The sequence below is a fragment of the Dysgonomonas mossii DSM 22836 genome (assembly GCF_000213575.1).
Taxonomy (GTDB): Bacteria; Bacteroidota; Bacteroidia; order Bacteroidales; family Dysgonomonadaceae; genus Dysgonomonas; species Dysgonomonas mossii.
In genome coordinates this window covers 115,344-173,014 of sequence record NZ_GL892011.1, presented here as the reverse complement: position 1 = coordinate 173,014, position 57,671 = coordinate 115,344, and the positions used below count along the sequence as shown (strand labels likewise).

At 35.9% G+C, this 57,671-nt stretch carries 43 protein-coding genes (2 of these 43 cut by a window edge); 20 read left to right on the top strand and 23 right to left on the bottom strand.

Going from position 1 to position 57,671, the window contains the following annotated elements; translation table 11 throughout:
- A protein-coding gene (locus tag HMPREF9456_RS15355) for a type IX secretion system plug protein (protein ID WP_006844481.1) crosses the window boundary here: on the top strand, positions 1-421 show its 3' end. It extends 845 nt beyond the left edge of the window; only the last 421 of its 1,266 coding nucleotides appear in the window; its start codon lies beyond the left edge, outside the window; the stop codon is at positions 419-421.
- Positions 422-479: 58 nt separating this feature from the next.
- On the opposite strand, the gene speA is transcribed toward HMPREF9456_RS15355, so the two are convergent.
- The 12 genes from speA to nusB all read right to left on the bottom strand — a co-directional run bounded on the left by speA (position 480) and on the right by nusB (position 11,259).
- Positions 480-2,372, bottom strand: coding sequence for a biosynthetic arginine decarboxylase (gene speA, locus HMPREF9456_RS15350; RefSeq protein ID WP_006844480.1), 1,893 nt, complete (start codon positions 2,370-2,372; stop codon positions 480-482).
- A 23-nt stretch (positions 2,373-2,395) separates the two neighbouring features.
- The gene (locus HMPREF9456_RS15345; protein WP_006844479.1) at positions 2,396-2,863 is read right to left on the bottom strand and encodes a GyrI-like domain-containing protein; all 468 of its coding nucleotides are present in this window, start codon (positions 2,861-2,863) and stop codon (positions 2,396-2,398) included.
- Between the two features lie 2 nt (positions 2,864-2,865).
- Entirely contained in the window at positions 2,866-3,375 is a 510-nt protein-coding gene (locus HMPREF9456_RS15340; RefSeq protein WP_006844478.1) for a flavin reductase, read from the bottom strand.
- Between the two features lie 121 nt (positions 3,376-3,496).
- The gene (gene lepA / locus HMPREF9456_RS15335; protein ID WP_006844477.1) at positions 3,497-5,284 is read right to left on the bottom strand and encodes a translation elongation factor 4; all 1,788 of its coding nucleotides are present in this window, start codon (positions 5,282-5,284) and stop codon (positions 3,497-3,499) included.
- A 243-nt stretch (positions 5,285-5,527) separates the two neighbouring features.
- Positions 5,528-5,788, bottom strand: coding sequence for a hypothetical protein (locus HMPREF9456_RS15330; protein ID WP_006844476.1), 261 nt, complete (start codon positions 5,786-5,788; stop codon positions 5,528-5,530).
- Positions 5,789-5,898: 110 nt separating this feature from the next.
- Complete coding sequence (locus HMPREF9456_RS15325; protein WP_006844475.1) at positions 5,899-6,684, bottom strand: metal ABC transporter ATP-binding protein; 786 nt, start codon at positions 6,682-6,684, stop codon at positions 5,899-5,901.
- A gap of 3 nt (positions 6,685-6,687) precedes the next feature.
- Entirely contained in the window at positions 6,688-7,584 is an 897-nt protein-coding gene (locus HMPREF9456_RS15320; protein ID WP_006844474.1) for a metal ABC transporter solute-binding protein, Zn/Mn family, read from the bottom strand.
- A 19-nt stretch (positions 7,585-7,603) separates the two neighbouring features.
- The gene (locus HMPREF9456_RS15315; RefSeq protein ID WP_006844473.1) at positions 7,604-8,254 is read right to left on the bottom strand and encodes a carbonic anhydrase; all 651 of its coding nucleotides are present in this window, start codon (positions 8,252-8,254) and stop codon (positions 7,604-7,606) included.
- Positions 8,255-8,845 carry a dephospho-CoA kinase gene (gene coaE / locus HMPREF9456_RS15310; protein WP_006844472.1) on the bottom strand — a complete coding sequence of 197 codons (591 nt, stop codon included), beginning with the start codon at positions 8,843-8,845 and terminating at the stop codon, positions 8,255-8,257. It abuts the gene before it with no gap.
- An 8-nt stretch (positions 8,846-8,853) separates the two neighbouring features.
- Positions 8,854-9,840 carry a YbbR-like domain-containing protein gene (locus HMPREF9456_RS15305; RefSeq protein ID WP_006844471.1) on the bottom strand — a complete coding sequence of 329 codons (987 nt, stop codon included), beginning with the start codon at positions 9,838-9,840 and terminating at the stop codon, positions 8,854-8,856.
- A gap of 34 nt (positions 9,841-9,874) precedes the next feature.
- On the bottom strand, positions 9,875-10,213 hold the full coding sequence (gene yajC / locus HMPREF9456_RS15300) for a preprotein translocase subunit YajC (RefSeq protein WP_006844470.1): 339 nt from the start codon (positions 10,211-10,213) through the stop codon (positions 9,875-9,877).
- Between the two features lie 119 nt (positions 10,214-10,332).
- The gene (nusB, locus tag HMPREF9456_RS15295) at positions 10,333-11,259 is read right to left on the bottom strand and encodes a transcription antitermination factor NusB (RefSeq protein ID WP_006844469.1); all 927 of its coding nucleotides are present in this window, start codon (positions 11,257-11,259) and stop codon (positions 10,333-10,335) included.
- 207 nt (positions 11,260-11,466) lie between these two features.
- On the opposite strand from nusB, the gene cmk reads away from it, so the two are divergent.
- The 3 genes from cmk (at position 11,467) to pfkA (ending at position 14,115) form a co-directional block, all read left to right on the top strand.
- A complete protein-coding gene (gene cmk, locus HMPREF9456_RS15290; RefSeq protein ID WP_006844468.1) occupies positions 11,467-12,159 on the top strand; it encodes a (d)CMP kinase in 693 nt (230 codons plus the stop codon).
- Positions 12,160-13,035 (top strand): 4-hydroxy-3-methylbut-2-enyl diphosphate reductase, encoded by an 876-nt coding sequence (locus HMPREF9456_RS15285; protein WP_006844467.1) that lies wholly within the window; start codon positions 12,160-12,162, stop codon positions 13,033-13,035.
- Between the two features lie 99 nt (positions 13,036-13,134).
- A complete protein-coding gene (pfkA, locus tag HMPREF9456_RS15280) occupies positions 13,135-14,115 on the top strand; it encodes a 6-phosphofructokinase (RefSeq protein WP_006844466.1) in 981 nt (326 codons plus the stop codon).
- Between the two features lie 98 nt (positions 14,116-14,213).
- Here the strand turns inward: pfkA and HMPREF9456_RS15275 are convergent, their stop codons facing one another.
- Positions 14,214-15,146: a cation diffusion facilitator family transporter gene (locus tag HMPREF9456_RS15275; RefSeq protein ID WP_006844465.1), complete on the bottom strand. Its 933-nt coding sequence runs from the start codon at positions 15,144-15,146 to the stop codon at positions 14,214-14,216.
- A 95-nt stretch (positions 15,147-15,241) separates the two neighbouring features.
- Positions 15,242-17,080 carry a transcription termination factor Rho gene (rho, locus tag HMPREF9456_RS15270; protein WP_006844464.1) on the bottom strand — a complete coding sequence of 613 codons (1,839 nt, stop codon included), beginning with the start codon at positions 17,078-17,080 and terminating at the stop codon, positions 15,242-15,244.
- A gap of 498 nt (positions 17,081-17,578) precedes the next feature.
- Here rho and HMPREF9456_RS15265 point away from each other — a divergent pair, with 498 nt between their 5' ends.
- The gene (locus HMPREF9456_RS15265) at positions 17,579-19,246 is read left to right on the top strand and encodes a formate--tetrahydrofolate ligase (RefSeq protein WP_006844463.1); all 1,668 of its coding nucleotides are present in this window, start codon (positions 17,579-17,581) and stop codon (positions 19,244-19,246) included.
- 81 nt (positions 19,247-19,327) lie between these two features.
- On the opposite strand, the gene HMPREF9456_RS15260 is transcribed toward HMPREF9456_RS15265, so the two are convergent.
- Together HMPREF9456_RS15260 and HMPREF9456_RS15255 are read right to left on the bottom strand one after the other, a co-directional pair.
- On the bottom strand, positions 19,328-21,541 hold the full coding sequence (locus tag HMPREF9456_RS15260; RefSeq protein WP_006844462.1) for a glycoside hydrolase family 3 C-terminal domain-containing protein: 2,214 nt from the start codon (positions 21,539-21,541) through the stop codon (positions 19,328-19,330).
- A gap of 82 nt (positions 21,542-21,623) precedes the next feature.
- On the bottom strand, positions 21,624-23,357 hold the full coding sequence (locus HMPREF9456_RS15255) for a hypothetical protein (protein ID WP_006844461.1): 1,734 nt from the start codon (positions 23,355-23,357) through the stop codon (positions 21,624-21,626).
- Between the two features lie 244 nt (positions 23,358-23,601).
- Between HMPREF9456_RS15255 and HMPREF9456_RS15250 the strand changes: the two genes are divergently transcribed.
- The gene (locus HMPREF9456_RS15250) at positions 23,602-24,660 is read left to right on the top strand and encodes a class I fructose-bisphosphate aldolase (RefSeq protein ID WP_006844460.1); all 1,059 of its coding nucleotides are present in this window, start codon (positions 23,602-23,604) and stop codon (positions 24,658-24,660) included.
- Between the two features lie 136 nt (positions 24,661-24,796).
- On the opposite strand, the gene HMPREF9456_RS15245 is transcribed toward HMPREF9456_RS15250, so the two are convergent.
- The 7 genes from HMPREF9456_RS15245 to HMPREF9456_RS15215 form a co-directional block, all read right to left on the bottom strand.
- Entirely contained in the window at positions 24,797-26,365 is a 1,569-nt protein-coding gene (locus HMPREF9456_RS15245; protein ID WP_006844459.1) for a flotillin family protein, read from the bottom strand.
- A 51-nt stretch (positions 26,366-26,416) separates the two neighbouring features.
- On the bottom strand, positions 26,417-26,992 hold the full coding sequence (locus HMPREF9456_RS15240) for an NfeD family protein (RefSeq protein WP_006844458.1): 576 nt from the start codon (positions 26,990-26,992) through the stop codon (positions 26,417-26,419).
- A 164-nt stretch (positions 26,993-27,156) separates the two neighbouring features.
- Positions 27,157-28,638 carry a TolC family protein gene (locus HMPREF9456_RS15235; protein ID WP_006844457.1) on the bottom strand — a complete coding sequence of 494 codons (1,482 nt, stop codon included), beginning with the start codon at positions 28,636-28,638 and terminating at the stop codon, positions 27,157-27,159.
- Between the two features lie 24 nt (positions 28,639-28,662).
- Positions 28,663-29,778: an efflux RND transporter periplasmic adaptor subunit gene (locus HMPREF9456_RS15230; protein ID WP_006844456.1), complete on the bottom strand. Its 1,116-nt coding sequence runs from the start codon at positions 29,776-29,778 to the stop codon at positions 28,663-28,665.
- A 37-nt stretch (positions 29,779-29,815) separates the two neighbouring features.
- Positions 29,816-31,072: an ABC transporter permease gene (locus HMPREF9456_RS15225; RefSeq protein ID WP_006844455.1), complete on the bottom strand. Its 1,257-nt coding sequence runs from the start codon at positions 31,070-31,072 to the stop codon at positions 29,816-29,818.
- A 17-nt stretch (positions 31,073-31,089) separates the two neighbouring features.
- Positions 31,090-32,343: an ABC transporter permease gene (locus tag HMPREF9456_RS15220; RefSeq protein ID WP_006844454.1), complete on the bottom strand. Its 1,254-nt coding sequence runs from the start codon at positions 32,341-32,343 to the stop codon at positions 31,090-31,092.
- 13 nt (positions 32,344-32,356) lie between these two features.
- A complete protein-coding gene (locus tag HMPREF9456_RS15215; protein ID WP_006844453.1) occupies positions 32,357-33,052 on the bottom strand; it encodes an ABC transporter ATP-binding protein in 696 nt (231 codons plus the stop codon).
- 368 nt (positions 33,053-33,420) lie between these two features.
- On the opposite strand from HMPREF9456_RS15215, the gene HMPREF9456_RS15210 reads away from it, so the two are divergent.
- The 14 genes from HMPREF9456_RS15210 to HMPREF9456_RS15150 all read left to right on the top strand — a co-directional run.
- Positions 33,421-33,780 (top strand): MarR family winged helix-turn-helix transcriptional regulator, encoded by a 360-nt coding sequence (locus HMPREF9456_RS15210; RefSeq protein WP_006844452.1) that lies wholly within the window; start codon positions 33,421-33,423, stop codon positions 33,778-33,780.
- Positions 33,781-33,827: 47 nt separating this feature from the next.
- Positions 33,828-36,284, top strand: a complete 2,457-nt coding sequence (locus tag HMPREF9456_RS15205; protein WP_006844451.1) for a DsrE/DsrF/DrsH-like family protein — start codon at positions 33,828-33,830, stop codon at positions 36,282-36,284.
- A gap of 339 nt (positions 36,285-36,623) precedes the next feature.
- Positions 36,624-37,988, top strand: a complete 1,365-nt coding sequence (locus HMPREF9456_RS15200; RefSeq protein WP_006844450.1) for an MATE family efflux transporter — start codon at positions 36,624-36,626, stop codon at positions 37,986-37,988.
- A 51-nt stretch (positions 37,989-38,039) separates the two neighbouring features.
- Positions 38,040-45,158, top strand: a complete 7,119-nt coding sequence (locus HMPREF9456_RS15195; RefSeq protein WP_006844449.1) for a type I polyketide synthase — start codon at positions 38,040-38,042, stop codon at positions 45,156-45,158.
- 7 nt (positions 45,159-45,165) lie between these two features.
- Entirely contained in the window at positions 45,166-49,479 is a 4,314-nt protein-coding gene (locus HMPREF9456_RS15190; protein ID WP_006844447.1) for a type I polyketide synthase, read from the top strand.
- Entirely contained in the window at positions 49,467-49,772 is a 306-nt protein-coding gene (locus HMPREF9456_RS15185) for a phosphopantetheine-binding protein (protein ID WP_006844446.1), read from the top strand. Before HMPREF9456_RS15190 ends, HMPREF9456_RS15185 begins: the two co-directional genes overlap by 13 nt.
- Complete coding sequence (locus HMPREF9456_RS15180) at positions 49,750-50,508, top strand: alpha/beta fold hydrolase (protein ID WP_006844445.1); 759 nt, start codon at positions 49,750-49,752, stop codon at positions 50,506-50,508. The genes HMPREF9456_RS15185 and HMPREF9456_RS15180 overlap by 23 nt, the downstream gene beginning before the upstream one ends.
- On the top strand, positions 50,505-51,704 hold the full coding sequence (locus HMPREF9456_RS15175) for a glycosyltransferase (RefSeq protein WP_006844444.1): 1,200 nt from the start codon (positions 50,505-50,507) through the stop codon (positions 51,702-51,704). Before HMPREF9456_RS15180 ends, HMPREF9456_RS15175 begins: the two co-directional genes overlap by 4 nt.
- Before the next feature lie 17 nt (positions 51,705-51,721).
- Positions 51,722-52,912 carry a glycosyltransferase gene (locus HMPREF9456_RS15170; RefSeq protein WP_006844443.1) on the top strand — a complete coding sequence of 397 codons (1,191 nt, stop codon included), beginning with the start codon at positions 51,722-51,724 and terminating at the stop codon, positions 52,910-52,912.
- A gap of 112 nt (positions 52,913-53,024) precedes the next feature.
- Complete coding sequence (locus tag HMPREF9456_RS15165; protein WP_018075050.1) at positions 53,025-54,524, top strand: ArnT family glycosyltransferase; 1,500 nt, start codon at positions 53,025-53,027, stop codon at positions 54,522-54,524.
- Positions 54,521-55,393, top strand: coding sequence for a 3-hydroxyacyl-CoA dehydrogenase (locus HMPREF9456_RS15160; protein ID WP_006844441.1), 873 nt, complete (start codon positions 54,521-54,523; stop codon positions 55,391-55,393). Before HMPREF9456_RS15165 ends, HMPREF9456_RS15160 begins: the two co-directional genes overlap by 4 nt.
- Before the next feature lie 130 nt (positions 55,394-55,523).
- Positions 55,524-55,856 carry a hypothetical protein gene (locus tag HMPREF9456_RS17520; protein ID WP_157382308.1) on the top strand — a complete coding sequence of 111 codons (333 nt, stop codon included), beginning with the start codon at positions 55,524-55,526 and terminating at the stop codon, positions 55,854-55,856.
- 197 nt (positions 55,857-56,053) lie between these two features.
- Positions 56,054-56,740 carry a response regulator transcription factor gene (locus HMPREF9456_RS15155; protein WP_006844440.1) on the top strand — a complete coding sequence of 229 codons (687 nt, stop codon included), beginning with the start codon at positions 56,054-56,056 and terminating at the stop codon, positions 56,738-56,740.
- On the top strand, positions 56,737-57,671 hold the 5' portion of the coding sequence (locus tag HMPREF9456_RS15150) for a sensor histidine kinase (RefSeq protein ID WP_006844439.1). It continues 412 nt past the right edge of the window; 935 of the gene's 1,347 nt are visible here — the first part of the coding sequence; it begins with the start codon at positions 56,737-56,739; the stop codon falls past the right edge of the window. The genes HMPREF9456_RS15155 and HMPREF9456_RS15150 overlap by 4 nt, the downstream gene beginning before the upstream one ends.

The following is a 57,671-nucleotide window of genomic DNA, read 5'->3' as shown; positions in this document are numbered from 1 at the left end:
TGGGAGATCATATAGTTATGACCAAGATCAAAATGGAAGATTTTATATTAGAAGTAACGATAAGAATGATAGTGAGATAGAGTCTGATTATTTTAATACAGTATTTACTCTACCAATGGATAGCCCAATAGGCGAGGATATTTTTATTAATGGGGACTTTACTGATAATAACTTTACCGACAAATATAGAATGATATATGATGAAGAGAACAGACAATATTATATAGCTCTGCTTTTAAAGCAAGGTTTGTATAATTATCAGTATCTGACTAAGTCGGGAGCTAGTTACTCAACAGCAAAAATAGAAGGTAATTATTTTGAAACAGAAAATGAATATCAGATATTTGTCTACTACCGTCCATCCGGGCAACGCTATGATAGCCTGATAGGTGTGCAAAACATTCAATCACGAAATAAATAAAAAATCCTCTTTACACATTTGCATAAAGAGGATCTGATTATATTAGCTTATACTTTAATTACTCAAGGTAAGTATATCCATAAAGACCTGAACGATAGTTTGAGAGAAACTCTTTTCCTTCTTCTACTGTTATTGTCCCTTGTTTAACACTTGATGTAACCCATGTCTCAACTGTACGGACAAGCTTTTTCGCATTGTATTGAGCATAGTCTAATACTTCTGCAACAGTTTCACCATCTATCATTTGCTCTATCTTATATCCGTCTTTATCAACTGATATATGAACTGCATTTGTATCTCCAAACAGGTTATGAAGGTCGCCCAATATTTCCTGATAAGCACCCACAAGGAATACTCCGAGGTAATATGATTCGTTCTTCTTCATGCTATGTACCGGCAAGTATGATGACTGATTACCGTTAGAGATAAAGTTATCTATCTTTCCGTCAGAGTCACAAGTTACATCCTGCAGTGTTGCTGTTCTATCCGGCTTTTCGTCCAATCTATGAATTGGTATAATTGGGAAAATCTGGTCAATAGCCCAAGAGTCCGGCAACGACTGAAATAAGGAGAAATTACAGAAATATTTATCCGGTAATAATTTTGATAATTGTTTCAACTCTTCAGGAGCATGTTTTGCTCTGCCTGCAATTTGGAATATTTCACGGGCAATAGAGAAGTAAAGACGCTCTACCTGCGCTCTCGTTTTCAATGTTAGCATTCCCAAACTAAATAAGTCGAGTGCCTCTTCACGAATCTGTTGTGCGTCGTGCCAAGCTTCTAACATACGCGACTGGCTAAGATCGTCCCATATTTGATAAAGCTCCTTAACGAGCTCATGGTCGTCTTCTGACAAATCTTTATCTTCGTCCCACTCGGGTAAAGTAGCTGTTTCCAACACTTCAAATACCAAAATAGAGTGGTGTGCCGTGAGCGATCGTCCCGATTCTGTTATAATATTAGGGTGCGGAATGCCATTCTTATCGGCTGCATCTACCATTGTAGCGATAGAGTCATTCACATACTCTTGTATCGAGTAGTTTACACTACTTTCGTTATAAGATGAACGTGTACCATCGTAGTCAACACCTAGTCCTCCACCAATATCAACAAACTCTACCTTAAAGCCCATTGCATGTAACTGTACATAGAATTGAGCGGCTTCACGTAATGCTGTTTTTATGCGGCGAATTTTAGTAATCTGACTTCCAATATGAAAATGGATAAGGCGTAATGACTCTTGCATATTTGCTTTTTCAAGATATGCCAAAGCTTCTAACAGTTCACTTGAGTTCAATCCGAATTTACTTCCATCACCACCAGACTCTTCCCATTTACCACTGCCGGAACTAGCCAGCTTGATACGTATACCGATATTAGGCGTTATCTTTAGTCTTTTAGCTATTTTGGCAATTAGGGGGATCTCATTTAATTTTTCAACTACAATGAATATATGCTTGCCCATCTTTTGTGCCAATAAAGCTAACTCAATATAACTTTCGTCCTTATATCCATTACAGATTATAAGCGAGTCTGAATCGGTATTGATTGCTATAACGGCATGAAGTTCCGGCTTAGAGCCGGCTTCCAATCCGATATTGAATTTTTTTCCGTGGCTGATAAGTTCTTCTACCACCGGGCGCATTTGATTTACCTTGATAGGGTATATTATATGGTTTTGCCCTTTGTATTCATATTCTTCGGCAGCCTGTTTAAAGCACGTGGAAATTTTTTCGATACGATTATCCAGAATATCCGGAAAACGAATCAATACAGGAGCTGACACATCGCGAAGCTGCAATTCGTCCATCAGTTCTTTTAAATCAACAGCCACCCCATCTTTTCGTGGAGTTACAACAACGTTACCTTTCTCATTAACAGAAAAGTAATTAATACCCCAGCCTGCGATGTTGTACAACTCAGCTGAGTCTTCGATGCGCCATTTTCTCATTCTTTGTGTAAAGTGAAATTTATTTAAATAGATAAATATGTTGTTATTTTAGCATTCTTAGGGTCTTTCGACTCCTCACCATAGATGTCGAAATCTGCTAAATAACGTCTTTTTATATTAGACTGCCAAATATGTGCCCAAGTTTTACCTATGGCATAAGGCAGTTCACCTTCCGAAAGGTACTTATAATATTTTGATTCTGGTATTTCTTTGAAAGTTAACCCTAAATTTGTAGGTATTCCTTCAATACTAGAAACTTTATAACCCAATACAGTCGTGTATTCTCCTGTATAGTCACTCTCATAATCAGTATAAATGCAATAAATATCATTAGATACCTTATTAGGCATCAGTTGCTGAATGTAAGCATTACGGAAAAAAACTTCCCATAGTTTTGCAATATCCTCTTGCGATTGATGATTCTGATTCGTAGTACGGACAGATATTCCAACAACCACAAACTTAGTCAGAGTGACTTCTTCACGATTCATCCTTATTTCCTCTTTAAGATATTTGTTACTTCTGCAATATACAAGTAATGAAAATCCTTTTCGGGATACCATCTTTCGATGATGTCTTTTTCAAGAAAAGCATCTTCTTGGATACGCTGGACAAAGAGCTTTTTGGCAAAAATAGCTGTTTCGGCTTCCATAAAATATGGTATATGTTTATCGAAGGCAATATTTAGTCCGGCTTTTGAGATTTTATCTTCATCACGCCCCGATACTTTACCTAAATAACTTAAGTCCTTTAAGTATTTTTTATCAAAGAAAGTAAGAGAGAAAGATTCAGTACTTTCTACAAACTCCCTTGTGTATCTTTGAGGACGTATAACAACAAATACTACTTCTTTGTTCCACATCACACCGTATCCTCCCCAACTTGCAGTCATTGTATTCACTGTTCCATCGGGCTTAGATGCAGTAACAAGCATCCATTTGTTTTTTAACCCGAATGAATCGGGCGTAAAATCTTTTATTTCTATTTTTTCAAAGGATGTCATAATTTCGCAAGTGTCAATATCGTTTTCAAGTAAAAAGTAACAAAAGTAACAGTTTTTAAACTATTTCTAGATGTCACTTTTTTATTTCTAAACTAATTCGAATGATCTGTATATAGATAATTTAATCCAGTTTCAATACTGCAAGGAAAGCTTTTTGAGGAACTTCTACGTTTCCTACCTGCTTCATGCGTTTTTTACCTTCTTTTTGTTTCTCGAGAAGTTTACGCTTACGAGAGATATCACCACCATAACATTTCGCCGTAACATCTTTACGTACGGCCTTGATCGTCTCACGGGCAATGATTTTAGCACCGATAGCAGCCTGTATTGCTATATCAAACTGCTGACGAGGGATCAGTTCTCTCAGTTTTTCACACATGCGACGACCGAAGTTTACGGCATTGTCAACATGTGTTAGTGTAGACAGAGCATCTACAGATTCACCGTTTAGTAGTATGTCCAATTTTACAAGCTTCGATTCACGATAGTCATGCATATGATAATCGAATGAAGCATATCCTTTCGAAATACTTTTCAGCTTATCGTAGAAATCGATGACAATCTCTCCTAACGGTATATCATATATAATCTCAACACGATCTCCTGAGATATATTCTTGTTTGATAAGGATACCTCGTTTGCCCAGACATAAAGTCATAATAGCCCCTATATAGGTGGTATTGGTGATTACCGAAGCACGTATATAGGGTTCTTCTATATAATCTATCAGAGTAGGGTCGGGGAGTCCTGCGGGGTTGTGAACTTCTTTCGTGTTCCCTTTCTTGTCGTGAACGATATAAGAAACATTTGGAACAGTTGTAATCACATCCATGTTGAATTCCCGGTCGAGGCGTTCCTGTATAATCTCCATATGTAAAAGGCCCAAGAATCCGCAACGGAAACCAAACCCTAAGGCAACAGATGATTCCGGCTGAAATGTAAGAGAGGCATCATTCAACTGAAGTTTCTCTAACGATGAGCGTAGGTCTTCAAAGTCTTCGCTATCGATAGGATAAACTCCGGCAAAAACCATTGGCTTTACTTCTTCGAAGCCATCAATAGCCTTGTCGCAGGCTCCTTTTACATGTGTGATAGTATCACCAACTTTTACTTCTTTCGAAGTTTTAATCCCTGAAATTATATAACCAACGTCGCCACACCTTACTTCATTACGCGGAGACATATCCAATTTTAGTACACCTACTTCGTCTGCTTCATACTCTTTCCCTGTTGCAAAGAATTTTACTAGATCACCTTTCTTTATTGTACCATTCACCACTTTATAATAAGCAATGATACCACGGAAAGAGTTAAAAACTGAATCGAAAATAAGTGCTTGTAACGGAGCTTCGGGATCTCCTTGTGGTTCCGGTATACGTTCTATAATTGAATCCAGTATGGTATAAACGCCTTCTCCTGTTTTACCACTGGCACGTATTATATCCTCTTTTTTTACACCTAACAGTTCTATAATCTGATCTTCAACTTCATCGGGCATAGCACTTGGAAGGTCTATCTTATTCAGAATAGGGATAATCTCAAGATCATGCTCGATTGCCATATACAGGTTTGATATTGTTTGTGCCTGTATCCCTTGTGCGGCATCTACTATTAATAATGCGCCTTCACATGCTGCTATAGAACGTGAAACTTCATACGAAAAGTCAACGTGTCCGGGAGTATCAATCAGATTAAGAATATATTTTTCGCCTTTATATACATATTCCATCTGTATGGCATGGCTTTTTATAGTGATGCCACGCTCACGTTCCAGATCCATGTTGTCAAGTACCTGAGCTTGCAAGTCTTTGCCTTCAACAGTCTTTGTATATTCTAAAAGCCTGTCAGCAAGGGTACTTTTACCATGATCAATATGAGCTATAATGCAAAAATTTCGTATTTTATCCATTCTGTAATAAATCTTCTTTTTGGTGTATCGATTTGAAGTAAATATACTACCCCAAATTAGGCTGCAAATATACAAAAAAGATATAAAATACAGGGCTATTCGCGAAACAGATTTGAGTGACTTTAAAGAAAGATTAAATCATAAGAAATAAATGCTGTATCATTCTTTATATAAAGTATGTCTATATGTAATAAAAATAGGATGCACCATTGATACATCCTATTTCTTTATTCTAATACAATTTTATTTCTCTGTTTCCTTATACCATTTATTTAGCTGCCCATTAACAAAAACAAAGTACCAGTGGTTTTTAAATTTATCTACGTATTCTAAAGTCTGGTCACCATTACTTCTTTGGTCGACAACTGAATATTTATCACCCATAAGTGAGACGATCTCTCGTTGTGTCATCCCCAGTTCTACTTGTTTAAGTTGTGTGTTGTAAACTGGTCCGCAAGCTGCAAGTGTAAATGCAACAAGGAATGCAAAAAATATCTTTTTCATAATATAATTGTTTTTATAACCTATTTAACGTTCTAAGCATGTGTTTAGTTCTCAAATATAGAGTAATATCAATTTATAGTCATTTTTGAAAAAAGAGAGATAAAGAGTTGCTAATCTTCTTTGCAACAGTCACAACCTTCATGTTTCTCTAAAACCCTGTGAGGAAAATCTCCATGTCCAATTATTTCGATAGGACAAGAATTGTATGATTTTTCAAGCCAGTCGGTCGAGATGTTCGTGCCTGAATGATAATGCAGTCCTTCGTTTACGCATGCTATATTCTTCACGAGTGAAATAACGGTTCCAACATCATGAGATACCAGTATGATAGCCGTATCCAGATTTATCTCTTCGAGCAATTTGTAGAAATTGCTTTCAAAACGTTTATCCACATAGGAATTAGGCTCATCGAGAACTAACAAATCGGGGTCATCGATAATCGCCCTTCCTAGTAATGTGCGTTGCAACTGCCCACCTGATAACGCACCTATCGAACGGTGTATAAGCTGTTCCAACCCCATTTTTTCGGCTACGACATGAACCTTTTCTTTTTGTTCCTTTGTATAAGAAGAGAAAATACCTTTTTTTACGGTTAATCCAGACAAGATAACATCATATACAGATATTGGGAATTTTTTATCAATCTGATTGATCTGAGGCAGATAACCGATGTTTATTTTATCAACCTTTATATTATTCCTGTAAAAAGATATTTTACCCGAAGCCGGCTTAACCAACCCCATGAGAGTTTTGAGAAGAGTTGTTTTACCTCCTCCGTTTGGCCCGATAATACCGAGAAAATCATTCTTGGTAACTTCCAGATTGACATTCTTCAATACATAAGGATTGCCGTCGTATCCTACAGAAAGATCTTTTATCTCAAGAATTTTACTCATCAATTAATCTTCTAAAGCCATAGCTCTAGCTATTTTAATCATTTCTTCACTCCAGTTATAAGACAGCAGATTGATAGGTACTGCTTTTCCGCCAGTAGCTTCGGCTACAGTTTCTGCATTCTTTGTATCAAATTCCTTTTGAATAAACACAACCTTTATACCTTCAGCTTTTGCTTTATCTATCAGTTCTTTCAACTGTGCAGGAGAAGGATTCTTCCCTTCATGTTCAATAGAATACTGTGTTAGTCCATATTCTTGGGCAAAATAGCTAAGCGCAGGATGGTAAATAATAAAAGCTTTGCTTGGTGCTTTTTTCAGATACGATTTTATTATGCTATCGGTCTTGTCTATTTCGGAGAGAAGTTTATCGTAATTAGCTTTGTAATCAGCTTCATTTGCCTTGTCTATTTCGATAAGCCCTTTATACATATTTCCTGCAATTATTTTAGCTGAAACGACAGAACTCCATGTATGAGGATCACCTCCTACATGTCCATGATGATTATGATCATGCCCTTCGTGATGATTGTGGTCTTCACAGGTTGATTCTATGCCATCCGAACAATCAATTACTTTAAACGCAGGATTACTTGCCGCAACTTTATTTATCAGAGAGTTCTCTATACCAAGATAACCCACCTTGAAGTAAGCTGTGCTTTTGTCAAGATTCATCATCTGTGAAGGAGTAAAGTCTGCACTTTCCGGATTCATTCCGGGAGAAATAATGCATTCTACTTTGAAGTGATTGCCAACAAGAGCCTCTAAAAAATACCTCTGCGGCTCTATTGTAACCATCAGTAATTTAGATTCTTCTGTCTTTGTTGAAGATTTACAGCCTTGTAATAGAACAAGTGTAAGTATCCCCAAACATAAAGCTATATATGTATGTCTAAGTTTCATTATTTAGTATAATCTTATTTTACTTTTCCTTCGTTAGGTCGTATATTTTGCGAATATGATCAAGCTCCTTCTTGAAGTCAATGTTCAGGTCTATCAAAGTACCATCGTTAAGATCATACACCCAACCTGCTACACGTGGGTATCCTGATTCTAGATATGATTTTTGGACCTCTGCTGTTTTTATAACATTCAGACACTGTTCGTAGACATTAAGTTCCACCAAGCGATTGTAGCGATCCTTCATATCAGGAATAGCATCGAGCTCTTTTTCATGCAAACGATATACATCTCGCACATTTCGTAACCATGGATTCAAAATACCTAAATCTTTTGGTTGCATAGCTGCTTTTATTCCACCACAATTATAGTGACCGCAAACAATGATATATTTTACATTTAAATATTCTACAGCATAGTTAATGACAGATAATACATTTAAGTCATTATTTACAACCATATTAGCTATGTTGCGATGAACGAACACTTCTCCCGGTTGCAAACCCATTATTTCATTTGCATGTACACGGCTATCGGAACATCCGATGTATAAATACTCAGGATTTTGTTCTTTTACAAGATGAGCAAAGAAATCCGGGTTTTCCTTATTCTTCTTTTCAACCCATTTTTTGTTCTCTGCAAAAATTTTCTGATATGATTCTTGTATTTGCATCTAGTTTTTTGAGGTTTTAAGTTCTTGTATTATATTCGTTACCTGTTCGATCAATGATTTTGTGTTATCATTAACAATTACAAAGTCAGAAAGTTTAGCTTTTTCTTCATCCGACATCTGATTTTGTATGCGTTCCATCACCTTTTCTTTAGAGAGGTTGTCTCGTAACATTGTTCGCTCGATTCTTATGTCTAAAGGCGTGTATACCATTAACACTTTATCCATCATGTGGTTAAATCCGGATTCAAAGAGGATCGCTGCTTCATGTGCTACAATATCACATTGTGCATGTTTTTTTACCCATTCAATAAAATCACGTTCGACTTCGGGATGAATGATTGCATTCACTGTTTCCAGTTTTTTCTTATCATTAAAAATATGAGAAGCGAGCAATGGTTTATTTAATACTCCTTCACTATATAGTTCTTCACCAAATAGATTGATTAGTTTTTCTCTGATTGTAGGAGATGTAGCAACTAGCCTTTTACTTTCTACATCAGCAATGTAGACTGGCACACCACTAAGTGAAAATATTTGAGAGACAGTTGATTTTCCACTGCCTATGCCACCGGTTATACCTAGTTTGATCATAATTGTTATTATTGTTCGAGAACAAACTCTACCTCTGAAGGTACAGGCGTCATTGTACGTATATAATCAGGACTATCGGTTATACGTACTGGTATAGTTGCATCTTTCAGCTCTTTTATATCGTTGTAGTCTATGGTAACTTCAAAGTTACTACTGGTTATATTATCAGGCCTTCTTTTTCCTACAAAAAATTCAATCTTGACAGCAGAAGGGAATAGTTTTATTTCCAGGTTGCTAGGTAAATTGATGCAGGTAATAGGCACTTCCACTTCCTTTTTTATAAACTCATCGATTGGAATATTCAATTCTATTTCACTCGGAACATATTTGACTCCTAGTATAGGCTTCATCTTTATTTTTACCTTCTTTGCCGACTTGATACTCCTTAATGTATCTGATTCTGTATAGGCAAAGAAAATGGTATCTAATGAAGCTTTACTGCCGTATACCATTACAGAATCCGGCTGAGTTATCAAGTCTCCGTCGAGCATATAACCGGCATCGAGACTTACACTACCGTTAAAAATAACGGGTAGCTTTTTGCTTCGCAATAATGCATAGGAATATGATACCCGAGTAGGAGAGTAGCTTATTAGTTCGGATGTAACGAAAAGCTTTGAACGTATTAATTGCTCAAAGTTACGTCCTTGAATAACTTTGTCAGGTGAATTTTTGATAACCTCTCTGACGTCAACCACCAACGAGTCTTTACGCTTGGTGAGGTAGTATCGAAATAGAGTAGCACCGTCATCTTTGATTCGGGCATAAACCATTGTTGGCAATTCATTCTCAAAGACTATACTATCCGGCTCATTTATGTATTTTACAGGTATAGCAAGGGTAGCCTCGTATTTTTGGCGATACACTTGCATCATCCAGAAAATAAAAGATAAAAGCACAAAAAACATGAAGGTCAAAATCTTTTTCCACCGAATTGTCTTGAAAAAAGCTTTGACCTTTTGTGCAAATATTTCCTTATCGTAAGTATCGCTCATAAGCTATACCCGGATATTTACCGTAATAAAAAAATTATTGTTTCTTAGTATCTTCGGCTGAAACATATACAGAAGATTTTTCAATCTTAATTTTTACTCCCTCTGCTATTTCAAGAATAAAATATGTATCACCCACTTCTTTCACTTTTCCGTGAACACCTCCGGCTGTAACAACTTTGTCACCTACCTTAATGGCGTTTCTTGCTTCTTGTAGAGCTTTTTGTTTCTTTTGCTGTGGTCTGATCATAAAGAAGTACATGATTCCGAAGAGCAGCACCATCATAATAATCATGCCGGTACTTCCGCCTAATAAACCTCCGGCAGGAGAAGCTCCACCATCTGCAGCTTGTAACAATACATTTAATAAAGTCATAATTGTTCTTTAATATTGATTTATATTATTCTTACTTCAGTTACTTTTCTTGAATAAGTTTTTACAAATATAAGTGAATATTTTGAAATAGGCTTTATGCGAAAATATGATAAATACTATTATTTCTTAATTATCTTTTTTTCTTCTTTCAGCTCTTTTACAATCGCATCCAAAATTCCATTTATAAAAGAAGCACTTTTTATAGTACTATATGACTTCGCTATATCTATATATTCATTTAATGAAACGCTAATAGGAATAGATGGGAATTCGATGATTTCAGCTATTGCGATCTGCATTATAACCATATCCATCAGAGCAATACGTTCCGACTCCCAATTCTTAGTGTATTTATCAATCAGCTCTCTATATTCTTTTCCGTTGAATAAGGACTCTCTCAATAATTTTACTGCAAATTCTTTATCGGTTTCATCCTTAAACATAGGAAGCAGCTCTTGTTCTGTTCCTTTGTTTTCATCAAAGCGTTTAATTGTTTTTAGAACAAAAGACTGGATAATTTCGATATCGTCGTTCCAGTAAAGACTTTCGTCCTCAAGGATAGAATACAAATCTTCAGTCGTGCATATAATTTGCTTGAAAACTTTACGCCAAAACTCACGATCGTCAGTATATTCTTGAGATTGATTTTCTATATATTCTTTATATATGTCAGAGTTTAAGATATTATCCAATAGGTTGCGGATAAAGGCATCATGTTCTGCCCATGAGAAAGGCCTATCGTTCAGGTATTTTATCAGTTCTGTGTTTTGACTGAGTTGAGATATGAATTTGTTATTCAATAACTTTATGTTTGGACTCATATCTTCTTTGGTGGGCAATAGCTTTGATTTGCGACTATCTACTCTCTGAGCATAAGTATTAGTCAACTCTACCATCAACGATAACAGATAAAAGTACAAATCATATGATTTTTGTAGGCTAAGCATCAATTCGCTTTCTGCCTTTCTCAAATCTGTGGTTTCACTATGACTGCATGAAAACAGTATTTGAACAACCCTGATACGAATAAGAACGCGATTTATCATTTATATATAAAAATGTTTCAGGCTGCAAAAATACACATTTTTTTGTAATACAATAGTTTTTTTCGGCAACATCTTTCTCGTTATAAAACGAAGGAGGATTTAGAATGAAAAATTAGAATTATCTTTGCCGCATCTTTATTAGGAATATAATTTATAACGAATCAACATAAACATTTATATCGCTTAGATGTTTAATAGAAGTAAGTAATGAAAAAAATAGTTATCGCAATAGATGGTTTTTCATCGAATGGTAAGAGTACTATGGCCAAAAGTTTGGCAAGGGAGATTGGGTATATCTATATAGATAGTGGAGCCATGTATAGGGCTGTAACATTATATTGCATAGAACATAACCTCTTTAATGGCGAAGCACTGGATGAAGAAAAATTGCGTAACGAAATAGAAAATATAAAGATACAGTTTCACTTAAATAAAGATACAGGAACTCCTGAGACATATCTGAATGGACAGAATGTTGAAGTTCAGATACGCAGTATGGAGGTATCGTCAAAAGTAAGTATTGTTAGCGCAATTCCTTTTGTTCGTCATGCAATGGTAGCTCTCCAACAAGAAATGGGTAAGGCTAAAGGAATTGTAATGGATGGAAGAGATATCGGAACTGTTGTTTTCCCTGATGCCGAGATGAAAGTTTTTGTGACAGCAAAAGCTGAAATTAGGGCACAGAGGCGCTTTGATGAATTGCAGTCGAAGGGTGATACGAAAACGACATACGAAGAAGTGCTGGAAAATTTAAGAACCAGAGACCATATGGATCAGACGCGGGCAGAAAGCCCTTTAATCCAAGCGGATGATGCCATTCTTCTGGATAATTCATATATGACCATTGACGATCAGATGCAATGGTTGGTACAAAAGTTCAAACAAATAACTACAAATTAAATGAGTAATATAGAAATAGATGCTAAGTCAGGTTTTTGCTTTGGGGTAGTTAATGCCATAAAGAAAGCAGAAGAAGAATTGGCCAAAGGAGGTATGCTTTATTGTTTAGGTGATATCGTGCATAATAACCTAGAGGTAGACAGATTGGAGAAACTTGGAATGAAGACTATTAATCATGAAGAGTTTGCAAAACTAAAAAATGCCAGAGTTTTACTTAGGGCTCATGGCGAGCCACCTTCAACCTATCAAACGGCGAAAGAAAACAATATCGAGATCATAGATGCCTCATGTCCTGTTGTTTTACGTCTTCAGAAAAAGATACACGACAAATATGACAGTGAAAGAGATAACAATACACAAATTGTTATTTATGGTAAAAACGGTCATGCCGAAGTGAATGGGCTACTCGGACAAACTGAATCGAGTGCTATTGTTATTGAGAAGAAAGAAGATCTCGAAAAACTCGATTTTTCTAAAAATATTTGTTTATTCTCTCAGACAACAAAACCGCTGGATGGATTTCAAGAGATAATTGATATTATTCAAGGCAGAATGACGGGAGATGCTAAATTTGAATTTTTTGATACTATTTGCCGTCAAGTATCAAACCGTATCCCTAACATCAAAGAATTTGCTCTGAATAACGACATCATATTCTTTGTAGCAGGAGAGAAGAGTTCAAATGGAAAGGTCTTATTTGCTGAGTGTAAAAAATATAATCCGAACTCGTATTTTATCACTACTCCATCAGATATAAACCCTGATTTAGTAAGCAAAACAGCCTCAATAGGTATTTGTGGTGCAACTTCTACTCCAAAATGGCAAATGGAGGAAGTAGAAGCAAAAATAGAGGAAATAAGATCGGTGTTAATTTAACCAAATTGACATATTGAGATTAGCCTTATCAGTAAATTTATTCTTATTTTTGTAATTCATTTTGAAAAAGGGACTTTAAGAATAAATATAAATAACATTATGGCTAACATTAAGTGTATTGGTATCCTTACTTCCGGAGGCGATGCTCCGGGTATGAATGCAGCTATTCGTGCAGTAACTCGTTCAGCTATCTATAACGGAATAGAAGTTAAAGGTGTTATGCGTGGTTATAAGGGATTGGTATTTGATGAAATTATACCTTTCAAAACAAATAGTGTAAGTAATATTATACAGCAAGGAGGTACAATTCTTAAAACAGCTCGTTGTAAAGAATTTGAAACAACAGAAGGTCGACAGACAGCATACGAAACACTTCAACGCGAGAATATTGACGCTTTGGTTGTTATAGGTGGAGATGGTTCACTTACTGGAGCCCGTATTTTTGCACAAGAATATAATTTTCCTATAGTTGGCCTACCGGGAACTATTGATAATGACTTGCAAGGTACAGACTTAACGATTGGTTATGATACAGCGTTGAATACAATCATGCAAGCTGTAGATAAAATTCGCGATACAGCCAGTTCGCACGAACGTTTATTCTTTATTGAGGTGATGGGGCGTGAATGCGGTATTCTTGCACTCAATGGAGCGATTGCCTCCGGAGCAGAAGCTGCTATTATCCCCGAGAGATCAATGCAACAAGACCAATTAGCCGATTTGATATCTAATGGATTTCGTAAAAGTAAAAACAGTAGCCTGGTTCTTGTTACAGAGGGTGATATCACCGGTGGAGCAATGATGATGGCCGAACGTGTGAAAAAAGAATTTCCTCAGTACGATGTACGAGTAACTATTCTTGGACATGTGCAACGTGGAGGTTCTCCTACTGCCAACGATCGTATACTAGCGAGTCGAATGGGAGCTTCTGCAATCGATGCTCTACTTGATGGACAACGCAATGTAATGATTGGTATTCAGAATGATGTGATTGTATATGTTCCATTTTCCAAAGCGATCAAAAAGAATAAACCAATTCAGCCGGATTTAGTAGAAACATTGAAAGTACTTTCAATTTAGAAAGAGAATAAAATACATAGATACTAAATGAAAAACGACGAAATCATTATCTGATTTTGTCGTTTTTTATTTGATTATATTTCCCTTTGAAAAATACTTTAATTACAAGAGTCTTCAGACAAACAAATATTCTTCCCTTCTAACTGAATTGTGGCATGCTTAATCCCAAATTTTTCATGAATAGAGCGCTTAGCCTTATTTAGGATTAGGTCACGATCAGCATTTGGTTTTACTATTAGATGAACTGTTAATACCGAAAATTCGGAAGTTATCATCCATATATGTAAGTCATGTATATCTTCTATGCCTTGTATTGACTTCAATGCATTTACTACTTCATCAGAGTCTATCTCTGCCGGTTTAGCTTCCATCAATATGTTAACAGATTCTTTAAGAACGTGCCATCCACTATACAGAACTAATAGTGAAACAATCATACTTGCTATTGGGTCGGCTATATACCAGCCAAACAACATGATGAGTATTGCTGCAGCTATAGCTCCAACAGAACCTAACAAATCACCTATAACGTGCAGAAAAGCACTTCTGATGTTTAAGTTTTCTTTGGTCGAACCTTGTGAATGTAGGATATATGCGACAATTATATTAATAATAAGCCCAATGACTGAGATGACCATCATACCCGGGCCTATCACATGAGGCGGCTCCGAAAGACGATGTATAGCCTCTTTGAATATAAAAGCAGAAATTAGGACAAGGACAATGCCATTTAATAAAGCTGCTAGTATTTCAAAACGTTTATATCCATATGTTTTGGATGGGGTTGCTGCTCTTGATCCGAAAATAAGAGCACTTAAACTTAGTCCTAGTGCAACAGCATCACTTAACATATGTCCTGCATCGGATATTAAAGCCAAGCTATTCGTTAAATATCCTCCGATGAATTCAACAAACATGAATCCGGCTATCAGGAAGAAACTGATAGTTAAAGCTTTCTTATTGGCATTGTGTGCATGGCTATGTCCGCTATGTGAATGTTGGTGGTCGTTATGATTATGATCGTGTTTCATACGTTCTTATTTAGAATTATTTAAAATAAAAAAGCAAGGGTAAAGTTACTTCTTTTTCCCTTGCTTCTGTTATCTAGAATTATAATTCTTCTTATTTAGTCGTTCATTGAGATAAGGAATTCTTCATTATTTATTGTTTTTCGTAGTCTTCCATCAAGGAACTGCATTGCTTCTACAGAGTTCATATCAGATAAGAAGTTACGAAGAACCCACATTCTGCTTAGGGTGTCGTTGCTGAGTAACAAGTCGTCTCGACGAGTACTTGACGCAATAATATCCACTGCAGGGAAGATACGCTTGTTAGACAATTTACGATCGAGCTGAAGCTCCATGTTACCTGTACCTTTAAATTCTTCGAAGATAACATCATCCATTTTAGAGCCGGTCTCAGTTAGTGCTGTCGCAATGATTGTAAGAGATCCTCCATTTTCGATATTACGTGCTGCCCCGAAGAAACGTTTTGGCTTATGTAATGCATTTGCGTCAACCCCCCCGGTTAATACTTTTCCTGATGCCGGTTGCACAGTATTGTATGCACGAGCTAGACGAGTGATAGAATCCAATAGGATAACCACGTCATGTCCACACTCTACCATACGTTTTGCTTTATTCAATACTATTTCGGCTATCTTAACATGGCGATCTGCCGGTTCGTCAAATGTAGATGCTATAACTTCAGCATTTACACTGCGTTCCATATCGGTAACCTCCTCAGGGCGTTCATCAATCAGAAGAACGATCATGTACACTTCAGGATGGTTATCTGCAATCGCATTTGCTATATCTTTTAGCAATGTTGTTTTACCGGTCTTCGGTTGAGCAACAATCAAACCACGCTGTCCTTTACCAATCGGAGAGAATAGATCTACAACACGGCATGATAAATTGTCATTACGTCCTTTTGTAAGCTTGAATTTCTCATCCGGGAATAGTGGCTTCAAATGATCAAACGGAACACGGTCACGTACTTCATCCGGTGTGCGTCCATTGATTCTATCTACCTTAACCAATGGGAAGAATTTTTCAGACTCTTTGGGTGGACGTATTGGTCCTTCTACGATGTCTCCGGTTTTCAAGCCGAATAGACGTATCTGTGATTGGGATATATATATATCATCAGGAGATGACATGTAATTATAATCGGATGAACGAAGGAATCCGTACCCTTCCGACATAATCTCTAAAACACCTGTTGCTGACAATATTCCTTCAAAATCAAAAGATTTTTCTTGATTCTGATTATTTTGTTTTTGATTTTGTTGATTGTTTTGTTGCTGCGCCGGTTTATTTGTTTTAGCTGGTGCTTCAGTAATAATTTCCACAGCAGGAACCTCTGCATCAATTTCTAATGGAGAAAGAAGAGGTAATCCCGGAACAGGTTCTTCTGGCTGAGCTTCTCTTACCTTGTTGGAACGAAAAACCAGTTGAGTCGGCTTTACCGCTGTTGGCTGTTGTTTCACATTGCTAACAGGCTTAGCTTCCTTTTCTTTTTCTTCCACTTTCTTTACTACCTCTTTTTGTGGAGCCTTTTCTTTTTCTTCAATAACTGCTTTCGGTTCATTTTTCTTTTCCACAACAAGAGCCTCTTTAGGTGTTACTTTTACCTGAGGTTTTGGCTCTTCTTTTTTAGGGGAGGCATCAGCAGGTTTAGAGTCTTGTTCTGTTTTTTTCGCTTGCGGTTGGTTCTTTGGTTTTTCTTGTTTGTTCTTAGCTGCAGACTGGGACTTCCTTTGTTGTTGTTCTATCCGATCTTCACTTTGATAGCTCTCCGAATTTTTGTTTTTTGCTTCTAAGATAGCTTGTTCGTCAAGAATTTTATAGATTAACTCATCTTTCTTATAAGCATCGGGACGTCTTATCCCAAGCTCTTTTGCGATGGTTCTAAGTTCGATAGTGAGCTTCTCGTTAAGCTCAAGAATGTTGTATATACGCATGTATATCTATATTAAAATATTGATTTTTGAGAATTTTTAATAAATTAGAGTAAAGCCTTTTCTGTAAAACTTTATAATAATAACTTTAATGGAACTTAACTTTAGGGAGATAATAATTTAAGGTTATTATCTAAGATTTAAATAGTTAGTTTGTTGGCTGGCTATCTGTCGGGATGATATTCAACCCCTAATCTTTTTTGTTTACAAGAGAAAATAATTATTTTATTTTTTTTTGCTAGACAAAGATAGATTTGCAATAAACCTGTGCAAAGATAATAAAAGAAATCTATTTTACAACATCTATTCTGTTATTGTTTTTTCTATTTCCTTCATAATAAAGATAGATGAATTGGTCCTAAATAGTAGAATATGAACATATATGTGAGGACGGGTGTTAATTAGGGACTACAGTGTTGAAAAATCTTTATTGATTCTTTAATTTAAAGATTTATCTTTGCTCCCCGTAAAATTATTAATATCATTAAACCCAATAATAACATGATTACAGATATTGAGATTGCAAGAAATATAGAGTTAGAAAATATAAATATTATAGCCAAGAAGCTGGGAATATCTCAAGAGCAACTATATAATTATGGTAAATATATAGCTAAAATACCTGTATCTCTAATAAATGACCAGAAGGTAGCTAATAGTAATCTTATATTGGTTACAGCGATAACCCCCACTAAAGCAGGAATAGGGAAAACAACAACGTCTATTGGATTAGCTTTGGGTTTAAATAAAATAGGTAAAAAAACAGTTGTTGCATTAAGAGAGCCATCATTAGGCCCTTGCTTTGGAATGAAGGGCGGTGCTACCGGAGGAGGTCATGCTCAGGTTTTGCCGATGGAAGATATTAATCTGCATTTTACGGGCGATTTTCACGCAATAACATCTGCTCATAATATGATAACGGCCCTGCTTGATAACTATTTGTATAGAAGTAAGGGTACAAAAGGTTTTTTGAAGGAAATAACATGGAAGAGGGTATTGGATGTAAATGATAGGAGCTTAAGATATATCGTCACAGGACTAAACGGAACAACAAATGGCATTCCCACTGAGTCCGGATTTGAGATTACTCCGGCATCGGAAATAATGGCTATTCTATGTTTATCCAAAGATATTGAGGACCTAAAGCGAAGGATAGGAAATGTCATTCTGGGATATACCGTAGAAAATAATATTTTTACAGTTAATGATCTCGGAGTATCAGGTGCCATTGCTGTTTTATTGAAGAATGCTATAAATCCGAATTTGGTACAAACTACAGAACATTCTGCGGCAATTATACACGGTGGCCCTTTTGCGAATATAGCTCATGGTTGCAACTCTGTAATTGCTACCAAAATGGCAATGTCTCACGCTGATTATGTAATAACCGAGGCTGGCTTTGGTGCTGATCTGGGTGCTGAAAAGTTCTTTAATATCAAGTGTCGCAAGGCCGGTATAACACCTAAGCTTACAATAATCGTGATCACTACTCAAGCTTTGAAAATGCATGGAGGAGTAGCTTTGGAAGATATTAAGAAGAAAAATATTGATGGACTGCTGAAAGGTTTTGAAAACCTAAACAAGCATATCGAGAATATGAAATCTTTTGGGCAGACCGTTCTTGTATCTTTAAATAGATATGGTTTCGATTCTGATGAAGAAATCTCATTGATAGAGAAATGTTGTGATAAAATGGGTGTTGGGTTTGCCTTGAATGATTCTTATGTAAAAGGTGGCGAAGGAGCTATAGCATTAGCGAAGAAGGTTGTCGAGCAAATTGACTTAAATCCTTCCAGAAGTTTAACTTTTACATACGATGATGAAGATACTATTGACACTAAGATAGATAAAGTGGCAAAGAAAGTATATGGTGCAGCTTCTGTTGTATTTAGCAATAAAGCTAAAAGAAAGCTCGATACGATTAAGAAAATGGGTATAAGTCATTATCCGATCTGTATCGCAAAAACACAATATTCTTTCTCCGATGATGCCAGCCTCTACGGTACTCCCAAAGATTTTGAATTTACAATTAATGATATAGTGATTAACAATGGTGCTGAATTTATTGTCGCTATAGCCGGAGATATCATGCGCATGCCCGGGTTACCGGCAGAACCACAAGCAAAGCATATTGATATTGTAAATGGTATGATTGAAGGACTTAGTTGATAGAAATTTCATAATTTAAAATAAACCAAAAGCCTCTGAATATTTCTTCAGAGGCTTTTTTTATAGTCAATCTAATCAAACTTATTCTACAATAAAATCACTTCCTTTTATATCAAAATCTTTCTCAACGAGTGGAAGTTTTTCTGAATGGGTTGGGGTAGGAGAGCTTCCTCCTATAAATATCTTTCTTTTTCCCGCACTAACTTTTAATATGCCAGCATCATCTACTAAACCGAGCTCTCTTGGCGATAGGTTGAATTCTACAGTTTTAGATTCTCCAGCTTTGAGTGACACTCTATTGAAGCCTTTTAAAGCATATAAAGGTTTTTGCCCTTTCGTGTCAGGATAAGAAATATAAAGCTGTACAACCTCTTCTCCTTCTACTTTTCCTGTGTTCTTGATACTTACAGATACTTTAGCATTGTTTCCAGTATCTATTGTTGACGGTACTTGGATCGGTGAATATTCAAATTTAGTATAGCTTAGACCATATCCAAACGGATATAAAACTTCTCCGTTAAAGTATCGATATGTTCTGTTTTTCATTTCATATGAATTAAAGGCTGGCAAATCACTATCTTTTGCATAGAATGTAACAGGGAGTTTTCCTGAAGGATTATAGTCCCCAAAAAGTACATCGGCAATAGCTGTGCCCGCATCCTGACCTCCATACCATGCATTGACAATGGCTGGTATATTTTGCGATTCCCATTCTGTTGCAATTGCACTACCTGTCATCATCACAAATACTGTAGGGATTTTTTCAGCAACAAGGGCTTTCATAAAGTCTGTTTGTATTTTAGGTAGCTTGATAGAAGTTCTGTCACCTCCGGTAAAGCCTTCAATTTTAACAGGCATTTCTTCCCCTTCTAATTCAGGGGAAATTCCACCTACAAAGATAACGACATCTACATCCTTAAGACGTTTTACTAATGCGGAAACTTCTTCTTTACTGTTTGTTGAAGGAGTAACAAAGTCTATCCCTTTTTCATAAATAACTTCAGCCCCTTTCAATTTTTGTTTCACAGCTTCGTATGGCGTTACTATCTCCGTTGGGAAACCATTGTAATTACCCAAAACAGAAACTTCATTATTTGCGTTAGGTCCTACAACGGCTACTTTTTTTAGCTTTTTGCTTAGAGGTAATGTATTGTTCTCATTTTTTAGAAGTACAATAGATTCTCTTGTTATTTTCAAAGCTAAATCTTTATGTTTCTGAGATTCAAGGACAGATGTTGATATCTGAGAGTATTTAACATTTTCCGCAGGATCAAACATGCCTAATCTGAATCTTATCGTAAACAAGCGTTTAAGAGATATATCTATTTGTTTTTCTGTTATTATACCGGTCTTCACAGCATCTACGAGAGCCTTATAAGCTTCGTTTCCACAATCTATATCCGTTCCGTTATATACGGCGTCAGCTGCTGCATATTTAGCATCCGGATGCGTTTTGTGATGTTGGTAAAAATCGTCTATTGCACCACAATCCGATGTTACATATCCTGTGAAGTTCCATTTCTCGCGTAATATTTCTTGCATCAGAAAGTTGTTTCCACAGCAAGGTTCTCCATTATACGCATTGTATGCACACATCACTCCTGCTACTTTTGCTTCTACTACTAAATTCCGAAATGCAGGGAGATAAGTATCCCATAAATCATAGTCAGTAACAAATGTATTGAAAGTATGGCGTGTGTTTTCAGGACCACTATGCACTGCATAATGTTTGGCACACGCTGCAGCTTTCAGATATTTAGTATCGTCTCCTTGCAATCCGGCAACAAAAGATTTTCCTAATACCCCCGTTAAGAAAGGGTCTTCGCCATAAGTCTCTTGTCCTCGCCCCCAGCGAGGATCTCTAAATATGTTAATATTAGGAGTCCAATATGTTAATCCGTAATATATTTCTCTATTACCCTTTGATGTGGCATCGTTATATATAGCACGTCCCTCGTCTGATATAGCAGAAGCAACCTCTTTCATCAACTCTTTATTCCAAGCTGCGGCCATACCTATAGCCTGAGGGAATACTGTTACTTTATAATCTGTTCTGCCTATTCCATGAAGACATTCGTTCCACCAATTGTATGCCGGAATATTGAGCCGCTCTATTGCAGGTGTATTATTTAACATCTGGGCGACCTTCTCTTCTAATGTTAATTTTGACACTAAGTCGTTGACTCGTTCATCAATAGAGAGGTTGGTGTTTTGGAAGGGGTAATTTTGTCCAAGCAGTGAAAAACAGGATAAAACATAGATAGAAAGGATTAGCGTTAACTTCAGTTTTTTCATGATTACTTTTTGATTCTGAATTATAAAAATATACACAAAGCCTCTGAGAATGAGTCAAGAGGCTTTGTAAATATATAATTTATTATTCATTAATCAAAGAGAAAAGCTCTTCGGCTGCCTCACGTGGGCCATCTTTTGCTTTACCCTCAATTGCCAGAGATGTGTGTATCTCACCTATTTTTACTCCGGCTTCTTTCATATCACTAAAATATGAGCGTACAAGCTTCTCGGTTGCTTCTCGTTCTTGAACCGGTCCAAATGGGTTTGCAAAATAAGATTTTACAAGTCCTGTTTCTGTTGTTGTTCCTTTTGCTTTACGTGCCCCATCTTCAAATATTGGAATAGCCTTATCAAGATCGTCATATAGAAGGATTTTCTTTTCGGCCTCATTATAATTATTTGCATATAAGAAATAATCGATCGGATATCCTCTGGATATAATTTCATATGTCGATATCGGAATTGTAACACGAGCATTTACTCTATCCATATTGGTATAAACACCTCTATCTAATTGAGCGAAGGCATAAGCCGGATCGAGATCATCGACCCTTACAAACGCTCCAATCTCGGTTCCATATGCTTTAATAGTGCCATCTTCCTCTTTTTTAAGATATCCCATATCATCAAAAATGACACGCATATGACGGATATAACTTTCATTTAAAGTGCGGAATGCTTCAAGGCTTTCAGATTTTCCGGCACCGCTATCACCTACGATGATAATATTGGATTCTTTTCCGTTACGAAGAACAATATTAACCATAGCACCGTGTATAGGCAGTCTTTCATTTTCTATTTGCTTCACATTATGCAATGTAAGAAGCATTTTCTTCATATAACCGAAATAATCTATATCGTCGCAATAATTTGCATATCCAATCAGTATATCGTTCTTTTTATCTTTGTAATAGAATGTACGTTTCTCTTCATGGCCGTCAGGATAACCGAATATGTAGATCATATCTGGTTTTTTCCCTATATATTCGTTTTCTGTCGCTATTTCAAAAAGATTAGAGAGCCCTACACCATGTACCATAAAATCTTTATGGAAATAAACGAACGTCAGCATGTTACCCACTTTAGCCGGAAATACGAACCAGTCGTCTTCGTTTAAGACAAGATTTTCAATCGGATTTTGTTGATGCTCTTGGAAAATTCCATCACGCGTATTTCTCTTTGTATAAGAAATATATGGAGGATGAAATACCACCGTACTAATAAAAGGTATTGATGTTAACCCTTTATATTCTATCGGACAATTCCAGTTTACATCATTTAATGTAAGACCGGCATTCGCTCCGGCTGTAGATTGGCGAAAAATACGGGATTCCCTTCCTACAACTGTTGTTTGTATTCTACGCCCTGTTGATAATATGAGATCGTTAAACATATCATTGGCCTGAATAAAACGAACATTTTGCAGGCCTTCGCCCAGTCTGTTGTTTCTTACGATTGTATATCGTTCAAGTCTTTTCCAATATTCAAAAAGCAATTCTGTAACTTCAATAAACAAATCTTTATCTTCAAAGAATTTGGAATACTTATTGTCTACAGCCACAACTTCATCAATTTCAAATACTGTAAGCAGTTTAAATACTTCGATAAAAGCATCTACAAGATTATCTTCTGAGCCAAAATGTTCAATATAATAATCGAAAATAACAACCTCTTCTTTCTTCAGAAATTGTTTTATAAAAGAATCAACTACCCGTCGAAAACCATAGCTATTGAGAAGTTTTTGCTTTGTGTCGCAATATTTTAATGTAAAATTGATCATTGCTCTTCCTCTGGAAAGCGTAAATTCATGTAGCATAATGTTTTATATATGGTTAAATTAATACAAAAAGAGAGTGTTTCTTGATACGAAACAAACAAAGATAAAGATTTAATTTAAGTTTTTAGTTAATATGATAAGATAGATGTGGTTTATGTATGTTAAATAATCTTTTGATGTATTACACATGTACATGGTATTTTTAAACATATTCCCAATAGCATTGTTTTATATAATATAACATGAATGGTTTTTCATAACCTAAATACAAAACTTATATATTATGGCTAATACAAAAATTATAAACATTTTAGGCGATCAAAGTGAGTTTCTTCTTGGACATGTAAGCAAGACTGTTGACAAATCTCTTATACATGCTCCAAGTCCAAATGCTATCGATAACGTTTGGATCGATTCGGATCGTAATATCCCTACATTAAACAGTTTGCAAAGACTATTCAGTCATGGCAGGCTTGCTAATACGGGTTATTTGTCTATTTTGCCCGTAGATCAGGATATTGAACATACGGCAGGGGCTTCTTTTGCTCCAAATCCTATTTATTTTGATTCAGAAAATATAGTAAAACTTGCTATAGAATCGGGATGTAGTGCTGTGGCTTCTACCTATGGAGTATTAGGGTCAGTAGCCCGAAAATATGCGCATAAAATACCGTTTGTGGTAAAAATTAATCATAATGAACTGCTAACATACCCAAATACATACGACCAAGTGCTTTTTGGGACTATAAAAGAAGCATGGAATATGGGAGCTACAGCTGTAGGTGCGACAATATACTTTGGTTCGGAAGAAAGCCGCAGACAAATAGTAGATATTTCTAAAGCGTTTGAATATGCGCACGAATTGGGTATGGCAACCATACTTTGGTGCTATCTTAGAAATAGCTCTTTCAAGAAAGACGGTGTCGATTATCACAGTGCTGCAGATTTATCATCTCAGGCTAACCATATAGGTGTTACGATAAAAGCAGATATAGTTAAGCAAAAACTACCAACGAATAACGGTGGGTTCAAAGCTATTAACTTTGCGAAGTGGGACGAACGTATGTATACCGAATTATCTAGCGATCATCCTATCGATTTGTGTCGTTATCAAGTTATAAATGGCTACATGGGACGTGTTGGACTAATTAACTCCGGCGGAGAATCGCATGGGGCATCAGACCTTAAAGATGCAGTTTATACAGCAGTGGTTAATAAGCGAGCAGGCGGTATGGGCTTAATTTGTGGTCGTAAAGCTTTTCAGCGTCCAATGAAAGAAGGAGTTGAATTGATAAATACAATACAAGATGTATACTTGGATAAAGAAATAACTTTAGCGTGAGCTAAAATCTAGTGTTTTTATTATAGTTGCTAAGTAGCTCTTGTGTATAAATAAAGCACAGGGCTTCTTTCTTAGAATAAATAATAGATTAAAAATAAAGACCATTCTTAAAATATAGAATGGTCTTTATTTGCTTTTATTTGTCTTTCTTCGTTTCTTCCTTTTGGTTCTTGTCTTCATCCTCTATAGGATGCGCAAGGGGTATGGTGATTCCGGCTTTTTCAGCATCGCCCTTCAGGTACGAAGGAAGATTCATTCCAGCCATCTTGAATAAATCATTGAGAGGGGGAACTGACTTCATAAGACCTGAAACAAAATTTGCTGTAGTTGTTTGTCCGTTGGTATTGTTACCTGACGAATCCCAAACAGTAATTTTATCGATTTTAATATTTTTGATAGCTTCAACTTGAGTTTTCACCAGTTCAGGAAGCTTCTCTATCAGTAATAACTGATATGCCGCTATAGGGTCGCCTCCGGCTGCATTTACAACACCCTTATAACCTTCTGCTTGTTTCGATAGTATTTCATACAACCCTCGAGCCTCTGCATCCATTTTAGCAAATATAGCATCCGCTTCACCTCGAGCTTGTTCTCTCAATTGTTCAGCTTTAGCTTGGGCTTCAATTATGATTTTTTGTTTTTCTATCTCCGCAGGAACTACAACGTTAGCTATTTGAGTAGAGCGTTCTCTTTCAGAACGAGCCAACTCAGCTCTTTGTTCTGCCTGATATGCTTCTTCTAATGCTTTTGCCTCTTGTACTTTTTCTGATGAAACAGCAAGTCTCAAGGCTTCTGCTTCTTTTTCACGACGTAGAGCATCAGAGCCTGCGATTTCAATTTTTGCAATATTTTCTCCTTTTACAGCTACAGCATTTGCTTCAGCCGTTTTTACACGAGTATCTCTCGTTGCTTCAGCTTTACCAATCGACTCATCTCTGAATGCTCCGGCAATACTAACCTCTTTGTCCTTCTGCGCTATAGCTATCTGTACATCCCTATCTCTATGCGTTTCAGCTATTTGCACGTCACGAAGTCTATCGGCTACAGCCTTCCCTGTTTCACCCATTTTTTCTTGTTCAGCGACGCTCACTTTCGCCTCATTGATGGCTTTTGCAGCAGCTTCCTTCCCTAAAGCTTCAATATACCCTGATTCATCATTGATGTCGGTCACGTTTACGTTGATTAACTTAAGTCCAATCTTACGTAATTCAGTATCTACATTCTTGGAGATATTGTCCAGAAATTTATCACGATCAGAGTTAATTTCTTCAATCATCATTGTGGCAATAACCAAACGAAGCTGACCAAATAAGATATCTTTTGCCAATTCTTGTATTTGCGAAGTGGTCAAGCCTAATAATCTCTCTGCCGCATTATTCATATTCTCCTTCTCGGTAGAGATAGCAATAGTAAATCGACATGGGACATCGACCCTGATGTTCTGTTTACTCAATGCACTCGTCAGATTGGCCTCGATAGATATCGGCTTCAAATCTAAATAAGCAAAATCTTGTACTACCGGCCAGATAAAAGCACCTCCACCGTGTATACATTTGGCTGAAGCCCCTCCTGTTTTACCATATACAACTAATATTTTGTCCGACGGACAACGCTTGTACCTAGATACCATTGTCATAACGAGGACAAATATCACAACTATAGCAACTACGAAAAGAACTCCCGTTCCTTCAAATAATCCTTCCATAATAAGAGTTTTATTTTAAAATTCATTGTATTTATTCAATCAAAGGGTTGTTTAAAGAGTTAAAGGAGTAACAATTAATATATCTCCTTCTATACCTACAACCTTCACTAATGAGCCGTTTTTGATCTCATCAACACTATTGGTGATAGCTGAGAGTTCATGAGTAGAACCTTTAACACTAATAAAAACTTTTCCTTTACCTGTTTTTGCTGCAGGTATAGAAAGATAAACATCTGCGGTTTTTCCGATTGTATCTTCTATTTTAAAGCTATTATCTTCTGATAACTTTAGTAATGCTCGCATAATGAAGAAAAAGAATGCGATGAAGAGTACTCCTACCAGAAAAGCAACAATGGCTAAAAGCACATTACTTTCTATAGCAGTGTAAAGAGATACTCCTGCCCATCCAAATCCCAGAAGAAAATTAATTAGGTTTCGAAGTGAAAAAAGCTGAAAAGGAGAATCTCCTCCGTCAAGATTTCCATCAAAATCTGCATCAACACCTGTATCTGCATCGGCTCCAACAAAGGTCATTATTGTTTGGATAATAAATATTACACTCGCTCCGATGGCTATATACCAATAAAACTGTTGAGTGCCATCCATATTAGCAAAAAACTCTTTCATTATAGGTTTTAGTTAATGGTGTTAATTATATTTAAGCTTTATACAAATATATAATTTTTTCGCTAGAGAATTGACTTGTAAAGACATGTTTTTAAAATAAAAATTCCGTGAAACATAAGATATTTCACGGAATCTGATAACACCTGATTCTACATTAAACTTAATTATTCCAAATCTATAGGTTTTCCTTGGTAGAAATCTAATATTTTACTCCTAAAAAGGAAATCATACTTCGCCTGAATCTGTTCTGATCTACTTGTCAATAATTTAGTTTTCGCTTCATTAAATTCAAAAACAGTAGATTTTCCTATTTCATATCTTTCTTGTGCATACTTGAAAGATTCTTCCGCTGCATCGTAGGCTTTATCTGTAGAACCATATTTAGCCTGAGCTGCAACAGCACTCTGATAGGCTTGCTGTATTTCCTTGTATAAGGCAAGCTTTACATTGTCTAAAGCTAGGTCCTGATTCTCTATGTTTAATCGTGCGCTACGTACTTGGTTTCGTGTTTGGAAGCGATTGAAGATCGGGATATTGAGTGAGAAGCCTATATACTTAGTCTGATTTTGACTAAGTTGTTTAGATATGCTTTCCTGATCCACTCCTTTTTTATAAATACGATCAAATCCGCTGCCATAGCGCATAGTCATGTCTAAAGTAGGATAGTAGCCGGACTGGGCAACTTTTAGTTGTTTTTGTGAACTTTCTAGCTTATACTGAGCCTCTTTAACATGAGGTTTTGTTTGTAATGCCATAGTGTAAACCTGATCGGGTGGTATTATACTAGAAATATTATCGTATACAACATCTCCTAAATTAGGTTCTTCTATGTCAAAATCTTTAGTTGTCGGCAAATTTAGTGATTGTGACAGATTTAGCAGAGATAAATCAAGGTCATTATTTGCCATAGTCACATTCAATTCATCTTTAGCTAACTGCGCTTTGATATCGTACAATTGTGATGATGGAACCTTTCCAGCTTCAAGTAACAACTGTGTGCGTTCTACTTGCTGAGAACTATACGATACTTGATCTTTATATGCTTTTAGAATCTCTTTTTTGAAAAGCACATCTAGATATAATGATACTACTTGTAGTTCAAGATTTTCTTTTGCTTTTTTCAATCCTTCAACAGCAGCTTGCAAATTTAATTCATCCGATTTAATTTGATTTGGAATACGGAATCCTGTAAATAGAGGAACTGATGTTGATACGCCAAAGCTGGTCGAGCCTGTATTTCCTGTACCCACTGTATTTGTTGTGGTTCTGATAGAGCGTCCAAAGTTAAAATCTTGTCCAATATTTCCGTTTAAATTTGGCAAGCGACTATTCTTTGATGTACTCAAATCTATTTCTGCACTTTTTACATTCAGAGATTGTTGTCGAAGGTCGATATTATTTTCTACAGCATAATCAACACATTGTTTCAATGTCCACTTACCAGTTCCTTGAGTAAAAAGTGGTGTTTTTACTTGTACAGGTTCTGCCGTGCGTTCTTCTGATATTTTAGTTGAATCTGCCGTCTCATCTAAGGTCTTTTCAGAACCCGGCTCAGCCTTTTCTACATATGTCCTTTTTCTTACCGTTTGTGCTTGTATTGTAAAACAGAAACTTAATAGGACACAGAATGTTATTGCTTTTTTCATAATTGTATATATTATCCTATCGGTCTATTTTTGAGCAGGCTTTTTAGATTTATCCGAAATTTCGTTTCCTCTGATTTTATCTCCCTTTTTCAACCCGGATTTTACTTCTACTTTTATTCCGTCAGATAGTCCTGTAGTAATTAGTTTTTTATCAAACAATTGTTCTATAGAATCTTTTAGCACGTATACATACGCAGAGTCATTACTAAATGTTATCGTACTTTCCGGTATAGATAATACTTTTTCAGCTTTAGATAATACGATTTCTGCATTTGCGCTGTATCCGGCACGAATGACGACTGTGTCAGGGATACGTGCTGCTGCTTTTATTTCAAAAAGAATGGCTCCGTTTTCTTCAACACCTTTTGGTGCGATATATTCTAGAACAGCATCAAATTTTTTGTTTTCTATAGCACCCACTGATAGCTTCATCGGCATACCTGTATGTATACGTCCAACTTCGGTTTCGTCTACTTTTCCAATAAAGATCATATCGTTCATGTTGGCTACACTAGCTATAGTAGTACCATCATTAAATGTATTGGCCTGAATAACAGAGTTTCCGACTTTAATGGGAACATCTAGTATCATACCTGTAATAGTAGATCTGATCTGAGTATTACTGTATTGTGCTGTTTTTTTAGAAATCCCATTTTTTACAATGTCTAAATTATCTTTAGAGTTATCGAGCTCTTCTACAGCTTTTTTGTAATCTGCCTCCGATTTATCCATCTCTTCCTTGGCTATTACTCCTTTACCAAAAAGTTGTTTCTGTCTGTCGTATTCCGCTTTTATCTGGTTCAGATTGATGCGTGCAACATTTACTCTCGATTCAGCACTATTCAACTGAGAGACCTCCGGTATTACTTTTACCGTAGCGATAATTTCTCCTTCTTTTACAAAATCACCGGCTTCTTTCAGCACCTCGGATACAATACCGGAGATCTGAGGTTTGATAAGAATTTCATCACGAGGCGATACCTTTCCTGTTGCGACAGTAGTGTTTTCTATATCTCCGGATTCTACAGTTGATATCTCATAAACAATCTTTTTAGGTTGAGATTTTCTAAAAAGAAAATATAATGTACCAAAGAAAATTAATCCGATAAGTACTAGTCCAATAATTTTTAAAGCTTTCATATTATTTAATTTTCTATTTTTTATTCTTTACAGTAAATTATTCTTCTCTGATAGCATCGATTGCTTTTATGCGCAGTGCTCTCATTGCAGGCATCAAACCGGAAAGTATCCCCGATACAATCAATACCCCAAGTGCTGCTATTGCTGTCCAAAATGAAACAAGTGGTGGTATGAGAAATACTTCGTCACTTATATTTTTGCTCATTACATAGCTGATGATTTCTATGAGTGCTATTCCTGCAAAAAAGCCTGCAAATCCGGCGATTGTCGTTAAAACAAAGCTTTCACTCAAGATTTGCTTGACTATTGTTATTGGCTTAGCGCCAAGAGCACGCCTTACCCCAATTTCCCGAGTTCGTTCACGTACCGTTACCAGCATAATATTACTGATGCCTATAATACCGGATAACAAAGCACCTATTCCTACAAACCATATAAGGAAATCAATACCTAAAAATAAGTTGTTGAAAATTTGGAACTGTTTTTCTATATTAAAGCTACCTACGGCTTTTTCATCGGTAGGAGATATGTCGTGCGCTGTTTTTATTATCGCTGTAACCTCTTCTTCTACCACAGAGGCTGGATAACCCGGCTTAGCCGTACATGCCATGAAATATACTTTGTCTCCTTGATTAAAGGCCTGTTGCATTGTTGAGAATGGAATAAAAACCGTTGATTCTACATCTCCGCCGATCGACATGTTCGACTTAGGACGAATCACTCCAATTACTTGAAAGTATATTCCATTTACTCTTATATATTGTCCTTCGGGATTTTCCCCCGGCTGAAATAATGTTTCATAAACTTCTCGTCCGATTACACATACTTTGCGAGTGCCCGCTATATCCAATTCGTTGAATACCCGTCCCATGAGTATGTGCTGTTGTTCTATATTGAAATGATCGGGATATATCCCTCTGGTTCCATACGATCCTGATTTTCGTCCACGTACAACATTTTTATCTCCGCTATTTCCAAAGAGTACAGGAGAAATATATTCCACAGATTGGGCTTTTTCTCTGATCAGCGTAACATCTTTTCTGTTCATCGACCAGAAACGTCCTTTACGGAATCCCTTGTACGGTTCACTGGTAACATCTGTCCAAAAGAAGCAGGAGTTGGATGCAAATCCGCTTACATTTTTCATGATACCTCCTTGAAAGCTATATCCGATACCTATGAGAATAATAAGCATGAAAATACCCCACGAAACGCCTATGCAAGTAAGGAAACTTCGAAGCTTATTTCGAGTTATAGTTACCCATATTTCTTGTAAATTATCTAAATCAAACATGTTCTGTTTTTTTTTAATTATTCAGCTCTCATCGCTTCTATTGGGCTCACTTTTGTTGCTTTCAGCGCAGGTATAAGACCGGCAATTGTTCCTGCGACAATCAAAACCACTGTTGCCCATATTACAGTGGACAAATCTACTGTTGGATCTTTGAATATTGAAGGACCATCGGATGGCGCATTAGCCATAATTGTGCTAATACCTTCAGTGATTCCTACGCCAATAACTATACCAATATAGCCGGCTACGGTAGTGATCAGTATAGATTCAAAAATAATGAGCTTGAGAACAGAGAAAGGAGTAGCTCCTATTGCCTTTCGAATACCAATTTCTTTAGTGCGTTCTTTTACCGTTATAAGCATGATATTTCCTACACCAACAATTCCAGCTAATAATGAAGCAATTCCGATGACAATGATAAAAGCAGTGATAATAAAGAATATGCTTTGTGCCTCCAACATGTCTTCTGCCGTATTGCGAACATACAATGCAGATCTGTCAGCCGGGTCAAAATTATGGAGTGTTCCCATTCGTTGGCGGAGCTTTTCTACAAATTTCTCGTTTGCTTCTTTAGTTGACAATCCGACTACGGTAAAATCAATCCTGCGAAAACCATAACCTTTGTTATAGAGCATCTGAGCTGTTGTGAAAGGTATATAGCCTGGAGGGTTGTTGTCATAGATATCTTCATTATCATAAACCCCAATCACCTGATAAGCTATATTATTATCAGCAATCACATATTGGTCTATCGGATCTTTATCTTTAAATAATACCTTTTGCATATCGGGGCTGAGAACTATCACCTTGCGGCGATTGTCAACATCCATTTTATTGAGAAATCGGCCATTTCCATTCGCAACTTTCAGATTATTGATAATAGAAGCATCCTGTGACACTCCATCTATATCCCACGAACCATACTCTTTTTCATAAGATAAAGTTACCCTTTGGCTCAACCGAACAGAGACATATTCGACCTCGGGTATCTTATTTCGTATTAGATCATAGTCTTTTTGATCAAACTTTATTTGTCTATTTGTCGGAAGCCCTTTATAAGCCATTGAAGTCCATCCGGGCCACAATGTAACAGAGTTTTGTGCTCTGCGTGAAAAGTTTGAAGTAACACCATTTTTCAACCCATTACCTGCAGCCAATAATATTATAAGCATAAAAATACCCCATGCTACTGCAAAACTGGTTAAAAAAGTGCGTAACTTATTTTTGCCGATAGTAGAAAATATTTCGCGTATAGAATCAAAATCAAACATAAGTAATCTGGGTTTACATTGCTATTACTGGGTTCTCATTTACTTCTATCGAACCTATAATTCCATCCTTTATATGGATAACTCGATCTGTAGCATCAGCCACAGATTGCTCATGGGTTACAATAAGCATAGTTATACCATCATCGTTATTGATCTGTCGAAGTAATTGCATCACATCTCTAGAAGTCTTGCTATCTAGAGCGCCTGTAGGTTCATCTGCCAGTATTATCTGAGGTTGAGCTATTAGAGCCCGGGCAATTGCGACACGCTGCTTTTGCCCTCCGGAGAGTTCATTCGGCATATGGCTTGCATGCGATGCGATTCCCATCTTATCCAGATATTCCATAGCTATACTATTACGTTTTTTTCGAGAAACTCCCTGATAATATAGCGGTAGTGCTACATTTTCTACAGCATTTTTGAATGTAATCAGGTTGAAGGACTGGAATATAAACCCAATCTTCTTATTTCTCAACTCAGCTGCTTGGGTTTCACTCAGATTTTTGATTAGAACATTATCCAAGTAATATTCTCCGGTATCATAGGTATCCAAAATTCCGAGAATATTTAGCAAGGTGGATTTTCCTGAGCCGGAAGCTCCCATTATAGAGACTAGCTCTCCTCTTTCCACGTCCATATTAATCCCTTTCAATACATGTAAAGGTGATTTTCCCCAATAAGTTTTGTTTAAACTATTTATTCTTATCACGTTCGCTGTTGTTTATTATATTTGAAGAACCTACTGTCGCACAGAATTAAATTTTAATAAAGTTTCATAAAATTATATCTAGAAACATTTACTATATATGTCGCTAAAAATAAAAAAAGGTTACACGTTTTTGATATTTTAACATTAAAAAAATATATAATTCTGTAATTATATGATATAAAGATGAATAATTAAATTTAGAAAATACAACTTTTGATTATAAATTTACTTTTTGATGTGCTTGGAAATCTTTTTTCCAGAATAAAGCATATTTGAAATGAATCATAGAATCTATATTATTCATATACATTTTGTCAATCAAAAAATATTATTTTTCTTTGCAAATATTTTCCAATAGCAAGTATTTTATGGAGTCAATTTGTAAGCTAAAAAATATATATAAATCTCTTTATACTTTCGAAAAAGAGTTTGCCGAAAAGAATAACATAACTATTAATGAAGGTATGGTTTTATGTTGTATGAAGGATGAGAAGCCAAGAACAGCAAATGATCTTTGCGAATTTGTGGGGTTATCTAATTCCAGAGTATCACGTATAATAAATACTGTAGAAACTAAAGGGTATATATTGCGAGAAATGGGTTCAATAGATAAAAGACAAATGATCTTTTCCTTGACAGAGGAAGGGAGAAACAAAATAAAAGAAATGATGAAACATGAAATTAATTTATCTGCATTGATAAAAGAACTGGTAGAAATATCAGAATAATTTTTTAATCATATAATTGCTAATAACAAATATTTATAATATAAATTATGAAAATACTGATAATTGGAGGTGTGGCAGGTGGTGCAACAGCAGCTGCACGACTGAGAAGAATGAACGAAAATGCTCAGATTATACTGTTCGAAAGAGGAGAGTACGTATCATATGCCAACTGTGGACTTCCTTATTATATTGGGGGAACAATTAGTGAACGTGACAGGTTGTTTGTACAAACAGTAGATGGTTTCATCAATCGTTTCAATATAGATATCCGAGTAAAATCGGAGGTAACCGGAATTGACCTAAAGAATAAATCAATAAGAGTTCATGATATTGCAGCTAATAGAGATTATGCAGAAAGTTATGACAAGCTAATAATATCGACAGGAGCAGAGCCAATCAAACCTCCAATGCCGGGCATAGAGGACAATCGTATTTTTTCATTAAGGAATGTGCCTGATATGGATAAAATAAAAAGCTATATAAACCAACATAAACCCAAAAGAGCTGTGGTAATAGGCGGGGGTTTTATAGGTCTTGAAATGGTGGAAAATCTACATGATGCAGGATTAGATATAACGTTGATTGAAAAGAGTAACCAAGTAATGGCTCCAATCGATTTTTCTATGGCTTCTATTGTACACCGACATCTTATTCAAAAGAATGTATCTCTTTTACTCGAGGAGGGTGTTGCAAAGTTCGAATCAATTGAGGATGCTATAAACGTCGGATTGGAAAGTGGAGGAAGTGTTACTGCAGATATGGTTATACTAAGCATTGGAGTTCGTCCCGAAGTAAAATTGGCTAAAGACGCAGGCTTGCAACTTGGCTCTATGGGAGGCATCAAGGTTGATGATTATATGCAAACATCAGATAGTAACGTATATGCTCTAGGTGACGCTACAGAAGTGTTTAATCCGGTTATTAATAAACATACTTTAGTTCCACTAGCCGGTCCAGCGAATAAACAAGCTCGTATCGTAGCCGATAATATTTTGGAAGGCAATAAGTATACATATAATGGTACTATAGGAACTTCTATTGCTAAGGTTTTTGATTTGACTGTCGCAGCAGCAGGAGCTTCTTCAAAATTACTAAATAGAGAAAAAATAGAACATATATCATCATATACGCACGGAAGTTCCCATGCAGGCTATTATCCTGAAGCACTACCATTATCTATTAAAATAATTTTTTCTCCTGAAGATGGTAAATTGCTGGGAGCTCAAGTGGTGGGTTATGATGGGGTTGATAAACGTATTGACTTATTTGCTCAGATTATAAAAAAAGGAGGTACAATTTATGACCTTCAGGAAATAGAACATGCTTATGCCCCACCATATTCGTCAGCCAAAGACCCCGTAAATATGGCCGGATTTGTAGCCGAGAATATTTTAAAAGGGAAAGTAAACATTATCCAATGGCGAGACATCCCCAATGTAGATAAAACAGAAGCTATGATCATAGATTCACGTACAAAGGAAGAATATGATTTTGGACATATCGAAGGAGCTATTAACATACCAGTCGATGAGATTAGAAGTCGTCTAAATGAAATACCAAGAGATAAAAAGATTATAGTTTATTGCGCTGTTGGATTACGTGGATATATTGCCTCGCGGATTCTTATGCAACATGGTTATACAGACGTTTATAATCTTTCGGGAGGATATCGAACTTACTCTTGTGCTATTGCTGATAATACAACGAGTGAAGGACTTTGTGATACACTTATTAAAGATGATGGAGAAATGGAAAATAAAGAAAGTGCAACAATTAAAACAATCAAAATAGATGCTTGTGGATTACAGTGTCCTGGCCCGATCATGCAGTTGAAGAAAAACTACGATCAAATAAATATTGGTGACCGCCTCGAAATCAGTGTTACAGATCAGGCTTTTGGTGAAGACTTAAATGGCTGGTGTCGTATGGTTGGCGCAAAACTGATAAGCATGAATAACTCGGGTGGGGTAATAACTGCTACTGTAGAAAAGATAGCAAAAGAAGACGCTTCTTGCACCACATCAGCTATCGCTAAAGATAATAAAACACTCATAGTATTTAGTGACGATTTGGATAGAGCTTTAGCTTCATTTGTGATAGCTAATGGTGCCGCAGCTACAGGTAAAAAAGTAAGTATCTTCTTTACATTCTGGGGGCTTAATGTTATAAAAAAGGAGAAAAAGCCTGCTGTAAGAAAAGACTTTATGGGAAAAATGTTTGGCATGATGTTGCCATCTAGCAGCAAAAAACTAGGCCTATCTCAAATGAATATGGGAGGCATCGGTAGTAAAATGATGCGTAGCATCATGAAAAATAAAAATGTAGATAGCCTTGAAAGCCTTATGCAACAGGCTTTAGATAATGGTGTAGAATTTATTGCATGTTCTATGTCGATGGATGTAATGGGTATAAAAAAAGAGGAATTAATAGATAATATTACGATTGGTGGTGTTGCCGCTTATCTTGATAGAGCAGAAAATGCGAATGTAAATCTATTCATTTAATATTTTTAGACATATAAGACAAAATCCGAATTACTCTTCTCTCACTTGATCTATTTATCCTGGTGAGAGAGGAGTTCTTTTAATGTTTTTACATCTACAAGAAAAGAAAGTAGACGTAATGTCCTTAAATTGAAAAACAATAAATTTCATATATTTAGATTCCTTCTCAGATAATTGATAGGGGCTTTATTCTTTGTTCGTTAATTATTTTTATTTGTTTAGTAAAATATATTTATATAAGTTTGTGGCTTGAGACTATAAATATCTTTTTCTTTAACATTGACTTTACATACATTACTAATGTTTTGCCTGGATAACATTTAGTAATCAGATAAAATAATGGGGTCTATACAAAATAGATTAGAATCGGAACAAATAACAAAACTACTGAGAGAATATTCCATTTCGGCTATTATCGGTTCCTTAGTTGTTGCCATCTACAATATTGTGGATAGTATCTATATTGGACATGGGCCTAATTTAGGAGATCATGCCATTGGTGGGCTAGGGCTCATTTTTCCTATAATGACATTCTTTACTGCATTAGGAGCATTCGTCGGTACAGGTGCAGCCACTCGTGTTGCTATTTATATGGGTGAAGGTTGCAAATATAAGGTAGATAGAGTATTAGGAAACGCTTTTGTTTTGACAATACTGTTAACCGGATTCTTCATTCTTCTGACTTATATCTTTATCGATCCACTATTACATATAATCGGAGCAACAAAAGATACTTATAATTTTGCTCGCGAGTTCTTAATCTTTTATCTGCCGTGTTGTATTTTCCTTAATTTAGGCTTCGTATTGAGCAGTGTTATGCGTGCTTCGGGTTATCCTCAAAAAGCAATGTATATTATGCTGCTTGGTGTTATTCTAAATATTATACTTGCACCTATTTTCATTTTTATATTCGAATGGGGGATGAGAGGTGCTGCAATTGCCACTTCAATAGCCGCGTTTAGCTCCTTCGTTATCTTTATGATTCATTTTCTTGATAGAAATAATACATTAACACTATATAAGCATAAGTTAAATCTGGATAAAAGAATTGTATGGGCTATAATGAGTGTCGGGGTTTCTCCATTTCTGATGCAAGTAGCAGCTTCCATTGTAGTCTTTTTTATAAATAACAGGTTAAGTACTTACGGAGACAGCATCGCTGTAGAAGCATATGCAATAGCCAATAGATTAAATCTTGTTGTTGTACTCATCATTGTTGGTTTAACACAAGGAATGCAACCCATCGTTGGGTACAATTATGGGGCGAACAAGATAGAAAGGGTAATATCTACAGTAAATCACGCAATAAAAGCCGGTGTCGGTATCGGATTTCTCGGTATGATGGGTGGATTACTCTTTTCAGATATTGCAGTCAGTCCATTTAATCCTAGTCCTACATTGGCAAGTAAAGCCTCTAGAGTTTTAAAAATAATAACGATTGTATTACCTCTTAGTGGTTGGCAAATGGTCATTTCTAATTTTTTCCAATCTATAGGAATGCCTACGAAAGCAATCATCTTAAGCCTAACACGGCAATTCCTTTTTCTAGTACCGCTGTTATTCATTTTACCTCTTTTTTTTCAATTGGATGGGGTATGGATTTCAATACCATTAGCTGATGTTGCATCAACAATATTAGCTGTTATAATTTATATTTGGCAAATACATAAACTTAAAGAGAAATATATATATGCAATAGATTAGATAATAAAACAAGAAAGACAAACATATAAAACAAACTACAACTATTTAATAATGCAACACTACAAAGAGCTACTAATCGTATCTCCCTTCGAGATACCAAATCCTGTTTTAGCTTTAGAAACGATCAAGACCGGTGCATATCCCGTATTGCATCTTGGTAGGAATCTGCAAAAAGCACAAGAATCCTTAGATATCATGAGTGAATCTACAACTGAATCTTTTGGGGTTTGTTTTGTAGATGAGACTTCATTAAAATTAGACCTTCCACCAAATGTAACCAGAGTGATTTTTCCTGCTGGTATGAATATATCAGTAAGCGAAAATATAGAAAAATTATGTCAGGTAGATTCTTTAGATGAAGCTGCAAGAGTAGTCGATAGCGGTATCAGTAATATTATCGTAAAAGGAAATGAAGGAACAGGAAAAGTGTCAGCTCAGTCCTCATTCATCCTTTTCCAAAGTATAGCGGATAAATATTTAAATAAAGGAATAAATATTTATATACAAGGCGGAGTCGGTATACATACTTCTGCCGCTTGTTTGGCTTTAGGGGCTAAGGGGGTTATTATGGATAGTCAGATTTCCTTATTTCCTGAATGCGGTTTAACCAAAGATCAGAAAAATATTTTTAGTAAACTGAGTGGAAGTGAAACTACCGTAATTGACAATTTCAGAATATTGTTGAGGAAAAATTCTCCTAAATTACCTGTCAATACTAAATATTTGGATGTTATACCATTATTGGGAGGATTAGATATTAATAAGAATATATTACCTATAGGGCAAGATATTTCATTATCTATTGACTTTGTAGAAAAATATAAAAACCTTAACACATTTGTTTCTAGCTTTTATGAAGCTATATACGGTCATATACAGCAAGCAAAAAGACTGCAAACAATCAAATCTGATAGTAAACTCGCAAAAAGTTTAGGTATAAAATACCCAATAGCACAAGGGCCAATGGCCAGAGTAAGCGATGTTCCCGAATTTGCTTGTAATATAGCTGATGCGGGAGCATTACCTTTTATTGCCATGAGTATGACAACCGGAGATGCTGCCCGCAACCTGATAGCAGAATCCAGTCGGTTACTCAACGATAAAGTATGGGGAGTAGGACTGCTAGGCTTTATACCTACAAAACAACGCGAAGAGCAAACAAAATATATATTAGAGTACAGACCTCCTGTGGTACTGATAGCCGGAGGAAGCCCAGCTTTGGCAAAACCATTTGAAAAAGAAGGTATTAAAGCTTTTATTCATGTTCCATCTCAAATATTGTTAGATATATTTCTTAAAGAAGGGGCGAAGAACTTTGTATTCGAAGGGCGTGAAAGTGGTGGACATATAGGTCCTCTTTCCAGCTTTATCTTATGGGAAAGACAGATATACAGATTACTAAAAGAAGATAACCTGTCTGCATTCAGTGTATTTTTTGCGGGTGGGATACATAACGCATTTTCTTCTGCATTCGTATCTATAATGTCTGCTACACTCGATGCTAAAGGAGCCAAAATAGGGGTACTAATGGGGTCTTCGTATCTGTACACAAAAGAGGCTGTAGAGACAAAAGCCATCCTCCCTGAATTCCAAAAGTTGGCGATTGAAGAAAATGATACAGTTATTCTGCAAGCAGCCCCGGGACAAGAAACACAATCTCTAAAATCTCCATTTACAGAATATTTCGGTAAGGAAAAAGAAAAACTACAGCAACAAAATCTGGATAGTAAAGAAATTTGGATCAGATTAGAGGAGCTTAACCTTGGTCGTTCGAGAATTGCAACAAAAGGCATTGAACGTATAGGAACAGATCTTGTAAAATTGAACGACGAGGAGCAAAAAGAAAAAGGGCTTTATATGATAGGACAAATAGCAGCTCTCAATCAGAAGGAAATAACTCTGGATGAATTGCATAAGCATGTAGCTGTAGATAATAACGAACTGCTTTCTCAGCTTCCTGATATTGCTTTGCCAACATCAAATACACAACCATTAGATATAGCGATTGTAGGAATTTCGGGTATTTTCCCCGATGCGCATAATATTGAAGAATATTGGAGAAACATCGTTCTTGGCAAAAATTGTATAACTGAGGTTCCCGATAGTCGCTGGAATAAAGATCTATATTATGATCCAAACTCTACTGATACAGATAAAGTGGTCTCGAAATGGGGCGGATTTATTCCATCGATAGACTTTGATCCTCTTGAGTTTGGAATGACACCTCAATCACTTGCGTCTATAGAACCGACACAATTACTGAGCCTTTTGGTTGCTAAGCAAGCCTTAACAGATGCAGGATATGAAAACCTGTCCGAAATTGATTTAGAAAATACTTCCGTTATATTCGGTGCAGAAGGAGCAACAGAACTAGCGGCAAGTTATGGTTTCAGAGGCTATGCAAAACAGGTTTTTGGAGAATTACCAGATATATTAAAAAATTCCCTGCCTCGTCTTAATGAAGATTCTTTTGCCGGAGTATTATCAAATGTGATATCAGGTAGAATCGCCAATCGTTTAAATCTGGGGGGACGTAACTATACAGTAGATGCAGCATGTGCATCGTCTCTTGCTGCTTTGGACTTAGGATGCCAGGAATTATTCTCCAAACGCTCTGATATGGTACTTTTAGGTGGAGCCGATTTACATAACGGGATCAACGACTTCTTAATGTTTTCATGTACGCATGCATTATCCCGTAAAGGTTATTCTGCTTCATTCGATGCAGATTCCGATGGTATTGCCTTGGGGGAAGGCATTGGCGTTATAGTCCTGAAACGGTTAGCTGATGCCGAACGTGATGGAAATAAGATATATGCCGTTATCAAAGGAATGGGAGGTAGTAGTGATGGAAAAAGCCTGGGAATGACTGCCCCAAACAGAAATGGACAGATAAAAGCATTGCAAAGAGCTTATCAAAATGCAGGGATTTTACCATCACAGGTAGAAATGATAGAGGCTCATGGTACGGGAACGGTAGTAGGGGATCGAACGGAGTTAAGGGCATTAACTGATATGTTTCTTGAATCAGGAGCGGTCAAAGGTCAAACATTGCTAGGTTCTGTAAAAACGCAAATAGGACATGCTAAATGTGCAGCAGGTATTGCAGGCGTCATCAAGACTGCTTTATCTATTTACTACAAAGTCCAACCGCCTACATTACATCTTAATAAACCGAATCCTTATTACGATAAAGACAGTAGTCCTTTTGTCTTTAATTCACATTCGGGATATTGGGATAGTGAGAAAAGAATTGCCGGAGTCAGTGCATTTGGTTTTGGCGGAACTAATTTTCATGTAGTGATGGAGAATCATAAAAGTGAAGAAGATCATAATAGCAGTTTACCTCTATGGCCATCAGAACTATTTGTATTTCGCGGGGATTCACTAAAAGAAGCTAAACAGCAATTACAGAAAGTAAAAGAACTGTTGAGCTACAATAATACAATCAATATTAAAAATATAGCTTACAGTTTAGCTTTACACAGCCAAAAAGAAGTTCAACTATCAATAATTGCAAGTGATTGCATAGAATTACAGAATAGAATTGATACAGCTCTTCTAGAAAAAGAAGAATATGGGATTTATTTAAAAAAGGTGAAAGAAGGAAAGGTTGCATTTATGTTTTCCGGACAAGGGAGTCAAAGAGTAAATATGGCTCGCGATATGTTTGTTGCCTTTCCCGCAATGCGTCGCTTACTTACCAAGCATAAAGAATATGAGAAGATATTATTTCCTTACTCAGCCTTCGATGAAGAAACGCGTAAAGAGCAAGAGAAAGTTATCACCGATACACAAAATGCTCAGCCATTACTTGGAATTGTAGATTTTGCATTCGCTGAGTTTCTTAAATCATTAGGAGTTGTGCCTGATATGGTGGCAGGTCATAGCTATGGAGAGTTGCCGGCTTTATGTTTTGCCGGTGCTTTTGATGCCGAGGAACTAGTGCCATTAAGTCGTAAAAGAGCTTTATCTATATTAGATGCAATAGAAGAGGATAAAGGGAAAATGATAGCTGTCAGTCTCTCCGAAACAGAGATAATTGCCCTATTGGATGGTGAAAAGGATGTGTGGGCTGTGAACCTCAATTCGCCGAAACAAATTGTACTGGCTGGTTCTACCAAAGGAATTAATTCTTTTATGCGAAAACTAAGTAATAAAAATATTGCATATAAAGAGCTTAATGTAGCATGTGCATTTCATAGTCCTCTTTTACATAAATCAAGAGATCTGTACGGCGACGTGTTGCAAAAGGTTGACTTTAAAACACTAAGGTTGCCTGTATGGTCTAATACAACAGCGGAACCTTATCCGATAGAAACACAAGAAATAAAAAATCGATTAGCGGAACACCTTATCAAACCTGTACATTTTACCCGGCAAGTTGAAAATATGTACAATGAAGGTACACGTATATTTATCGAAGTTGGACCCGGTAGAGTTCTTACTGGACTTGTACAATCCATATTAGGGGATAAAGTATCTGCTTTTGAAACAGAAAATAAAAGTTTCAATGGCGTAACTTTCATATTACATACTATTGCAAAATATTTGTCGACAGGTAAATCTGTTGACGTTGAAAAACTCTTTGAAAACCGCAATACATCTATCGTAAATATAGATGAGCCTGAACAATACAAAAAGAGTCCTATTGTATGGCATATAAATGGACACAATGCTATACCTTCTGATGGACGAATGCCTTCGACAGGTGCATACCCAATAACACAACCTATAATGAACTTAAAAAATATGGTTAATAACCCCAATAATAATCAATCTTCAGGACTTTCTTCTTCAGATCAAGTAATATTAGAGTATCTGGATAGTATGAGAATGATGATGCAGAGCCAGCGTGATGTCATGCTCGGCTATTTGGGATATACTCCTAGCAGTAATATATCAACTCCAACACGAATAATCCCCGTGCAGCAAGTACAGGTCTTACCGGTAAGCACTGTTTCACAACAGGTAGAGCAAATACAACAACCTGTGGCAATAAATGCGTCAATGCCTAAATCTGCTGAAAGATCAACACAAGTCTTATCTATAGACGATATTAAAGGCCTATTGCTCGAGACTGTTAGCGAAAAAACGGGCTATCCGATCGAAATGTTAGGTCTTGACTTAGACTTAGAAGCAGATATGAGTATAGACTCTATCAAACGAATGGAAATTATTGGTGCTTTGAGAGAAAAGCTTAACATATCAGGGAGTATGGAGGATGCAGAAGATACAGTAGAAAAGCTTGCCTCTGTAAAAACTCTTAATGGTTTGATCGACTGGATTAAGGAATTAGCCAACTCAAGTATAAGTCAGACACAAGGTGCAATTGTGCCAGATGTAGTTCATTCTGTTGCTATTACTCCAACTCAAGCCATAACAATCGATGATATCAGGGCTTTGCTTCTTGAAACCGTTAGTGAAAAAACTGGTTATCCAGCGGATATGCTTGGATTGGATCTAGATTTGGAAGCAGATCTCAGTATTGACTCTATCAAACGCATGGAGATTATAGGCTCATTGAGAGAAAAACTTAATATATCCGGTAGTATTGAGGATGCTGATGATACAATTGAAAAACTAGCTTCAGTAAAAACTCTTAATGGATTAATTGATTGGATAAAAGAATTGGCTAATGGTGTTGAGAATAAAGATTCTATACCCCAGTCTCAAACAGGGCAAACAATTCAAGTTGAGCAGATAACAGTAAAAGATAATAAAACCATTGCAGATGAATTGATAAGAATGAGTTTTGAACTTGAAGAAACAACCCTAAACTCTGAAAATAATAAGATACAAGGAAAGCGATTTGCCCTTACGGATGACAATGGTGAATATGCTCAAAAGGTTAAAATAGCAATGGAGGCAAATGGAGCTATTGTTGACTTGATACAAGGAGATGAGAATCTTTCTCAGTATGATGGGCTAGTGATACTCAACTCTTCGGTATCACCTCGGAAATACAGTATCAAAGAAGTGTTTAGTATGATCAAGAATGTAGATATTGCTAGGATCAAATGGGTGTATACATTCAGTGATGTACTTGGAAATATTAAAAGCACCGAAGGAGTATCTAAGTTGAAAGAGATTCAAGGCTTCCCAGGGCTGATAAAGAGCCTTGCACATGAGTTCCCAACAATTACGTTCCGGGCAATAGTATCACATTCTATCTTCGAATCAGATTCTTTATCCCAAATAGTAGTAGATGAATTATTAACACAAGATGATACCTATACAGAAATAATCTATAAGGATAATAAGAGATATTTTGTAAATTCTAAACCTGTCACTCTTATTGAAAATGGAAGTTCTCATCTTTCTCTCGACAAAGATGCTGTAATTGTGGTATTTGGAGGAGCACAGGGGATTACGCCGGAGTTGATTAGCGAACTGTCAAAAGAATATCCATGTAACTATATTCTTGTAGGACGTTCAGACACTCCTACAAAAGAATTTGATAAGTATAAATCGTTGGACTCAAAGGACAAGATACGTAAATATCTGATCACTGAAGAAAACCTGAAATCTCCCGGCGAAATAGAAAAGAAAGTACAAAAGATATTCAAGACGAATCAGATAAATGAAAATGTTGCAAAAATAGAACAAAACGGAGCGAAAGTAACATATATATCCTTAGACATAAAAAATGAAGGAGCACTGAGAGGTTTTATAAAAAAAACATATGATACCTATAACAGAATAGACGGGATATTTCATGCTGCAGGCTTGTTGGACGATAAATTATTTATACATAAAACTTTTGAATCTTTTGATAAAGTGTATTCTACCAAAGTCATTCCACTGCATGTCTTACTGGATGAATTACGTTCCGACCTAAAACTATTTGTAATGTTCAGTAGCGTGGCATCATCTTATGGGAACAAGGGACAATCTGATTATGCTTCAGCAAACAGTGTCTTCGATTATATTGCTCCAATCTTAAATGATAAAGTTGAAGCCAGAATACTCACTATTAATTGGGGACCCTGGAAAGGAACAGGTATGGTAAATGACACATTAGAAGCTGAGTTCATGAAACGTGGGGTTTCGTTGATTCCTCTGAGGAAAGGAGCTGAATATTTTGTAAATGAGCTTAAATATGGAAAAGAGAATCATATACTGGTGATGGGTGGATCAGAAGATGTAAAAAGCTTTTTAAATAATTGATTCAGAAGTGGAAAACAAGAAAGATATAGCAATAGTAGGGATGTCTTGTATTGCTCCTGAAGCAAGTAATTACACTGAGTATTGGAATAATCTTATCAATGGGGTGGACTGTATTAAGGATGTTCCTGCTGATAGATTAGATCCTAGATATTTTGATGACACAAAGACTCCGGCTGTAGATCGCTTCTACTGCAAACGTGGTGGCTTTATTCCTGATATATTATTTGACCCTATCCAATTTTCTATCCTACCACTGGCTGTAGAAGGAATGGATACGGCACATCTCTTAGCATTAAAATGTGTTTATGAAGCATTGGAAGATGCATCGGTCTTTGAAAAAAATATATCCTTAAAGAAATGCGCATTGGTAATAGGAAAAGGAGCGTATGTGGGATCTGCTATATGGCGAGCGATGGATATTGTTCATGTCAGTCATCAAATAACAGAAGTGGTAAAAAAAGCATTGCCCGATTTATCTGATGAAGAACTCGACAAAATAAAAGAACAGTATCAAGCGTCACGAGGGCGTTATCAAGCGGATTCTATGCCCGGGCTTATACCCAATCTTATAGCATCTCTTATTTCTAATAAATTAGATATGCAAGGGCCTTCATATGTAGTTGATGCAGCTTGCGCTAGCTCTTTGATTGCATTGGATCATTGTGTAAAGGAACTGGAAAGTGGAAGATGTGATATTGCAGTTGCAGGCGGAGTTCATGTTGGTCATAATGCTCCGTTTTGGAGTATTTTCTCACAACTTGGAGCTCTATCTCATAAACAACGTATCTGTCCATTCAGCGAAAATGCGGATGGTCTACTGATTGGTGAAGGTAGCGGTTTCGTTGTTCTAAAAACGCTGGATAAGGCTATTGCAGATAAAGATCGTATTTACGCAGTCATCAAAGGAGTAGGCGTGAGTAGCGATGGATCAGGAGTTGCCGTTATGGCTCCTTCTGTAAAGGGGCAGAAACTTGCCATAGAAACAGCCTGGGCTGGTAGAGATTTAGACAAATCTAAGATTGGTTATTTAGAAGCACATGGCACAGCTACAACTATCGGAGATAAGATAGAGTTACAAACTCTATCAGAAGTATTCCCAAAAGAAGAATGTGATAAGAATGTACTAATCGGCTCTGTAAAATCTAATATTGGGCATGCTATGCCTGCCGCAGGTATTCTCGGTCTGATTAAAACAGTTCTAGCACTGTATACTAGAAAAATTCCTCCAACATTACATTGCGAACAGCCATTGAGGGGTATAGAAAATAGCCGTTTCAGACCTGTACAGCAACTACAGGATTGGGATGAAAATAAGTACCCATTAATTGCTGGGGTAAATGCTTTTGGTTTTGGAGGAATAAATGCACATGTCATCTTAGAAGCATACGGAGAAAAACAATCTTTAAATACTAGTATAGAAGATAGTCCATTTCAGGATAAGGTAATAGCAATAAGTGCACGTTCCAAAGATGCCTTGATAAAGACTTTACGTAATGGACAAACAGCATCTATTAATAAGGATGGAGATTACCGTCTGGTTCTATTCAACCCAACGCCTGATAGGATAGAAAAAGCTATAAAGTTTATTGAAAAAGATTTAATATGGAAAGGACGTCAAGATATTTGGTTTACAAATAAACCACTTATAAAGAATGGAGGAAAGATTGCATTTATGTATCCGGGTTATGATCCCGGAGTGAATCCTGAAATCGAGAGCTTGATCAACTATTTTAAATTTTCTTTACCGGAAGAGGAATACAGATCAGCAGAAAGTGAAATTATAGACAATGTCTTAAGATTGTATCGTATCAGCAAAGCAATGGACATGTCGTTGAAGACATTAAATATAAAATCAGATATGAACGTCGGACACAGTTTAGGTGAATGGTTCGGCGTGGAAGCATCAGGTATGGTATCAGGTAAATCAATCAAAAAACTTATCAACTGCTTAGATGCGAGTCAATATAAAATAGATGGCGTTTTCTTTATTGCTGTCAGTGTAGGGCGGGAGAGGGTTAAGAAGTATCTAGACTCAATACCTAATCTTTACTTGTCTAATGATAATTGTCCGAATCAAGTATTATTATGCGCTACCGAAGATGCTCTTAAGAAGTTGTCCGAATCTCTTAGGCAGGAAGATATTTTCTTTCAGGTTTTACCATATCAATCTGGATTTCATACTCCTTTCATAAAAGATAGGCTTCACCTGCTTGAGGATTCGTTCCAACATCTTGAATTTATTGATCCGAGTGTACCTATGTGGTCTAGTAATACATTGGAGCCTTATCCAACCGAAGCTCATGATATTAAAGCATTATCAGTCAAGCATCTTATAGAAACTGTGAGATTTAGAGAGCTTATAGAAAAGCTATATGATAAAGAAAATGTGCGGGTATTTATTCAGGTTGGAGGAGGGAGTCTTGTCGGATTTGTAGATGATATATTGGCAAACAAACCCTATAGCTCTATATCTGAGGTGAGTACACAAAGAACAACATTAGAACAATTGAGACGCGTGATGGCATTGCTTTATATAGAAGGTCGGGATGTAGATATGTCTTTTCTTAATGTAGAGAAACTGAATAAGAAAAAAGGAATGAATCTACAGATGCTCATGGACTTTCAATCAGACTTTCCTCTTTTAAGTAGTCATATGAAAAGTAGTGTGCAAAAAAAGACTTCTGTTGATATTGACTCATTGACAATGGAGACTTCTCATCCGATAATGGCAGCCCTGAATGAGAATATGAAAGAGATATCACAAATGCAGATGGAGCTAGCCGGACTATTGAAAGAAAGAAATACCATTTCGTCCCTTATCGAAAAAGATTTAAAACCTACCGTTATAAAAAATGGGTCTAAGATAGGAACGTCATTTGAAGAAGATTTATACGTATCATTAGATACACACCCTACACTAATAGGGCACTCATTAGTTAAGCAACCGGCAAATTGGGACTATGTGGAAGACTTAAATCCTGTAATTCCAATGACTATGACCTTTGAGTTGATTGCTGAAGCTGCACATAGACAGGATTTGTCAAAAAAGATTGTAAGAATTGGACCTATCAGTGTTTATCAGTGGATGGAAGTTCATACACCCTTTGAACAGAAAATAAATGGTGTGTGGAAGTCCGAAGAGTTACTTTCTTTAAACATCAAGAATTATGCATCGGGGGAGGTTACATTAAGAAACTCATTTTCTAAGCCTGATTCATATTATGAAGATTATATTGATCTGGGAGAAGATATCAGACCATTACCTACACCAGAGCAAATCTATGAAAAGTATATGTTTCATGGGATTGAATATCAGGGAATAGAAAAGGTTACAAATGTCACAGAAAAAGGTATAAGATCTTATATAAGAAAAAAGGCAGGCAAAGGCTCTCTTCTCGATAATATGGGACAAACTTATGGTTTGTATTTACATCTTATTCTAGACATAAACTATATAACCTTTCCAGTAAAAGTTCAGGAAATTACTTTTTATCAAGATATGCATGATCAAGAAGGATTATTTGAATGCATCTGTTTGAGTAAAACTATTGATAAAGACTTTACGACAGCAGAAATGGTGCTAAAAATAGATGGTAAAGTGTGGTGTATTGTTAAAGGTTGGCAAAACAGACGATTTGAGTTTGACAATTTGTTATGGGAAATGACTTTGAATCCCGGAAAAAATTTTATAGCTGAACAAATCGTCCCCGGAGTATTCTTATCAGAAAGTATATATAATAAGACAGGTGTTTTGGAATTTCTTAGAAAAAGATACCTGAATCAGCCCGAAAAGAAACGACAAGCTTCTCTGCCTCTAAATAAGCGGAAAGATTATCTTACTAGCAGGATTGCACTTAAAGATAGTTTAAGGTGGTATGTTCAGAGTAAGTGTGATAAATTAACATATCCCATTGAATACTTTATAAAATATGATGATCATGGCAAACCTGATGTGTATGGTCTAGAAGAAACAAAAGGATTAGAGATTTCTTTAGCCCACAAAAACGGAGCCAGTGTGAGTATTGTTTCCGAAAAACCTGTTGGTATCGACATTGAAACAATAGAGGAACGAACAAAAGACTTTTTAGAAATTTCATTCACTCCTTACGAACTCGAATTGATCAAGGACAAGGATATCGCAGAATGGAGCACTCGTTTTTGGGTAGCAAAAGAAGCGTATGGAAAAATGTTAGGTGTTGGACTTCAAGGAAACCCTAAACGATATGAAGTAAAAAGAATAAATGAAGACATTCTTTTTATTGAAGATTGTGAAATAAGGATATTTAAATATAAAAACTACATAATAGGATGGACACAATAATGCTAAAAGATGAAAAAGACCAGGTGTTTAATATTCTGCATCAGTTTATTTCAGATATAATAGGTGCAGATATAGCAGAAGAACTTGATATAACTCAAAATAGTAATTTCACAAAAGATCTGGAGATGGATAGTATTGAACTAGTAGCTTTTGCTGAAAAAGTTAGAGTGAAATACGGGACGGATATAGACTTTACAAAATGGTTGTCAGCAATGGATCTTGATCAGATTGTAAAGTTGAATATAAAAGATATTGTAAATTTTATTGTTGATGGCAATCATTCAGATAAATAACAAAAAAATTCATTTATTGGAAATGAACTCTGAAGCATCCCAGACTATTGTAATGATTCATGGTATGTTTACCAACATGTCTGTATTTTACTTTAACATAGCACCCGAACTGGCTAAGCACTTTCATATTGTATTATATGATTTGCAAAGCCACGGTATGAGTGAACGTGTTGACTGTGGATATAATCTTGAGGCGATGTCTGATGACTTGATAGCTCTACTTGATTTTCTGAATTTAAAGAAAGTACACTTGGCTGGATACAGCTATGGTGGTCTTATAGCCTTAAAAACGGTAATGCTTTATCCTGATAGGGTGGAAAAACTAAGCCTGATAGAGTCTCCCAAGCCGGATGAAGGTGATGCTCCTGAAGTACTCCAGAAATATGGAAATAAATTTATAGATCAGTATTTGAATAACTATGCTGAGTCTACATCTTTACAGCCCGGAAAAAGGCAGATTGAAAAGAATAGAAAACTCTATGAATACTTATTCAACCATACTTCAATTAAGGAAGATTTTGATATAGATAATAATTTGTTTGATATATTATCGAACAATCCTATTAAAGTACCAACCTTATTATTATATGGTTCTGATTCGGATTGTTTATTAGCCGGAAATCTATTGAAAGAGATCATTCCAAATTCATATTTACTGGAAGGACGTGGAGACCATAACTTGCCTATCCAGAAACCACAATGGATTATTGAGAAACTATTAGAATTTATGAAATGAAAGGCAGATTTTTATTTATTGTTCCGCCACTTACAGGTCACGTTAATCCTACTTTAGGGTTGGGGGCTGAATTGCTTAAAAACAAGCATGAAGTGGCATGGATAAGTATTGACCCTCAATTAGAAAAAAGAATACCCAACGGAGGCACATTTCTTTTACTCGACACTGATATAAACAAACACGAGAAAGAGCGGATAAAAAATGAAATTCTGGAACTAGGAAAGAAAGCTGTTTATGGACTTGATAGTTTAAAATTCTTGTATGATGACGTATTAACACCCATGAATATGGGTATGCTTGATGGTATAAAAAAACTTATTGATGCTTATAAACCTAATATCATTATTAATGATCATCAGATATTTGCAGCAGCAGTAGCAGCAATACAAAAGAATATACCTTATGTAACATCTGTAACTGCTCCGGCGGCAATAAAGGTAAACGAAGCTTTACCGATGATTCATGTATGGGAAGGAGACCAGATTATAAAGTTTCAAAAGAGTGTAGGTCTTGATAGTGATAAGCGTTTAGATTGCTCCAAATTACTTACAATTGTATATACGTCTAAGAAACTATTTGGAGAATCTGACTTAGATAATTATTACCAGTTTATAGGTCCAGTAATCAATAGAGGAGATTTTACCGATGATTTTGATTGGTGTAAACTTCAATCAATGAACAATCGTCCCAAAATACTAGTCACAATAGGAACAACATTTGATCACAGCCTCAAACAACAGTTTCTAAGGAAAGTGACAGAAGCTTTCGAAAATGAAATGATGGGAGTTGTAATTATTTCTGATCCTGAATTGTTTGATTATATCCCTGATAATTTCATTGTTTGCAAACAGATTCCACAACTAAAACTTATTCCTCTAATGGATGCAGTCGTATGTCACGGAGGACACAATACTGTTTGTGAAGCGTTGTCATATGCCAAGCCTCTGGTTGTTTTACCTGTTGCCTATGACCAATCCTATGTTGCAAGCACAGTTGTAGATAGCGGATCAGGAATACGATTAAACTTCAATAGATTTAAGGCACAGCAATTGAAAGATGCTGTAAACAAAGTTCTCTATGATAAGAAATATTCAGAGAATGCGCAAACAGTCCAAAAATCATTCGAAGAAGCCGGAGGCGTCACTAAGGCTGTAAAGTTATTAGAAAACATACTTACAAAACAAATTGGTCTATGACCTCAAAACAGAATTAAATGTCAAAATTTTTATTTGTAATTCCTCCTTTCTGGGGGCATATAAATCCAACATTAAGTATAGGCGGCACTCTCTTAGAAAGAGGTCATGATGTTGCTTGGGCTGGTATGACTACACTTAATATGAAACTCTTTCCGTCTGGAGCTAAGTACTTCTATATGGAAAAGACAGAGAGTAAAAATAAAAAGGAGATAGAACAAATAATCTTGCTGCAAAATAAAGGAGCAAATATGCCGGCACTTGAAGCTCTTAAATTAGGGCTGGAAGATACCTATATTCCTTTTGCTAAAATGATGATAGACGAGTTTAATGAGATCGTAGAGCAATATAAACCCGATGTCATAGTAAATGATTGTATTACTTTTGTTGGTGGGCTATCCGCTCGATTAAAGAATATTTCATTTGCCACTATAACGCCTATTACACCGAATGCTTTAAATGACCCTCAAAGTGCACCTAAAGTTACGGAATGGGTACACAAATCAGTTATCGATTTACAACGTTTTGTTGGTATAGATGGAGATGAAGAGTTTGTTCAATCCCAATTATTAAATATGTACTATACCTCACAGTTATTTTGTGGGTTAGATGATTCATCTGTACCTCCTTATATGAAGTTTATAGGAGCATTGACAGGAAGGCCGGATAATACTCCATTCGATTGGAAAAAGCTTGAGGCAATGGGAGATCGTCCTAAGATATACATTTCGATAGGAACAGTATTGGTACAAAGTCGGAAAGATTTCTTTAGCCGCATGATTGAAGCGTTAAAAGATAAGCCTGTTACTGTTATAGCGGCTGCAGATCCTAACATATTGGATGAATGGCCTGATAACTTTATAGTGCAAGGATATGTGCCTCAATCGGAATTATTAAAACATATAGATGTTGTAATCGGACATGGAGGGTTAAATACAACTTGCGATACTTTTATGAATGGTATACCTATGCTCATTATTCCAATGGCCTTCGATCAATCGCATACAGCACAACTTATTCAAAACTACGGCTGTGGTATTCGCATTAAATATAGTCGTATGCGCGTTAAAGATATCGAACATGCAGTAGATGAGCTATTATACAATCCTACATATAAAAAAGCGGCTAAAGAGATTCAACAATCTTTTATAGATGCGGGAGGTAATAATAGAGCTGCCGAATTGTTGGAAGAAATTATAGCAGTAAAATAGTAACTAAAAAGAATATTTTTTGAGCATGAGCTTTTTTAACCATCTGACCGAAAATAAAATAATAATACTTCTCGGTTGTTATGTTTTTTTTCTTTTAATCATCTGTTCTCATATGTCTCCTTTGTATTATTCAAATGAATGGGCAGATGTAAATATTTACTTCAATGTAGCAAAAGCCATATTTAATGGCAGAACCCTTTATACTGAAACTTTTGATCATAAAGGACCTCTCATCTTCTTTATATATGGTCTGGGATATCTTATATCAAATAATTCCTTCTTTGGTATGTTTCTGATTCAATGGATTGCATGGTTTACAATGGTTTATTATATCTATAAGCTATCTAAATTATATTTGGATAATACTTTTGCATATATAGTAGCTATTATTTTCCCTGTCTTTATACTGAAAATGATGAAAGCGGGAGGATCGGCTGAGGAGTTTATTCTTGTATTCGAGTGTATTAGTTTATATTACTTTGTCAGATACTTTAAAGAAAAAAGTGTACCTGTCCATAAGCCGTCAGTAATGTTTATACATGGAATTATGTGTTCTATGGTACTCTTCATAAAACTCAATTTATTAGTTTTTTGGTTCTTCCCTTTAGCTGCTATATTTTTAAATCTTTTGCGGAAGAGAGCGTTCAAAAGTTTTGCAGTAAATATGGTTGCGTATATTGCTGGACTTTTGGTTATTGCAATTCCTATTCTTTTGTACCTCTATATAAATAATGCACTCCATGAGGCATATTCAGTTTATATTGAATTGAATAGAAAATATGCTGAATTACAATCGATAAGTAGTTCTATACAATTAGTACTACTTCGCATCGTATACCTGTTTATGGATCCTTTTGCACTGTTCTTTATGACACTTATCGGAGTCTTTTATTTTCCCGTAAAACATATTAAGAATACTTTAGGTAAATATGCTTTACTATTATCCGGCGTTGCTCTTTATATTATTATATTTATGTCTCCGGTTTTTCAAATGTATTATCCCATTGTATTCCTTATATTTAGCTTATTGGGTGTATTAAGTTTGTTTATATACATATCCGGATTTATTACGATAGTAAAATATATTACACCTGCTTTTTTAATTATCATTACAAGTTCTATGATATATATAGGCTATAGTCAGACTGATTTGGGTAATAGTAAGATCGCTGGGACTACAGTTTCACTGAAACCCGGATTACTTACGCAGAAAATTCATGATGAGATAATTAAGGAACAAAATCCGACACTCCTAAATGTTGGTTTTGGTCTGGGTAATAGCCTATTCACAACATGTAAAATCGTTCCTAATATTCGTTATTTTGTTTCACCGAATCTAACATACGAATCATATCCTCAAATGCGTGATGAACAGACAAAATATATTGAAAATAAAGAAATTAAGTTTATAGTTATGCCCTTGCCTCTATTGAATATAGATGGAAGCACAAAATTGCAAAAGAGGCGGAAAATAGGGAATCAAGAATATTTTTTAAATCTGCCTGCATTCAAAGAAAATTACACTCTAATTTTAACAGATACGATTATCAATACAATAGACGAAAAGAATATAGAGATACTTCAACTATACAAACTAAAACAAAGAAGATGAATAAAATATCCAATATAACTATTCTTGGGGGAGGTAACATGGGCTCTCAAATAGCATTTCAGACTGCTTTTAAAGGGTTCAATGTCACAATATATGACATCAATGTTGATTTATACAGTCAAGTCATCGAGAATCTTGAGCTATTAAAGAACATCTATCTGAGAGAGGCTCATGCTACCGAAGATGAAATGGATGCCACTTTTAATAATATATCGTATTCATTTAATCTGCCTGAAGCTGTTCAAGATGCTGATATTACAATAGAAGCTATACCCGAGAATATGGAAATAAAACAAAAATTATACGCTGAGTTGGGCAGAGTTGCTCCTGCAAAGACAATTTTCACCACCAATTCGTCAACAATGCTACCCAGCGATTTGATGGGTTTTACAGGGCGTCCTCATAAATTTTTAGCATTACATTTTTCCAATTTATTATTTCACTGCAATATTGCTGAAATTATGAAATCTTCAGAGACTGATGCTGATTCGTATAATACTGTTATAGAATTTGCAGAAGCTATTGGAATGATTCCTATCCTTGTAAAACAAGAGCAACGTGGCTATATATTAAATTCATTGTTAATGCCTTTTATGGCAGCTGCTACCGAACTCTACCTAAAAGGTGTTAGCGACATTGAAACCATAGATAAAACATGGCGCATTGCAACAGGCTCACCTGTTGGCCCTTTCGAAATATATGATATAGTTGGGATAAATACAGTATATAATATAGCTTCTAATGGAGATCTGAAAGCAAAATTATTTGCACAATATCTAAAAGAGAATTTTATAAAACAAGGGAAACTGGGTTATCTATCAGGAGAAGGATTTTATAAATATCCAAAAGAAAGAAACTCACTAAAATAAAGAAATGACTGAAGGGATAAATCCCTATCCTTGAAATAGCATATATATTGGCTGTAACAGATCAGAGTATTCTCGGACTAAATCAGATGTATACAAAGTTTGGTCTCGCCCCCCCCAAGGTGTTTTAAGCATGTTTGTGCTAACAACATGTGGATTGGGTGCAACTTTCTTATCGCTAATTATATGGATCATCTATGTGAAGGGATATAAGAAGTCGTCGGTCTTTTTCGAATCATTTGGTGTAAATCCTTTGTTTATCTATGTTTTAGCAGGCGTTATGGCTACTATTCTCGAAAGTATTCATTTAAATTACCCGGAAGTAATGATTATTAAGCACTATTTTTATACTCAGATTTTACAATCTGTTTGTGGAAATTATTTCATATCATTAATCTACGCCTTGTGTTCCATTTCTATCCTTTGGATAGTTGGTACATGTTATATGAAAAGAAAACATTCATAAAGATTTAATATGCTAAAAGAAGAGGTGGGATAGGAGAGACTATATTGTTATGAAAAAGCCCATAAAATATTCATTTTATGGACTTCTTTTTATTAATATCCATATTGATCACTCTTATTTTCAAATAACTTAAGGTTAAACATACTAGAATTTTTAAACATCCTTTATATTTGTATTTAAAAGCTACCCTTTTTAATATGAAAATACTGATTGTTGAAGACGAGCAAAACATCAGTTCGTTTATTGAGCGAGGTTTAAATATAAGCGGATTTGAAACAGAGATATGTAATGATGGATTACATGCATGGGAAAAGTTACAAATCACAGATTATGATTTAATCATTATGGATATAATAATGCCTTTTATGTCAGGATTGGAGCTTTGTAAGGCTTATCGGCAAAAGTTCGGCTATATTACCCCTGTAATTCTGCTTACGGCCCTATCTACAACCGAAGATATTGTAAAAGGCCTTAATGCGGGAGCTGATGATTATATTGTCAAGCCGTTTAAGCTAGTTGAACTTGAAGCTCGTATCAATGCCTTATTAAGGCGTTCGAAAGTCAGTACGGAAATAGAAGATGACAAAATTTTACAAATTTCTAACTTAAAGTTAGATACAAATACTAAGCAGGCTATTCGTGATGGTAATATTATTTATCTCACAGCTAAAGAATATTTATTGCTCGAATATTTTATGAAAAATCCGAATAGAGTACTTTCACGTCAAACTCTATTAGAAAACGTATGGGATATAAATTTCGACACGAATACAAATATAGTAGATGTATATGTTAACTATATACGCAATAAGATTCAACCCGAAGGAATGGATAAGCTAATTCATACAGTTATCGGATTAGGATATATATTAAAAGAAAAATGAAGATAAAGACCAAACTAGCTCTTTTATATACATCTATCACCGTCGTGATCTTGATGGTTGTTTTTATTTTTGTCTATCTACTTACTTCAAAAAATATTGATAGTAATTACTATACGCTTTTACTTGACAAAGCACTTATTACGGCTCAAAAGCATTTTGAAAAAGATGAGCTGAGTCAACAAGCCTATCAAAAAGTAATTGACGCATATCAAAGATTATTACCTGAGACTTCTGAAAAGATAGTTGTAGCCAATAATAGACATGATGCTACTGTAGAGCTTCAGTCTTTCCTGAATGAAAGGCAAATAGACGAATTGTTCCGAACAGAACAATTAAAATTCGAGATTGATAAGCTAAGCGGAGTTGGTATATATTACCCGGACAATGAAGGGAATTTTGTCATTATCGTTACAGCTAAAAACATTCAAGGAGATTACCTCAAAAATCTGCTGAAGCATATACTGTTAATAGTGCTATTCGTGAGCAGTATTATTATCTTTGGTCTACTCTGGTGGAATGCAAAAATGATAACTAAGCCTTTACAGGACATGGTTTCCCGAATGCAAGAAATAACCCCCAAAGACTTACACCTTCGCCTGATAGAGAGAAAGGGAAATGATGAACTAGCTCAAGTTATCAGTTATTTCAACCAGATGATCGAACGCTTAGAAATAAGTTTCAACTCGCAGAAGACATTTATCGCTAATGCATCACACGAACTAAAAAACCCATTAACAGCTATTATGGGCGAATGTGAAGTGATGCAACTAAAAGAGTTTACTCCGGATGAATACAAAAGTTCTATCAAACGAATTGAAAACGAGATCGAGCGTTTAAATATATTAGTAAATAATCTTTTCCAATTAGCTCAAACCGATTTAGAGATTTCAGAATCAGATGTAGAGCGATTAGATGTAGTAGGAGAGCTGCA

Bases quoted from the DNA above. Each gene is read 5' to 3' on its own strand.
- speA (WP_006844480.1), bottom strand. From the start codon at position 2,372: ATGAGAAAATGGCGCATCGAAGACTCAGCTGAGTTGTACAACATCGCA.
- HMPREF9456_RS15345 (WP_006844479.1), bottom strand. From the start codon at position 2,863: ATGAATCGTGAAGAAGTCACTCTGACTAAGTTTGTGGTTGTTGGAATA.
- HMPREF9456_RS15340 (WP_006844478.1), bottom strand. From the start codon at position 3,375: ATGACATCCTTTGAAAAAATAGAAATAAAAGATTTTACGCCCGATTCA.
- lepA (WP_006844477.1), bottom strand. From the start codon at position 5,284: ATGGATAAAATACGAAATTTTTGCATTATAGCTCATATTGATCATGGT.
- HMPREF9456_RS15330 (WP_006844476.1), bottom strand. From the start codon at position 5,788: ATGAAAAAGATATTTTTTGCATTCCTTGTTGCATTTACACTTGCAGCT.
- HMPREF9456_RS15325 (WP_006844475.1), bottom strand. From the start codon at position 6,684: ATGAGTAAAATTCTTGAGATAAAAGATCTTTCTGTAGGATACGACGGC.
- HMPREF9456_RS15320 (WP_006844474.1), bottom strand. From the start codon at position 7,584: ATGAAACTTAGACATACATATATAGCTTTATGTTTGGGGATACTTACA.
- HMPREF9456_RS15315 (WP_006844473.1), bottom strand. From the start codon at position 8,254: ATGCAAATACAAGAATCATATCAGAAAATTTTTGCAGAGAACAAAAAA.
- coaE (WP_006844472.1), bottom strand. From the start codon at position 8,845: ATGATCAAACTAGGTATAACCGGTGGCATAGGCAGTGGAAAATCAACT.
- HMPREF9456_RS15305 (WP_006844471.1), bottom strand. From the start codon at position 9,840: ATGAGCGATACTTACGATAAGGAAATATTTGCACAAAAGGTCAAAGCT.
- yajC (WP_006844470.1), bottom strand. From the start codon at position 10,213: ATGACTTTATTAAATGTATTGTTACAAGCTGCAGATGGTGGAGCTTCT.
- nusB (WP_006844469.1), bottom strand. From the start codon at position 11,259: ATGATAAATCGCGTTCTTATTCGTATCAGGGTTGTTCAAATACTGTTT.
- cmk (WP_006844468.1), top strand. From the start codon at position 11,467: ATGAAAAAAATAGTTATCGCAATAGATGGTTTTTCATCGAATGGTAAG.
- HMPREF9456_RS15285 (WP_006844467.1), top strand. From the start codon at position 12,160: ATGAGTAATATAGAAATAGATGCTAAGTCAGGTTTTTGCTTTGGGGTA.
- pfkA (WP_006844466.1), top strand. From the start codon at position 13,135: ATGGCTAACATTAAGTGTATTGGTATCCTTACTTCCGGAGGCGATGCT.
- HMPREF9456_RS15275 (WP_006844465.1), bottom strand. From the start codon at position 15,146: ATGAAACACGATCATAATCATAACGACCACCAACATTCACATAGCGGA.
- rho (WP_006844464.1), bottom strand. From the start codon at position 17,080: ATGCGTATATACAACATTCTTGAGCTTAACGAGAAGCTCACTATCGAA.
- HMPREF9456_RS15265 (WP_006844463.1), top strand. From the start codon at position 17,579: ATGATTACAGATATTGAGATTGCAAGAAATATAGAGTTAGAAAATATA.
- HMPREF9456_RS15260 (WP_006844462.1), bottom strand. From the start codon at position 21,541: ATGAAAAAACTGAAGTTAACGCTAATCCTTTCTATCTATGTTTTATCC.
- HMPREF9456_RS15255 (WP_006844461.1), bottom strand. From the start codon at position 23,357: ATGCTACATGAATTTACGCTTTCCAGAGGAAGAGCAATGATCAATTTT.
- HMPREF9456_RS15250 (WP_006844460.1), top strand. From the start codon at position 23,602: ATGGCTAATACAAAAATTATAAACATTTTAGGCGATCAAAGTGAGTTT.
- HMPREF9456_RS15245 (WP_006844459.1), bottom strand. From the start codon at position 26,365: ATGGAAGGATTATTTGAAGGAACGGGAGTTCTTTTCGTAGTTGCTATA.
- HMPREF9456_RS15240 (WP_006844458.1), bottom strand. From the start codon at position 26,992: ATGAAAGAGTTTTTTGCTAATATGGATGGCACTCAACAGTTTTATTGG.
- HMPREF9456_RS15235 (WP_006844457.1), bottom strand. From the start codon at position 28,638: ATGAAAAAAGCAATAACATTCTGTGTCCTATTAAGTTTCTGTTTTACA.
- HMPREF9456_RS15230 (WP_006844456.1), bottom strand. From the start codon at position 29,778: ATGAAAGCTTTAAAAATTATTGGACTAGTACTTATCGGATTAATTTTC.
- HMPREF9456_RS15225 (WP_006844455.1), bottom strand. From the start codon at position 31,072: ATGTTTGATTTAGATAATTTACAAGAAATATGGGTAACTATAACTCGA.
- HMPREF9456_RS15220 (WP_006844454.1), bottom strand. From the start codon at position 32,343: ATGTTTGATTTTGATTCTATACGCGAAATATTTTCTACTATCGGCAAA.
- HMPREF9456_RS15210 (WP_006844452.1), top strand. From the start codon at position 33,421: ATGGAGTCAATTTGTAAGCTAAAAAATATATATAAATCTCTTTATACT.
- HMPREF9456_RS15205 (WP_006844451.1), top strand. From the start codon at position 33,828: ATGAAAATACTGATAATTGGAGGTGTGGCAGGTGGTGCAACAGCAGCT.
- HMPREF9456_RS15200 (WP_006844450.1), top strand. From the start codon at position 36,624: ATGGGGTCTATACAAAATAGATTAGAATCGGAACAAATAACAAAACTA.
- HMPREF9456_RS15195 (WP_006844449.1), top strand. From the start codon at position 38,040: ATGCAACACTACAAAGAGCTACTAATCGTATCTCCCTTCGAGATACCA.
- HMPREF9456_RS15185 (WP_006844446.1), top strand. From the start codon at position 49,467: ATGGACACAATAATGCTAAAAGATGAAAAAGACCAGGTGTTTAATATT.
- HMPREF9456_RS15180 (WP_006844445.1), top strand. From the start codon at position 49,750: ATGGCAATCATTCAGATAAATAACAAAAAAATTCATTTATTGGAAATG.
- HMPREF9456_RS15175 (WP_006844444.1), top strand. From the start codon at position 50,505: ATGAAAGGCAGATTTTTATTTATTGTTCCGCCACTTACAGGTCACGTT.
- HMPREF9456_RS15170 (WP_006844443.1), top strand. From the start codon at position 51,722: ATGTCAAAATTTTTATTTGTAATTCCTCCTTTCTGGGGGCATATAAAT.
- HMPREF9456_RS15165 (WP_018075050.1), top strand. From the start codon at position 53,025: ATGTCTCCTTTGTATTATTCAAATGAATGGGCAGATGTAAATATTTAC.
- HMPREF9456_RS15160 (WP_006844441.1), top strand. From the start codon at position 54,521: ATGAATAAAATATCCAATATAACTATTCTTGGGGGAGGTAACATGGGC.
- HMPREF9456_RS17520 (WP_157382308.1), top strand. From the start codon at position 55,524: ATGTTTGTGCTAACAACATGTGGATTGGGTGCAACTTTCTTATCGCTA.
- HMPREF9456_RS15155 (WP_006844440.1), top strand. From the start codon at position 56,054: ATGAAAATACTGATTGTTGAAGACGAGCAAAACATCAGTTCGTTTATT.